The sequence below is a fragment of the Pseudomonas sp. PDM21 genome (genome assembly GCF_014852505.2).
Classification (GTDB): domain Bacteria; phylum Pseudomonadota; class Gammaproteobacteria; order Pseudomonadales; family Pseudomonadaceae; genus Pseudomonas.
Genome location: NZ_CM181223.1, coordinates 1414048 through 1470072, shown reverse-complemented (window position 1 = coordinate 1470072; position 56025 = coordinate 1414048). Strand labels below are relative to the sequence as shown.

At 66.2% G+C, this 56025-nt stretch carries 57 protein-coding genes and 1 riboswitch (2 of these 58 cut by a window edge); of the genes, 25 read left to right on the top strand and 32 right to left on the bottom strand.

The features are described 5' to 3' along the window. Together IB275_RS06935 and IB275_RS06930 are read right to left on the bottom strand one after the other, a co-directional pair. Positions 1-68, bottom strand: the 5' end (the start) of a protein-coding gene (locus IB275_RS06935; RefSeq protein WP_054911245.1) for an APC family permease. 1255 nt of this gene lie to the left of the window's left edge; the window shows 68 of its 1323 coding nt (coding positions 1-68); it begins with the start codon at positions 66-68; its stop codon lies beyond the left edge, outside the window. Positions 69-241: 173 nt separating this feature from the next. Beyond that, complete coding sequence (locus IB275_RS06930; protein ID WP_192289654.1) at positions 242-1063, bottom strand: carbon-nitrogen hydrolase family protein; 822 nt, start codon at positions 1061-1063, stop codon at positions 242-244. Positions 1064-1213: 150 nt separating this feature from the next. On the opposite strand from IB275_RS06930, the gene IB275_RS06925 reads away from it, so the two are divergent. From IB275_RS06925 to IB275_RS06905, 5 genes are all read left to right on the top strand, one after another. Continuing rightward, entirely contained in the window at positions 1214-1993 is a 780-nt protein-coding gene (locus tag IB275_RS06925) for a helix-turn-helix transcriptional regulator (protein ID WP_138212499.1), read from the top strand. A gap of 322 nt (positions 1994-2315) precedes the next feature. Further along, entirely contained in the window at positions 2316-3695 is a 1380-nt protein-coding gene (locus IB275_RS06920) for an L-serine ammonia-lyase (RefSeq protein ID WP_192289656.1), read from the top strand. Between the two features lie 300 nt (positions 3696-3995). After that, positions 3996-5606: an FMN-binding glutamate synthase family protein gene (locus IB275_RS06915; protein WP_192289658.1), complete on the top strand. Its 1611-nt coding sequence runs from the start codon at positions 3996-3998 to the stop codon at positions 5604-5606. Between the two features lie 108 nt (positions 5607-5714). Beyond that, positions 5715-6551, top strand: coding sequence for an AraC family transcriptional regulator (locus tag IB275_RS06910; RefSeq protein ID WP_192289660.1), 837 nt, complete (start codon positions 5715-5717; stop codon positions 6549-6551). Positions 6552-6603: 52 nt separating this feature from the next. Next, positions 6604-7212, top strand: coding sequence for a LysE family translocator (locus IB275_RS06905; RefSeq protein WP_192289662.1), 609 nt, complete (start codon positions 6604-6606; stop codon positions 7210-7212). 4 nt (positions 7213-7216) lie between these two features. On the opposite strand, the gene IB275_RS06900 is transcribed toward IB275_RS06905, so the two are convergent. After that, the gene (locus IB275_RS06900) at positions 7217-8125 is read right to left on the bottom strand and encodes a LysR family transcriptional regulator (RefSeq protein ID WP_192290631.1); all 909 of its coding nucleotides are present in this window, start codon (positions 8123-8125) and stop codon (positions 7217-7219) included. Positions 8126-8243: 118 nt separating this feature from the next. Here IB275_RS06900 and IB275_RS06895 point away from each other — a divergent pair, with 118 nt between their 5' ends. After that, positions 8244-10001 carry an amidohydrolase gene (locus tag IB275_RS06895; protein ID WP_192289664.1) on the top strand — a complete coding sequence of 586 codons (1758 nt, stop codon included), beginning with the start codon at positions 8244-8246 and terminating at the stop codon, positions 9999-10001. A 148-nt stretch (positions 10002-10149) separates the two neighbouring features. Then, a complete protein-coding gene (locus IB275_RS06890; RefSeq protein WP_192289666.1) occupies positions 10150-10893 on the top strand; it encodes a TorF family putative porin in 744 nt (247 codons plus the stop codon). A gap of 155 nt (positions 10894-11048) precedes the next feature. Here IB275_RS06890 and IB275_RS06885 read toward each other — a convergent pair whose 3' ends face one another. From IB275_RS06885 to IB275_RS06840, 10 genes are all read right to left on the bottom strand, one after another. Next, positions 11049-11444, bottom strand: coding sequence for a thiol-disulfide oxidoreductase DCC family protein (locus IB275_RS06885; protein WP_192289668.1), 396 nt, complete (start codon positions 11442-11444; stop codon positions 11049-11051). Positions 11445-11514: 70 nt separating this feature from the next. Beyond that, the gene (locus IB275_RS06880) at positions 11515-11970 is read right to left on the bottom strand and encodes a DUF3237 domain-containing protein (protein WP_138212490.1); all 456 of its coding nucleotides are present in this window, start codon (positions 11968-11970) and stop codon (positions 11515-11517) included. Between the two features lie 75 nt (positions 11971-12045). Then, positions 12046-12861: a class I SAM-dependent methyltransferase gene (locus tag IB275_RS06875; RefSeq protein WP_192289670.1), complete on the bottom strand. Its 816-nt coding sequence runs from the start codon at positions 12859-12861 to the stop codon at positions 12046-12048. A 1-nt stretch (position 12862) separates the two neighbouring features. After that, positions 12863-13234, bottom strand: coding sequence for a nuclear transport factor 2 family protein (locus IB275_RS06870; RefSeq protein ID WP_192289672.1), 372 nt, complete (start codon positions 13232-13234; stop codon positions 12863-12865). A gap of 90 nt (positions 13235-13324) precedes the next feature. Continuing rightward, entirely contained in the window at positions 13325-14149 is an 825-nt protein-coding gene (locus tag IB275_RS06865; RefSeq protein WP_192289674.1) for an aldo/keto reductase, read from the bottom strand. A gap of 102 nt (positions 14150-14251) precedes the next feature. After that, positions 14252-15346, bottom strand: a complete 1095-nt coding sequence (gene ddlA / locus IB275_RS06860; RefSeq protein ID WP_192289676.1) for a D-alanine--D-alanine ligase — start codon at positions 15344-15346, stop codon at positions 14252-14254. Positions 15347-15439: 93 nt separating this feature from the next. Further along, positions 15440-16306: an ABC transporter substrate-binding protein gene (locus IB275_RS06855; protein WP_192289678.1), complete on the bottom strand. Its 867-nt coding sequence runs from the start codon at positions 16304-16306 to the stop codon at positions 15440-15442. A gap of 131 nt (positions 16307-16437) precedes the next feature. Continuing rightward, on the bottom strand, positions 16438-17139 hold the full coding sequence (locus IB275_RS06850; RefSeq protein ID WP_192289680.1) for a (2Fe-2S) ferredoxin domain-containing protein: 702 nt from the start codon (positions 17137-17139) through the stop codon (positions 16438-16440). Then, complete coding sequence (locus tag IB275_RS06845) at positions 17139-19094, bottom strand: TonB-dependent receptor plug domain-containing protein (protein WP_412547967.1); 1956 nt, start codon at positions 19092-19094, stop codon at positions 17139-17141. The genes IB275_RS06850 and IB275_RS06845 overlap by 1 nt, the downstream gene beginning before the upstream one ends. A 94-nt stretch (positions 19095-19188) precedes the next feature. After that, a riboswitch (cobalamin riboswitch) is annotated at positions 19189-19395 on the bottom strand. Between the two features lie 73 nt (positions 19396-19468). Next, complete coding sequence (locus tag IB275_RS06840; protein WP_192289684.1) at positions 19469-19897, bottom strand: VOC family protein; 429 nt, start codon at positions 19895-19897, stop codon at positions 19469-19471. Between the two features lie 172 nt (positions 19898-20069). Between IB275_RS06840 and IB275_RS06835 the strand changes: the two genes are divergently transcribed. Continuing rightward, positions 20070-20438: a cupin domain-containing protein gene (locus IB275_RS06835; RefSeq protein WP_192289686.1), complete on the top strand. Its 369-nt coding sequence runs from the start codon at positions 20070-20072 to the stop codon at positions 20436-20438. Between the two features lie 11 nt (positions 20439-20449). Here IB275_RS06835 and IB275_RS06830 read toward each other — a convergent pair whose 3' ends face one another. Next, a complete protein-coding gene (locus IB275_RS06830) occupies positions 20450-20776 on the bottom strand; it encodes a helix-turn-helix domain-containing protein (protein WP_192289688.1) in 327 nt (108 codons plus the stop codon). Next, positions 20760-20984 carry a type II toxin-antitoxin system RelE family toxin gene (locus IB275_RS06825; RefSeq protein WP_285886447.1) on the bottom strand — a complete coding sequence of 75 codons (225 nt, stop codon included), beginning with the start codon at positions 20982-20984 and terminating at the stop codon, positions 20760-20762. The genes IB275_RS06830 and IB275_RS06825 overlap by 17 nt, the downstream gene beginning before the upstream one ends. A gap of 320 nt (positions 20985-21304) precedes the next feature. On the opposite strand from IB275_RS06825, the gene IB275_RS06820 reads away from it, so the two are divergent. Further along, positions 21305-21610, top strand: a complete 306-nt coding sequence (locus IB275_RS06820) for a DUF3303 domain-containing protein (protein WP_192289690.1) — start codon at positions 21305-21307, stop codon at positions 21608-21610. On the opposite strand, the gene IB275_RS06815 is transcribed toward IB275_RS06820, so the two are convergent. Beyond that, positions 21600-22598: a GlxA family transcriptional regulator gene (locus tag IB275_RS06815; RefSeq protein WP_192289692.1), complete on the bottom strand. Its 999-nt coding sequence runs from the start codon at positions 22596-22598 to the stop codon at positions 21600-21602. The two genes, IB275_RS06820 and IB275_RS06815, sit on opposite strands and share 11 nt — an antisense overlap. A 109-nt stretch (positions 22599-22707) precedes the next feature. On the opposite strand from IB275_RS06815, the gene IB275_RS06810 reads away from it, so the two are divergent. The 4 genes from IB275_RS06810 (at position 22708) to IB275_RS06795 (ending at position 26625) form a co-directional block, all read left to right on the top strand. After that, positions 22708-23256, top strand: coding sequence for a cysteine hydrolase family protein (locus IB275_RS06810; protein WP_192289694.1), 549 nt, complete (start codon positions 22708-22710; stop codon positions 23254-23256). Positions 23257-23420: 164 nt separating this feature from the next. Further along, positions 23421-24017, top strand: coding sequence for a LemA family protein (locus IB275_RS06805; protein ID WP_192289696.1), 597 nt, complete (start codon positions 23421-23423; stop codon positions 24015-24017). Positions 24018-24038: 21 nt separating this feature from the next. Continuing rightward, the gene (locus IB275_RS06800) at positions 24039-25949 is read left to right on the top strand and encodes a M48 family metallopeptidase (protein ID WP_192289698.1); all 1911 of its coding nucleotides are present in this window, start codon (positions 24039-24041) and stop codon (positions 25947-25949) included. 301 nt (positions 25950-26250) lie between these two features. After that, positions 26251-26625 (top strand): 5-carboxymethyl-2-hydroxymuconate Delta-isomerase, encoded by a 375-nt coding sequence (locus tag IB275_RS06795; protein WP_192289700.1) that lies wholly within the window; start codon positions 26251-26253, stop codon positions 26623-26625. 59 nt (positions 26626-26684) lie between these two features. Here the strand turns inward: IB275_RS06795 and IB275_RS06790 are convergent, their stop codons facing one another. The 3 genes from IB275_RS06790 to IB275_RS06780 form a co-directional block, all read right to left on the bottom strand. Next, on the bottom strand, positions 26685-28079 hold the full coding sequence (locus IB275_RS06790) for an amino acid permease (RefSeq protein WP_192289702.1): 1395 nt from the start codon (positions 28077-28079) through the stop codon (positions 26685-26687). Positions 28080-28404: 325 nt separating this feature from the next. Continuing rightward, complete coding sequence (locus tag IB275_RS06785) at positions 28405-29082, bottom strand: class I SAM-dependent methyltransferase (RefSeq protein WP_192289704.1); 678 nt, start codon at positions 29080-29082, stop codon at positions 28405-28407. Between the two features lie 237 nt (positions 29083-29319). Next, complete coding sequence (locus tag IB275_RS06780; RefSeq protein ID WP_192289706.1) at positions 29320-29589, bottom strand: hypothetical protein; 270 nt, start codon at positions 29587-29589, stop codon at positions 29320-29322. A gap of 232 nt (positions 29590-29821) precedes the next feature. On the opposite strand from IB275_RS06780, the gene IB275_RS06775 reads away from it, so the two are divergent. Further along, positions 29822-32938 (top strand): transglycosylase domain-containing protein, encoded by a 3117-nt coding sequence (locus IB275_RS06775; RefSeq protein WP_192289708.1) that lies wholly within the window; start codon positions 29822-29824, stop codon positions 32936-32938. 25 nt (positions 32939-32963) lie between these two features. Here IB275_RS06775 and IB275_RS06770 read toward each other — a convergent pair whose 3' ends face one another. From IB275_RS06770 to IB275_RS06760, 3 genes are read right to left on the bottom strand one after another with little or no spacing between them, the layout of a single operon-like run. After that, on the bottom strand, positions 32964-33185 hold the full coding sequence (locus IB275_RS06770) for a VF530 family protein (protein ID WP_024765559.1): 222 nt from the start codon (positions 33183-33185) through the stop codon (positions 32964-32966). Between the two features lie 59 nt (positions 33186-33244). Beyond that, positions 33245-33553: a DMT family transporter gene (locus tag IB275_RS06765; RefSeq protein ID WP_081517654.1), complete on the bottom strand. Its 309-nt coding sequence runs from the start codon at positions 33551-33553 to the stop codon at positions 33245-33247. Further along, positions 33553-34191 carry an FMN-dependent NADH-azoreductase gene (locus IB275_RS06760; protein ID WP_192289710.1) on the bottom strand — a complete coding sequence of 213 codons (639 nt, stop codon included), beginning with the start codon at positions 34189-34191 and terminating at the stop codon, positions 33553-33555. Before IB275_RS06760 ends, IB275_RS06765 begins: the two co-directional genes overlap by 1 nt. Positions 34192-34330: 139 nt before the next feature. Between IB275_RS06760 and IB275_RS06755 the strand changes: the two genes are divergently transcribed. Continuing rightward, complete coding sequence (locus IB275_RS06755; protein WP_192289712.1) at positions 34331-35245, top strand: LysR substrate-binding domain-containing protein; 915 nt, start codon at positions 34331-34333, stop codon at positions 35243-35245. Positions 35246-35404: 159 nt separating this feature from the next. Continuing rightward, entirely contained in the window at positions 35405-36601 is a 1197-nt protein-coding gene (locus IB275_RS06750; protein WP_192289713.1) for a sugar transporter, read from the top strand. Positions 36602-36671: 70 nt separating this feature from the next. On the opposite strand, the gene putP is transcribed toward IB275_RS06750, so the two are convergent. Together putP and IB275_RS06740 are read right to left on the bottom strand one after the other, a co-directional pair. Beyond that, entirely contained in the window at positions 36672-38189 is a 1518-nt protein-coding gene (gene putP / locus IB275_RS06745) for a sodium/proline symporter PutP (protein WP_192289715.1), read from the bottom strand. 787 nt (positions 38190-38976) lie between these two features. Then, entirely contained in the window at positions 38977-39726 is a 750-nt protein-coding gene (locus IB275_RS06740; RefSeq protein ID WP_081517649.1) for a helix-turn-helix transcriptional regulator, read from the bottom strand. Positions 39727-39976: 250 nt separating this feature from the next. Between IB275_RS06740 and IB275_RS06735 the strand changes: the two genes are divergently transcribed. After that, positions 39977-42025, top strand: coding sequence for a TonB-dependent receptor (locus IB275_RS06735; protein ID WP_192289717.1), 2049 nt, complete (start codon positions 39977-39979; stop codon positions 42023-42025). Positions 42026-42044: 19 nt separating this feature from the next. Here IB275_RS06735 and IB275_RS06730 read toward each other — a convergent pair whose 3' ends face one another. Next, positions 42045-42908: an ATP-binding protein gene (locus IB275_RS06730; protein WP_192289719.1), complete on the bottom strand. Its 864-nt coding sequence runs from the start codon at positions 42906-42908 to the stop codon at positions 42045-42047. Positions 42909-42992: 84 nt separating this feature from the next. Between IB275_RS06730 and IB275_RS06725 the strand changes: the two genes are divergently transcribed. The 8 genes from IB275_RS06725 to cmoB all read left to right on the top strand — a co-directional run bounded on the left by IB275_RS06725 (position 42993) and on the right by cmoB (position 51130). Beyond that, entirely contained in the window at positions 42993-43799 is an 807-nt protein-coding gene (locus IB275_RS06725; protein WP_192289721.1) for an AraC family transcriptional regulator, read from the top strand. 118 nt (positions 43800-43917) lie between these two features. Next, positions 43918-46317, top strand: a complete 2400-nt coding sequence (gene lon, locus IB275_RS06720) for an endopeptidase La (RefSeq protein WP_192224808.1) — start codon at positions 43918-43920, stop codon at positions 46315-46317. A gap of 399 nt (positions 46318-46716) precedes the next feature. Next, complete coding sequence (locus IB275_RS06715; RefSeq protein WP_081517644.1) at positions 46717-47112, top strand: protease inhibitor I42 family protein; 396 nt, start codon at positions 46717-46719, stop codon at positions 47110-47112. A 116-nt stretch (positions 47113-47228) separates the two neighbouring features. Beyond that, positions 47229-47903: a lysoplasmalogenase gene (locus tag IB275_RS06710; RefSeq protein ID WP_192289723.1), complete on the top strand. Its 675-nt coding sequence runs from the start codon at positions 47229-47231 to the stop codon at positions 47901-47903. 1 nt (position 47904) lies between these two features. Further along, positions 47905-48651: a substrate-binding periplasmic protein gene (locus tag IB275_RS06705; protein WP_192289725.1), complete on the top strand. Its 747-nt coding sequence runs from the start codon at positions 47905-47907 to the stop codon at positions 48649-48651. 87 nt (positions 48652-48738) lie between these two features. Next, a complete protein-coding gene (locus IB275_RS06700) occupies positions 48739-49311 on the top strand; it encodes a hypothetical protein (protein WP_081517641.1) in 573 nt (190 codons plus the stop codon). A 113-nt stretch (positions 49312-49424) separates the two neighbouring features. After that, positions 49425-50165, top strand: a complete 741-nt coding sequence (gene cmoA, locus IB275_RS06695; RefSeq protein ID WP_192289727.1) for a carboxy-S-adenosyl-L-methionine synthase CmoA — start codon at positions 49425-49427, stop codon at positions 50163-50165. Continuing rightward, the gene (cmoB, locus tag IB275_RS06690) at positions 50162-51130 is read left to right on the top strand and encodes a tRNA 5-methoxyuridine(34)/uridine 5-oxyacetic acid(34) synthase CmoB (protein ID WP_192289729.1); all 969 of its coding nucleotides are present in this window, start codon (positions 50162-50164) and stop codon (positions 51128-51130) included. Before cmoA ends, cmoB begins: the two co-directional genes overlap by 4 nt. Before the next feature lie 115 nt (positions 51131-51245). Here the strand turns inward: cmoB and pdxJ are convergent, their stop codons facing one another. The 7 genes from pdxJ to lepA all read right to left on the bottom strand — a co-directional run. Further along, positions 51246-51989 carry a pyridoxine 5'-phosphate synthase gene (pdxJ, locus tag IB275_RS06685; RefSeq protein ID WP_138212457.1) on the bottom strand — a complete coding sequence of 248 codons (744 nt, stop codon included), beginning with the start codon at positions 51987-51989 and terminating at the stop codon, positions 51246-51248. Next, a complete protein-coding gene (gene recO / locus IB275_RS06680; RefSeq protein ID WP_192289731.1) occupies positions 51982-52686 on the bottom strand; it encodes a DNA repair protein RecO in 705 nt (234 codons plus the stop codon). The genes pdxJ and recO overlap by 8 nt, the downstream gene beginning before the upstream one ends. Before the next feature lie 88 nt (positions 52687-52774). Next, complete coding sequence (gene era / locus IB275_RS06675) at positions 52775-53716, bottom strand: GTPase Era (RefSeq protein ID WP_081517636.1); 942 nt, start codon at positions 53714-53716, stop codon at positions 52775-52777. Continuing rightward, the gene (gene rnc, locus IB275_RS06670; protein ID WP_017517395.1) at positions 53709-54401 is read right to left on the bottom strand and encodes a ribonuclease III; all 693 of its coding nucleotides are present in this window, start codon (positions 54399-54401) and stop codon (positions 53709-53711) included. The genes era and rnc overlap by 8 nt, the downstream gene beginning before the upstream one ends. Then, complete coding sequence (locus IB275_RS06665; protein ID WP_192289733.1) at positions 54398-54775, bottom strand: DUF4845 domain-containing protein; 378 nt, start codon at positions 54773-54775, stop codon at positions 54398-54400. The genes rnc and IB275_RS06665 overlap by 4 nt, the downstream gene beginning before the upstream one ends. A gap of 142 nt (positions 54776-54917) precedes the next feature. Next, positions 54918-55772: a signal peptidase I gene (lepB, locus tag IB275_RS06660; protein WP_081517634.1), complete on the bottom strand. Its 855-nt coding sequence runs from the start codon at positions 55770-55772 to the stop codon at positions 54918-54920. Between the two features lie 5 nt (positions 55773-55777). Further along, positions 55778-56025 carry the 3' portion of a translation elongation factor 4 gene (gene lepA, locus IB275_RS06655; protein ID WP_045210230.1) on the bottom strand. Its footprint extends 1552 nt past the window's final position, so 248 of the gene's 1800 nt are visible here — the last part of the coding sequence; the start codon falls outside the window, past its right edge; it ends in the stop codon at positions 55778-55780.

The window sequence follows — 56025 nt, the reverse complement described above, 5'->3', positions numbered from 1 at the left end:
GGGGTCATGTAGGCGATGCCGAACAGCACCACCGAACCCAGCGACAGGGTTCGTTTCAGTCGAGCCATTACTGCTTACTCCGCGTTGTGTTTGTTATGGCAGTGCAAAGTGCTGGCCTGCGCTCACCCGCAGGCCTCGCGGGCGTTCTGATCGCCCGTCGATGGTGGAATAACGCTGTGTCGGCGCGGCCCTGCGCCCCGGCATCGGCCGCTCTCCAGAGCAGCCGGACCGGATGGGACAATCAGGCGGGAATGATCAGCTCGCGCAGACCGCTTTCGTGCTCGCGCATCTCACCGGGCAGCACGAAGCGGCGCTCGGCCAGGTAGCTGTAGTCGCGGCGCGATTGCGCCAGGCGCTCGAAATCCAGCTCGACGATCTGCCGGCACTCTTCGCGGCCGGCTTCGACGATCAGTTGGCCGTAGGGATCGACCACGGCGCTGCCGCCGGCAAAGACCAGATCGTCATCGCCTGCACCGACGCGGTTGACCATCACCGCGTAGGCCTGGTTTTCCATGGCGCGGCCCATGATCGCGGTGCGGTGGGTCGGGCCGTAGGGGTCCATGTTGCCGTTGGTCACGATGATCAGCTCGGCGCCAAGCTGGCCCAGGGCGCGGGCGGACTCGGGGAACTCGATGTCGAAGCAGATCACGATGCCGACGCGGACGCCGTTCCACAGACAGGTGGCGTAACGGTCGCCGGGGGTGAAGATGCCGCGGTCCGACGCCCACAGGTGCGTCTTGCGGTACTTCAGGGCGATGCCTTCGGGGGTGATCAGCAGCGTGGTGTTGTAGAAGCGGCCATCCTCAGCGGCTTCGGCGAAGCCCACGGCGACGCTGATGTTCTTCTCCCGCGCGGCCTGCTGGACGGCCTGCACGCTGGGGCCGTCCAGCGGCTCGGCGATGGCGGCGATATTCTGCTCGGTGGGAAAGCCGGTCAGCTGGGTCTCGGGGAACACCACCAACTGGGTGTCGTCGGCGCAGGCGTGGATGGCCTCCAGGGTGCGGGCCAGGTTCCAGGCTACGTCGCCATCACGGCCGGCGAGTTGGACGAGTTCTACTTTCATGGGGCTTCCTCGGATTCTTGTCTTCCAGTGACCAGACGATGCAAAAGGGTCAGAATGCGCACCGCGCCGGCTCAAGGCATCCACCGAGTATGCCGGGCGTGCCATCACCGGGTAATTACGCCCGCGTGGTAACCCATCGGGGGTAGAGTCATGAGCCTTTCCCTTCAGGATATCGCCTGGCACCGCTCGGTCGGGCAACTGATCGAGGCACTGGACAAGCCGAACTTCTGGACCTCGCTGGTGCGCCTGCTAGGCCAGTATGTACCGTTCGACAGCTGGGTCGTGCTGCTCTTCAGCGACGGCCGTCCCCAGGTTTTTGCCGAATGCCCGGGCGAGGACGGCGGCCCCGATCCGCTGTTCCAGGACTACCTCAAGGGCCTCTACCTGCTCGATCCCTTCTACATCGCCAGCCGCGAAGCGCCCGGCAGCGGGCTGTTCCGCCTGGACGACGTGGCGCCGGAGATGTTCGAGCAGACCGATTACTACCAGCGCTACTTCAGCTTGAACGTGGTCGCCGACGAAGTGCAGATCAACGTACAACTCGACGTCGAGCGCACGCTCTGCTGCTCGGTGGGCAGCAAGGGCCGCTTCACCCCGGAGCAGATCGCCCTGCTCGCCCTGGTGCAGCCCTGGGTCGCCGGGCTGATGCGCCAGCGCATGGCCTTCGAGCGCGAAGTCCAGGAAGCTCCCCCGCCGCCGCGATGGCAGAACCGCCTGGAGTCCACCGCGCAACAGATGGAAACCCCGCTCACCGCCCGCGAGCTGGAAGTCGGCCGCCTGATGCTCAGCGGCTGCTCCAGCAAGGAAATCGCCCGCAAGCTGGCCATTTCCGCCGAGACGGTGAAGGTCCACCGCAAGCACATGTATTCCAAGCTGGGGATCAAGTCGCAGTCGGAGCTGTTCTCGCTGTTCCTGCAGGCGCAGGGCTGAGGCTGTCACAACGAATCACGCATACGGCCCCACGCCATGCTCGAGTGGATCGAGGATAAATCTGTTCCTGCAGGATCAAGAGCCCCTCACCTAACCCTCTCCCGCAAGCGGGAGAGGGGACCGTCAGGTGCAGGATGAAACCAAGGCATCAGCCGGTATGGACTGCTCCCTCTCCCTGAGGGAGAGGGCTGGGGTGAGGGGGAAGTAGCGGCACCGACTACCCGGAAATGTCTGTTGCACCCAGGAGTAACCGCCAGCCGCCGAGCGGCCGGTGAGCATTCCCGGCCACGCGGGTCCATGCTTGAGGGCAGGAGGAATGCCCATGAGCCTCAGCGTCTTCGACATGTTCAAGCCCGGCGTCGGGCCGTCCAGCTCCCACACCGTGGGGCCGATGCGTGCCACCCGCGAGTTCGTCGACCGCCTGCGCGACGACGATCTGCTGCCGCGCACCGCCGCCGTGGAAGTGCATCTCTACGGCTCCCTCAGCGCCACCGGCAAGGGTCACGCCACCGACCGCGCCTGCCTGATCGGCCTGCTCGGCATTGACCCGGCAGAAGCCGATCCTGCCGCCCTCGCCCCGCAGGTGGACGACATTCTGCTGCGCCATCGCCTGCGCCTGGGCGGCGTGCAGGAGATCGACTTCGACCCGGCGCGCCAACTGGTCTTCCACGACAACAGCCTGCCCGCTCACCCCAACGGCCTGCACCTGCGGGCGCTGGACGATAACGGCGAACTACTGGCCGAGCGCATCTGCTATTCGGTTGGCGGCGGCTTCGTGGTGGATGCTCAGGACTTCAACACCGACCGCGCCCTGCAGGGAAACCCGATGCCCTACCCCTTCCACAGCGCCGAGGAACTGCTGCGCCTGTGCCACGAGCAGGGTTTCAAACGCATCAGCGACCTGATGTGGGCCAACGAACGCGCATTGCGCAGCGACGAGGAGATCCATGCGGGCCTTGCGCATATCTGGGATGAAATGCAGGCCTGCGTGAACCGTGGGCTGGAGACCGAAGGCACGCTGCCCGGCGGCCTCAAGGTGCGGCGCCGTGCGCCCATGCTGTTCCGACGGCTCAACGAGGCGGACAGCGGCAACCTGATCGCCACCACCCTCGGCGCGCTGGACTGGGTGGACCTCTGGGCGCTGGCGGTGAACGAGGAGAACGCCGCCGGCGGGCGCGTAGTGACCGCGCCCACCAACGGCGCGGCCGGTATAGTCCCGGCGGTGCTGCATTACTACGCGCGCTACGACGCCCACGCCAATGCCGAAGGAATCGAACGCTACCTGCTGACCGCCGCCGCCATCGGCATCCTGTGCAAGCTCAACGCCTCCATCTCCGGTGCCGAAGTCGGTTGCCAGGGCGAGGTCGGATCAGCCTGCGCCATGGCTGCCGGGGGCCTGGCGGAAGTGTTGGGCGGCAGCCTGGAGCAGGTGGAAAACGCCGCCGAGATCGGCCTTGAGCACAACCTCGGCCTGACCTGCGACCCGGTGGCCGGGCTGGTCCAGGTGCCCTGCATCGAACGCAACGCCATGGCCTCGCTCAAGGCCATCAACGCCGCCCAGCTCGCCCTGCGCGGCGACGGCCAGCATTTGGTCAGCCTCGACAAGGCCATCGACACCCTGCGCGACACTGGCCGCGACATGATGGACAAGTACAAGGAGACCGCAAAGGGCGGGCTGGCGGTGAATGTGATTGCCTGTTGACCACCAGGGTTCGTTGTAGGAGCGAGGGGACGCCTACTCCCTGATCGCGAACGGCCCGGCCCCCATTCCGCCGTTCTTGCACTGCCCGAAACAAGCTTTCTCAGCCCCGGTGAAAATCGTTAGCTAGCTTTCTTTTTCCACCACTTCGGGCTACCGTCGATGCCCGCCAGAACTAGAAAGACTTCCGAAAGTCCGCCGCATTGACCTACACCCAGGCGCGTTCGCGCGATGCCTGCCATGCTCTGTGGCGGCCCTTTTGGCCAACCTGACCGTGATCAAAGCCCGACGACTGGAGACTCCATGAACCTGTCGCTGCTCAGCCGCTATGCCTTTTTCGCCGCGTGCGTCCTGTTCACCGTGCTCAGCCTGCCCTTCCTCGGGCATGACTGGGTGTGGCCCTTCACCCTAACCACCTTTGCCCTGAGCGTGCTCGGTGTCTTCGACCTGCTGCAGGAACGCCATGCGGTACGCCGCAACTACCCGGTCCTGGGCAACATCCGCTACCTGGTGGAAGCCATCCGCCCGGAAATCCGCCAGTACCTGCTCGAAGGCGACCAGGAGGCCCTGCCCTTCTCCCGCGCCCAGCGCGCCCTGGTGTACTCGCGGGCGAAGAACGAGACCGCCGACAAGCCCTTCGGCACCCTGATCGACGTCTACCAGTCGGGCTTCGAGTTCATCGCCCACTCCATCCGCCCGGCCCCAGTGGCCGATCCATGCACCTTCCGCGTCACCGTCGGCGGCCCGGAGTGCAAGCAGCCCTACTCCATCTCGGTGTTCAACATCTCGGCGATGAGCTTCGGCTCGCTGAGCGCCAATGCCATCCGCGCGCTGAACAAGGGCGCCAAGCTCGGCGGCTTCATCCATGACACCGGCGAAGGCAGCATCAGCCCCTACCACCGCGAGTACGGCGGCGACCTGACCTGGGAACTGGGCAGCGGCTATTTCGGCTGCCGCAACGACGACGGCACCTTCAGCCCCGAGCGCTTCGCCAAGCAGGCGGTCGACCCACAGGTGAAGATGATCGAGATCAAGCTGAGCCAGGGCGCCAAGCCCGGCCACGGTGGCATCCTTCCCAAGCACAAGGTGACGCCGGAAATCGCCTCCACCCGTGGCGTGCCCATGGGCCAGGACTGCATCTCGCCCTCCTCCCACAGCGCCTTCGATTCGCCCCATGGCCTGCTGAACTTCATCGTCCAGTTGCGCGAACTCTCCGGCGGCAAGCCGGTGGGCTTCAAGCTGTGCATCGGCCACCCGTGGGAATTCATGGGCATCGCCAAGGCCATGCACGAGACTGGCATCCTCCCCGACTTCATCGTCGTCGACGGCAAGGAAGGCGGCACCGGCGCTGCGCCCCTGGAGTTCACCGACCACATGGGCCTGCCGATGCGCGAAGGCCTGCTGTTCGTGCACAACACCCTGGTCGGCCTGAACCTGCGCGACAAGATCCGCATCGGCGCCAGCGGCAAGGTCGTCAGCGCCTTCGACATCGCCAGCGTGCTGGCCATGGGCGCCGACTGGGCCAACTCGGCGCGCGGCTTCATGTTCGCCATCGGCTGCATCCAGTCGCAGAGCTGCCACACCAACAAGTGCCCCACCGGCGTCGCCACCCAGGACCCGCTGCGCCAGCGCGCCCTGGTGGTACCGGACAAGGCCGAGCGCGTCTACCACTTCCACCGCAACACGCTCAAAGGCCTGGCCGAGATGATCGCCGCCGCCGGCATCCAGCACCCGTCGCAGCTGGAAGCCAAGCACCTGGTGCGCCGCGTCTCGGCCACCGAGATCCGCCTGTTCTCGCACCTGCACTACTTCCTCAAGCCCGGCGAACTGCTCTCGGGCAACATCGAAGGCGAGTTCTACGAGCGCATCTGGCGCATGGCGCGCAGCGACAGCTTCGATGCTGCCGCCGGCTGATCGCCCCCCGATCGTGCAGCCATCGGATCGATGGCTGCACGAATCTTCCAGACAGCCACTCCACGCGCGCTATGCTGGCCGACCGGGCAAGCGGTGCGGAGGCGGCCCATGCACAAAGACAACTGGATCGACCTGCTGCAGGATGCCGACACCGGCATCCAGAGCCTGCGCGCGCACTTCAAGGGCCACGCCTACGACCCGCACTGGCACGACAGCTACCTGATCGGCTACACCGAGTCGGGTGTCCAGCAGTTCCGCAGCCGCAACCAGCGCTACATCAGCACCACCGGCAAGGTGTTCTTCCTTGAGCCCGGCGACATCCACGATGGCGAGGCACCCACCGAAGGCGGCTTCACCTACCGCACCCTGTACCTCGACGCGCCCTGGCTGGAACGCGAGATCGGCACGCTGTTCGAGGAGGCGCCGGGCAACTGCCAGCTGAGCGTGCCCGAGCTGCTGATCGACGACCCGCGACTGGCACGACGCGTCGACAACGCCTTCCAGGCGGTGCACGGCAACGACCTGAAGATCGTCCGCCAGACCGCCATGGACGAGCTGCTCGACGGCATGACCCGACACCTGCACTGGCGCCAGCGCGGGGAAGCGCAGGTTCATCTGCCCATGGTGGCGCAGCGCGCGCGGGACTTCCTGCACGCCAACCTGACCGCCGATATTGGTCTCGACGACCTGGCCCGCGCCACGGGTTGCGACCGCTTCCGCCTGACCCGCGCCTTCAAGCAGGCCTTCGGCCTGCCGCCCCATGCCTACCTGATCCAGCTGCGCCTGGCCCGAGCGCGGCAATTGCTTGGTCGCGGCCTGGCACCCGCGGACATCGCCGCCGACCTCGGCTTCGCCGACCAGAGCCACCTCGGTCGCTGGTTCCGCCGTGCCTATGGCGTGACCCCCGCCTACTACCGCAAGCGCTGCTCAAAGCTTCCAGACTGAGCCCGCCGCACTGGCGAAGATGAGCTCCCACGGATTTACCGGAGTTCCCGCCATGCACTTCTCGCAGCTCGGCCAATGGCTGCCCTTCATCCTCTTCGCCTTCGTCGCCTCAATCACGCCGGGGCCGACCAACCTGCTGGTGTTCAGCAACAGCGCCCGCTTCGGCTGGGGCGCCGCGCTGCCGATCATGTTCGGCGGCTGCGCGGCGGCCGCCGCACTGGTACTCGCCGTGGGCAGCGGCCTGGGTGAAGTGCTGGCCAGCCTGCCGCGCGTACAACAGGCGATGAGCGTGGTCGGCGTCCTCTGGCTGAGCTGGCTGGCGTGGCAGATCTTCCGCAGCCCTCCGGCAGACCTTGCGCGCGACGGCGACGCTGCCCGCCTGGGCGCACTCGGCGCCGCCGCGCTGCAACTGGTCAACCCCAAGACCTGGATGATGGCGCTGGCAGTGATCAGCGTGTATGCCGGCCACGGCGTCGACCGGCTGGACCGCGTGCAACTGCTGTCGCTGCTGTTCTTCCTCGTGTCGATTCCCTGCACGGCGGTCTGGGCCGGCCTGGGTATCGGCAGCCAGCGCCTGCTCTCGCCCACGCAGATGCAGCGACTCAACCAACTGATGGCGGTCCTGCTGCTGGTGTCGGCCTGGGCCGGGGCGCTGCTGTGATTCTCTAGCGGATGCCGTCGCGGGCCAGGTAGTCGCGCAGGTGCTCGATGAACGCGTGGATCTTGCGCGTCGCCCGGCGGTTGCTCGGGTAGACCGCGAGAATCTGCGCGCCGAAGGTGTCCGGCTCGAAGAAATAGTCATCCAGCACCGTCACCAGCCGGCCGCTGCGCAGGTGCTCCAGCACGCTCCAGTGCGGGCACGGCAACAGGCCGTGTCCGGCAAGGCAGGCAGTGAGCAGCACCGCCTGGTTATCGCTGTTCAGGCGGCCGCTGCGCGGGGTCGAGAAGCGCTCGCCCTCCACGTCGAACCACCAGCGGTCATCCAGCGCCGGATGGCGGTAGACCAGGCAATCGTGATCGACGATCTCGCTGGGGTGCCGCGGGGTGCCGCGCCGGGCCAGGTAGGCCGGGCTGGCGCACATGATCAGGCGGCTCTCGGCCAGCGGTTGGGCGATCAGGCCCGGCAGGTCGCTGTTGCCCATGCGCAGGGCGAGGTCGTAGCGGCCGTCGAGCAGGTCGACATAGCTGTCGGAAAGGTCCACCTGCAGGCGCACGTCCGGATGCAGGTCGAGGAACTCGGCGCAGGCCTGGTCGAGGAATACCGGGCCGACGATCAGCGGCCCGGTGATGCGCAACACGCCGCGCAGACTGTGCTGCAGCTGGGCGATTTCCTCGGTGGTCTCGCGCATCCGCGCCAGCACCTCGCGGGCGCCGTCGAGATAGAGCTGGCCGGCTTCGGTCAGCGACATGCTGCGCGTGGTGCGCTCGAACAGGCGCGCGCCGACTTCGATTTCCAGCTGGCCGACCGCCTTGGTCACCGCCGAGGGCGTCTTGCCCAACTGCTCGGCGGCGCGGCTGAAACTGCCGGTCTCGGCACTGGCGACAAACATTGCCAGGCTGCTGAATCTGTCCATCGTCATTCGTGCCAATCCTTCACAAGTGTTATGCCTGGCGGCGACTTCCGCACGATCCGGTCCGCCAGTAGCCTGCGCCGCAGACCAACAATAATCCACCGAAAAGCAGAGGGAAGTCATGCACGGCATGCTCAAGGGCGCGCTGGCGCTCGCCATCGCACTGGGTACTTTTGAAGCTCAGGCACAGAACGCGGACCTGATCCTGTACAACGCCAAGGTCTTCACCGCCGAGCCGGGCCAACCGTTGCAGCAGGCCGTCGCCGTCGCTGGCGGCAAGGTGCTGCAGGTAGGTTCCAACGAGGACATCCGCAAGCTCGCCGGCACCGGCAGCAAGCAGGTCGACCTGGGCGGCAAGGTACTGATGCCCGGCTTCATCGACAGCCACTCGCACTCCATCTTCGGCGGCCTGGAGCTGATTTCCGCCAGCCTGCTGGATGAGGAGATGGACCTCGACGCCTTCGTCGCCCGCCTGAAGCAGGACCGCGACAGCGGCAAGGCGAAGAACGGCGACATCGTGGTGATGAACGGCATGAACTCCAGCTACTGGTCCAAGGCCGACGGCCTCGCCGAGCGTCTGAACCATGGCGAATGGGAGAAGGTGCCGGTGATCCTGATCGGCAGCGACCACCACACCGCCTGGGCCAACGCCGCCATGCTCAAGCGCGCCAAGCTGGACGCCCAAAGGGTGCGCAGCCTCAGCTCGCTGGAACAGGGCAACATCGCCCACGGCAAGGACTTCGCCCCCACCGGTTTCCTGGTGGACTCGGGCTTCGACCTGGTCGCTGCGACCATGCCCGCCGCCAGTACCGAGACCATGGACCGCGCCGGCCGCGCTGCAGTGAAGTACAACAACAGCCTCGGCATCACCGCCTGGATGGACCCGGCCGCCAACGGCGCACCGGGCGAGGCGGTATTCAACATCAAGCCCACCGAGAAGACCGTCGGCGTACTGCCGGTGTACCGCGATCTGGCTCGCGACGGCGAACTCACCGCCCACGTCGCTGCACTGCAGGTGGTCAATCCCAGGAGCACTCCGGCTGATCTCGACGTCATCGAGAAGGTCCGCCAGCAGTTCCAGGGCATCCCCAACCTGACACTGCCGGGCATTAAGGTCTTCGCCGACGGCGTGATCGAATTCCCGGCGCAGTCCGCCGCGCTGCTGGAGAACTACAAGAACAGCCACAAGCCGGGCGAGTTGCTGATCGATCCGAAGCACTTCGGCGAGCTGGTCAGCGCCGCCGATGCCCGTGGCTGGCTGGTGCACGTGCATGCCATCGGCGACCGCGCGGTGCGCGAATCGCTCAACGGCGTCGCCCAGGCGCGCAAGGACCGGCAGAGCAGCGTGACCCACTCGATCACCCACCTGCAACTGGTCAACCCCAAGGACTTCCCACGCTTCAAGCAGTTGAACGTGATCGCCTCGATGCAGCTGGACTGGGCCACCGCCGAGCCCTACACCGTGGAGCTGGTCAAGCCGTACATCGCCGACGAGGCCTACCGCTACATGTACCCGGCCAAGTCACTGCTGGACAACGGCGCCACGATCGCCGGCGCCAGCGACTGGCCGGTGTCCACACCCGATCCGCTGAAGGCCATCTACCAGGCCGTCACCCGCCAGGGCGAGGAAGGCGTGCTCAACGCCGCCGAGCGCGTGGATCGCCAGACCATGTTCTACGCCTACACCCGCAACGCCGCGCAGACCATCGGCCTGGGCGACAAGATCGGCACCCTGGCGCCCGGCAAGCAGGCCGACATGGTGGTGCTCGACCGCGACGTGTTCAGCGTGCCCGACCAGCAACTGGACGAAGCCCGCGTGCTCCACACCCTGTTCGAAGGCCGCGAAATCTACCGCGCCGAAGACCAACCGGCTCTCTGAGCCGGGCTCCTGCGCCGGGGCGTGAACACCCCCGGCGCCCTGCCCGCCAGCCCAACCCTTGCCGAAGCTTCCCGAGTTGACCGGGAGGGTCGGCGCTGCGCGGGATTTTTCATCTGCCCACAGACAATCACAACAAAGGGAACCCCGTATGAATCGCCCGCAATGGCTTGTCGGCGCGCTGCTCGCCTGCGCCCCGCTCACCTCCGCCCTGGCCGTGGAGCTCGGCGAAGGCTTCGCCCTGCAGATCGACACCGCCCTGGTCAGCGACTACCGCACCCGCGGTATCTCGCAGACGCAGAACGACCCCGCCGCCCAACTCGGCCTGACCCTGCAGCACGCCTCCGGCGCCTACCTGGGCGTGTGGACCTCCAACGTCGACTTCGGCGGCGGTCTGAAGACCCGCCAGGAAACCGACTACTACGCCGGCTGGTACTGGCAGGCCAACGACGATATCGCCCTGGACCTGGGCTACATCAAGTACGCCTACCCGAAGGAAGCCCAGTTCAACCAGAGCGATACCTACGCGATCCTCCACGCCTACGGCTTCGAAGTGGCGGCCTACTACGGCAACGACTATCCGACCTACTTCGGCGAAGACCAGGCCAACCTCTACACCTACCTGGCCTACAACGCCGAGCTGCCGGCGGAGTTCAAGCTGCGCGTGCGCTACGGCCGCAATGACGCCAAGGACCCGCTCTACCTGTCCGGAGACGGCAGCACCCGCGACACCTACCACGAATGGGAAGCGAAACTGAGCCATGAGTGGGTGGGCTTCGACTGGGGGGTGAGCTACATCGACACCGACCTGTCGCAGAACGAATGCCGTACCCAGTTCGGCTTTGGCGACGTGTGCACGGCGACGGTAATCGCCAGCGTGAGCAGGAGTTTCTGACACGAATCGGCGGGGCGCTGATCGCACGCAACGGTAGGAGCGCGCCATGCACGCGATGGCGGACATGGCGCGCTCCTACCGGAAAATGAGGTGCCAACCCGGTTCGCGAGCAAGGACCAGGCGTCCCCCTCGGTCCAACGAAATGCGCGCCGGCGCTAAGGCGAAACGGTAGGAGCGAGCTTGCTCGCGAACAGACGGTAACGGCGATAGACAACTCGGTCCAGGCAACTGTCACGCAGGGACTCCGGCAGCACCCGGAGGACGCGCAGCCAGCGCCAGGGAGAGGTCAGTTGCCCCAGTGCCTGCAGCAGTGCATCGCTGCGCTCATAACCCTGCCGATCATCGATGTACAACAGGCTGCGCACGCAATCACCGGGCAACCCGAACCAGTCGAGAATCGCCCGCCCCTCTGCTGACTGCACACTGTGCAGCTTCACCCGACGGAGGTGATCCTGATGGCGGAGGAAACGACTCCAGTCGCGCCCCAGCGGACAATCGGCATCGAAGAGAGCAATCTTGTCGCACGGATGCATATCAGGGGGAAGCGGCATCGTCCTTCTCCGAATACCTGGTAGTCCCCACTATGCTCAGCGGTTGTGACACCTGCGGGAAATATCCGTTTCAGCTGTTCGACAGGGAAAATATCCGATACTCGACCCAGCCCGGCCCCAACCGCCCCTCGCCCACCGCCAGCTGGTGGTTGAGCCAGCGGTAGCGGTCGTCGCCAACCTCGAAGCGCGGCTGGATCATGAAGTAGGTATCGCCGAACTCGGTACTGTCGCCTCGCGAAACCGCGTGGATGATCTTCGGGTTGGCCACGAGAAGACCAATGTGCTGCATCAGGATGCGCGCGCCATCGTCGGTACGCAGCACCAGGCGCACCTCCAGGTGCCAGCCGCCGTCACTGTCCACCAGAATCCAGTCGCCACCGCCGGGCAATACCTCGCCGCTCAGGCGCTGCCCCTTGAAGGTGCCGCCGCCGGCCGCCGAGATCAGCCGCTGGCCCTGCGGCACGCGGCCGATCTCCAGCGGCACACTGGCCTTCACGTTCATTTCCATCAACGGCTCGAGCTTCATCGCCAGCTCCTGAACAAGGTCGTCGTAGACGCATCAGTAAAGCAGCCGGGGCGCGGTGCGGCCATCTGTCGAAGGCTACGGGCCGAAGCGATAGCGCAGCAGCCGGCCCATGCGGCGCATCGCCGGGATGGCCAGGGTGATTTCGTAGAGCAGGCGCATGCCCAGGGACAGCCGAGCGATCTTCGCGCGGTCGTAGGCGGCAATGGCATCGACGAAACGCAGGGCCGGCACCTGTTGCTCCAGCTCCTGCGGCTCGTCGATGCCCCAGTGCAGTAAAGCGCCGGTACGACGGATCATCGGGTTCCACTGCAACAGGCGGATGCCCAGGCGACTGTAGCCGTCGAAGACCAGCTCGCCCTGACCGAAACTCGCGGTCAGCGCAGTCAACAGGCGGAATACCTCGTCAGTCTCCACGTAGGGCAACACACCCTCGGCGACCATCAGTACCGGCCGCCCGGTCGGCACCGCGCGCCACCAGTCCGGCGCAGTCAGCGAACTGGCCAGCAAGTGGCAGTTTTCCCGTGCGGGATACAGGCGCTCGCGCAAGGCGATCACTTCAGGGAAGTCCACCTCGAACCACTGCACGCTGGGCGGCGGGTCGATGCGAAAGACCCGGCTGTCCAGCCCGCAGCCCAGCTGCAGGACCACGCAGGACGGACACCGCGCAAGGAAGTCGCGCACCCAGTCATCGAACAGCCGGGCCCGCAGGGCGATGCCCACCTGCTCGGCGCGGCCGATGTGCAGGTGGGCGAAGTCGTAGTCGATGTGCTCCACGGCCTGCCGCGAGAAATGGTCGCGCAGCAGGCTGTCGGGCAGCTCGCTCTCCTTCGCCTTGGCGTACAGGGTGATCAGCAGGGTTTCCGGCGTGCCGCGCAGGGTGATGCGTTCCACGTCATTCGTGCAGGTAATAGAGCTTGTTGACGATCTGCCAGCCGTTGCCGATGCGCAGCAGGGCCAGGTAGTCGGTGAAGTGCATGCCGAGGAACTCGTCGGTGACCTTGGCGACCGCGCTGTCGCCGGTGATGTCCAGCGACTTCAGCTCCCACGGCGGCGGTGCGCCTTCGGGTGGCGGCGACTCGGCCTTGATCGCGCCGATGAACTCATCCAGAGACGCCCACTCCAGCGCGCCGTGGTAATTGCCGATGATCTTGCAGGACGGATGGAACGCCAGGCGTAGGCGCGACTCGTCGCCGAAGGTCATGCCTTCGACGTAGTCCGTCAGTACGCGATTGATGGCGGCGCTGTCCGCCGTGTAGTTGCTCATCGCTGCAGCCCTCCCCGGTCGGTGACCATGGGGCAAGGCTAGCACCGCACCCCGGCCGCGCCCTGGCGAGCGACGACCGGGGCTCCGGCGTCAGACCACCGCCAGGTGCCGCTTGCGGGTCGGCGGCGGGAAGGCGGCGTCGAGAGCTTCGAGGTCCTCGGGGGTCAGGCGCAGTTGCAGCGCGGCAGCATTGTCACGCACATGCAGCGGCTCCACCGCCTTGGGAATGGCAATCACGCCCGGCTGGTGGATCAGCCAGGCCAGCGCCACACGGGCCGGAGTAGCATCGTGACGGCCGGCGATTTCTCCCAGCACGCGATGGCGCAGCAGCTTGCCGCCCTGCCCAACCGGGCAGTAGGCCATCAGCGGCATGCGCTCTTCCTGGCACCAGGGCAGCAGGTCCCACTCGATGCCGCGCTCCTCCAGGCTGTATTGCACCTGGTTGGTGGTGCAGGCCGGTTCGTTCAGTTCCTGCAGGTCGTCGAGGTCGAAGTTGGACACGCCCCAGCGCTTGATCTTGCCGGCCTCACGCAGGCGCTCGAAGGCTTCGACGGTTTCCTCCAGCGAATACTGGCCGCGCCAGTGCAGCAGGTAGAGGTCCAGGCAATCGGTGCCCAGGCGCCGCAGGCTGCGTTCGCAGGCCTCGGGGATACCGCGCCGGCTGGCGTTGTGCGGGTAGACCTTGCTGACCAGGAAGACCTGGTCGCGCAGGCCGGTCAGCGCCTCACCGACCACCTCTTCCGAGCTACCCTCGGCGTACATCTCGGCGGTGTCGATCAGGGTCAGACCGCGCTCGATGCCTTCACGCAGGGCGGCAATCTCGCGCTTGCGCTGGAAGCTGTCCTCGCCCATGCGCCAGGTGCCCTGGCCGATGGCGGGAACGGCGGTGCCGTCGGCGAATACCACGGTGTTCATCTCGTGCTCCTTCTTGCGCTGGTAATGGGGACACGGGGCCAGCCGCCCGAAACCGGGCGACGGGCACACAGGGTAGCGCAGAAGCAAGAGCCAGGCTGTGGATCAGCGGTTGGTCTGCAGGTTGCGGCGGGCGGCGTGGCGCTCGATGGCCAGGTCGATCAGCCGGCTGACCAGCTCGCTGTAGGTCATCCCGGCGGCCTGCCAGAGCTTGGGGTACATGCTGATGCGGGTGAAGCCGGGCAGCGAGTTCAGCTCGTTGATCAGCACCTCGCCAGTCTCGGTGAGGAACACGTCGACCCGCGCCAGACCGGAGCATTCCAGCGCCAGGAAGGCGTCCACGGCGAGCTGACGGATGCGCTCGCTGGCCTCGGCGGGAATGTCCGCCGGCACCACGACCTTGGCGGCGTCCTCGTCGATGTACTTGCTGTCGTAGGAGTAGAAGCCGCTGCCCACGACGATCTCGCCGCAGCCGCTGGCGATGGGCTGCTCGTTGCCCAGTACCGCGCACTCGATCTCGCGGCCCTTCACGGCGGACTCCACCAGCACCTTGTCGTCGAAGGCCAGCGCGAGGCGCACGGCCTCGTCGTAGGCGACCTCGTCCTCGACCTTGCTAACGCCCACCGAGGAGCCCATGTTCGCCGGCTTGATGAACAGCGGCAGGCCAAGCTTGCGCTGCGCCTCGGCAAACGGCGTGCGCGTGGCATTGGCGCGTGTCAGGGTGACGAAGGGCGTGATGGCGATGCCGGCGTCACGCAGCAGGCGCTTGCTCACGTCCTTGTCCATGCAGATGGCCGAACCCAGCACGTCGGAACCGACGAAGGGGATGTCGGCCATGCGCAGCAGGCCCTGCAGGCAACCGTCTTCGCCCTGTGTGCCGTGGACGATGGGGAAGATCACGTCGACGTGGTCGAGCAACTGGCGACTGCCGGTTTCCACCAGTTGCTGCTCGGCCTTGCCCGGCACCACGGCCAGCTCGCGGTTGGAGCGGTTGAGGGCGATCAACGCCGGGTTTTCCTGGTTGAGCAGGTAGTCGGAGGCATCGTTGAGGTGCCAGCGGCCCTCCTTGTCGATGCCCACCAGCACCGGCTCGAAGCGCTCGCGGTCCAGTGCGTCGACGATATTCTTCGCCGACTGCAGGGACACCTCATGCTCCGCCGAACGCCCACCGAAAATCACCCCAACGCGCAACTTGCCCATGACAGCCTCCGAATGAACGATGGGCGTTTTCTAACACGGGCTCCGGCACTTGGGTAGGAACAGTGGCCAGTGAACAGACGGGACGCCCCTCCCTCAGAACCGCTCCAGCGCCTGCGCCAGTTCGCGTGCAGCCTGGCCACTTTGCACGCCGGGGAACAGGTGGGTGAACGGCAAGGCCACGAAGCGCCCTTCGCGCACGGCGCGCAGGCGCGAGAGCACCGGGTCGGCACGCAGGGCTCGGATCTTCTGCTCGGCCGTGGACCACAGCGCATCGGCCAGCAGGATCACCTCCGGGTCGCGCACCAGCAGTTGTTCGCTGTTGGCGGTGAAGCCACCCAGATCGACATCCTCGAACAGGTTGTGCGCTCCGGCGGCGTGCAGCAACTGGGTGACCACGCCACGCCGGCCCTGGCTCTCCAGGCCGTTGCTGGCGCTGTCGAGGTAGAAGACTTCCAGCGGTTTGTTCCCGGAGAAATGGCGGCGTGCCTGGGCCAGTTCGGCGCGTTGCTGGCGGATCAGCTTCTTCGCCCGCTCCTGCTCGCCGAGCAGGTCGCCCAGCGTCGTCAGGTCCGTCTCGACACCGCTGAACAGGTCGTCCTGCCACGCGCCACAACCGGCATCCAGCAGATAGCTGGCGACGCCATGGCCGGCCAGTTCCTCGCGGGACAGGTTGCCCAGCCGGAAGGCCGAGGCGAAGCCGGCCACCACCAGGTCCGGGCGCTGCGCATAGACCGCTTCCGCCGACGGGTACTGGCGCGACAGCAGCGGCACACCGCGATAGCTTCCTTTCGCCAGGTCGAGATCGTCATCGATGTAGGCCACGCCGATCAGCCTCTCTCCGACGCCCAGCGCCAGCAGCAGGTCGGCGGCGTGCTGGTTGAGGGCGAGGATGCGTTGCGGCGGGTGGTCGATCTGCCAGGTCCGGGCGCAGTTGCGGTAGTCCTGCGCGGAGACCGTCATAGTGCCAAGCAAGCATGCGAGCAGCAGCGTCCCCTGCAGGAGCGGGCCATGCCCGCGAGCGCCTCCGGCAGTTGAGCGACGCTGCCTCCACCCGCTCGCGAGCAAGCGCGCTCCCAAGAAGAGCGAGCGCCTCATGGCTCGTCCACCCGCAGCTCCGCCACCGGCACGCCGTCGCGCAGATGCTCCGCCACCATCCGGCACACTTGCTCGTCACTGCGCAGGCCATACCAGACACGTTCGGGATAGACCGTCAGCAGCGGCCCGCGATTGCACGGGAACTGGCAGCCGGTACGGGTCAGCAGGGCACCCGCAGCGTTCTCGTAGAGATCGAGACGGATCAGTTCGCGGCGCAGGGTTTTCCACAACGGCAGCGCACCACGCCGCACGCAGCGCGGCCCGGTACAGAGGAACAGGTGATGCCGGTGCGGCGGCGGCGCGGACCAGTCCGGCTGCGACGGCACTGCGCCGACGCCCTGGCAATCCAGCTGTTGCGCCGGGTCACCAATCGCCGCCAGCACCGCCGCCGCGTCCAGCCCGCGCCGGCCGAGCGCCGACGCGGTGACTTTCGGCGGCGGCGCCTGCGGATGATCTTCTGACAGCGCGGCCAGCTCGGCACGCAACCAGTCGAGGTAGGCACCGTCAGCGGTCGGTTCAAGGTCGACCAGCAAAAGCTCCCGCGCCTCCGCCATCAGCGCGCGCACCCGCCCCCAGAGCGAATCGAAACCCTCGCCGGTATCGATGCATTCGACACTGGCGAGACGCGCCGACACCTCGCGGTGCAGGCGCTCGCCCTGGGCTCCGGCGAGCGGGCCGACCAGCAGGATGGCCTTCATCAGAAGCTGAAGGTGTAGCGCAGCTCGGCGGTACGCGGCCGGCCGAGGTTGTCCACCTGGCGGATGCCGTTGCTGGTGCGACCGGTGGCGTAGTCGCGGTCCAGCAGGTTCTCCAGCAGCAGACTCAAGCGGTGCGAGTGGGCGGCGTCGAGGTAGCGGTAGGCGTCGCCATCGAGCACGCTGTAGTGGCCGTAGTCGTCATCCTGGGCGCTGACGATGGAGCCGACATAGCGGGTAGCAAGGCCCGCGCCCCAGAGGCTGTCGTCATAGCCCAGGCGCAGGCGGGCGAAGAAGTGCGGGATGTTGTTCACCGTCACGCCTTCGCGGCTGTCCACGAGGTTGCGCGTGGCGTCCGCAGAAAGCTGCCAGTGCCGCCCGAACTGCCACTGGCCGTTGGCTTCCACGCCACGCACGGTGATCTCGCCATTGCCGTTCACCCACTGGTCGCCCGCGAGGGTGATGAGATCGGTGATCTCGCGGCGGAACAGCGTGACGCTGCCGCTCCACGGCTGCTCGAACAGCTCGCCGGTGTAGTCCAGGCCCAGCTCGGCGTTGCGGCTGCGCTCGGGCTTGAGGTCGCGGTTGCCCACTTCGTCGCCCGGCTCGTTGACGAACAACTGCTCGGCGGTGGGCAGCTTGAAGGCGGTGCCAAACTGGCCGCGCAGCTTGAGCTGCTGCGTGAGGTCATAGAGCGAGGTCAGCATCCACACGGTGGCGCCTTCGCCGCCGGAGATTTCCTCGCGGCGCACGCCCAGGCTCGGGTGCCAGTCGGGCAGCGCCTCGATGTTCGGCCGCAGCTGGGCGTAGAGCGCGTGGGACTCGGCCTTGTCGTTGTCGATGATCAGCACATCGTCCTGGCCCTTGTACCACTGGTTGTCATTGCCGAAGACCAGCTCGTGACCGCCCGCCAGCTTCGCCTTGCCTTCGAGCTGCGCGCCCCAGTCGGTGAAGCCCCAGTAGTCGTTGTGGTTGAGCACCTGGGTGCCGCCGCCCTGCAGGTTGTAGACGCGGTCGTAGCGGGTATCCCAGTCGTTGATGTGGGTCTTGGCGAACCAGCTGAAATCGTCGCCGACGCTCTGCTGGAAGGTCGCCGTGGCGATCTGCTGCACGCGGTTGTTGCTGGTGTGGTGGTTGGACGTCGGCCGGGCGAAGTCCAGCTCGGCGTCGGCGTACTGGTAGAACAGTTCCAGGCGCGAGGCATCGCCGATGGCCTGGATGGCCTTGGCGCCGAACACGTTGACGTCGTAGGAGCGGCGCTTGTCGCTCACCGTGTCGGTCATGTCGCGGTCGCGGTAAGGCTGGTAGCCGTCGGAGCGGTTGTGGCTGAGGTAGGCCATCAGGCCGAGGTCGCCCAGGCCGTTCTGCACGATCTTCTCGGCGCGGGCATCACCACTGCGGCCCTTGAAGGTGTCCAGGCCGAGATTCACTTCGCCGGCCGCCTCGCGGCTGCGCGCGCTGCGGGTGACGATGTTGATCACCCCGGACACCGCCTGGGTGCCGAACAGCAGGCCCTGGCCGCCCTTGAGCACTTCGATGCGCTCCACCGCAGTGGTCGGCAGGGTGTCGATGTAGATGCCGCCGTAGAGGCGGTTGTTCAGGCGCACGCCGTCCAGCAGGATCAATGTGTCGTCGTTGCGCCCGCCGAGCAGCGAGTAGGTGCCGTAGTCGAACGGGCCGTTCTTTGGCGCGACGAACAGACCGGGCACGTACATCTGCAGCACACGGGTGATGTCGGCGCTGGGGCCGGCGCGTTCGATCTGCTGCCGGTCGATGACCTCCAGCTTGCTGCCGTAGCGGGCCATGTCGGCCACGGTAGTGGACTCCACGGAAGGGCCGCTGACGACTTCATCGGCCAGGTCGAGCGGCGCCGCAGCGAGCTGCGAGCTGAGGGCGCACAGGGAGAGAACGGGGGTCCAGCGCAGGGCGCGCCGGTTCAGGAACGAAGAATGTTGCAAGGTGATCGCCTCGAAATCGGGATTTCGCAGGCGGCGCAGCGACACCCGGAACGAGCGCGCTCCGGGAACCGGCTCACGCCCGCCCACCGCGGGTTTGCCAAACAGGTTCCAGGCCGGTCTCCGGGCTTGCGAGGGTCATGAAACTTCCGCCTTCCCATGCCTGAGCACAGTGGCCTAATGGATGTTCCGCTCGCTTACCGTTGCGGGGGCAGCGCCGGACTGATCGCGCGAGGGCGACGCACCGGCTTCCCGTTTCACCCCACGCACGGCGGCGGGGGGCACCTGAAACGGGGCGAATCTGAACACTCGGCGGACGAAAGCGTCAAGCGCGGGGGTTGGGCAGGATGTTGCGGAGGCGGACGGGACGCGCGAAATCAGTGCCAGGGATCGTAGGTGCCGAAACTCCAGATGTGCCCTTCCGGATCACGGCAGGTGAAACCCTGGCCGCCGTAGTCCTCGTCCTTGATGTCGATGACGATCTGCGCGCCGCCGTCCACTGCCGCGCGGTACAGCACCTCGGCATCCTTCACCACCACGTAGATGCTCTGGGTGCAGCCGCCGATCTCATCGGGCTGGCGCATCAGCCGGCCGTACTCGTTGTCATGCAGCGATCCGAGCATCACCAACCCACTGCTGTCGGCCAGCGCCAGCTGTGCGTGGGCGATGCCGCCATGGTCATCGGCAACTACCAACTGCCGCTGGAAACCGAAGGTGGCGCACAGCCAGTCGATGGCCTGGGGCGCATCGCGGTAGCGCAGGCAGGGAATGACGCTGGGGCGGGCGATGGGAGCGGGCGTGGACATGGCGGTCTCCAGCAGGAACAGGCGCGATGTTCTGAGCATAGTCGCCCGCTTTTCGCTCCCCGCTACTGCATGGCGACCAGCAGCAACAGCGACAGTGAAGCGCAAGTTCCTGCAAGACCGCGCCAGGGGCCGGCAGTAGTTTGGGCAGACCGATCCCAAGGAGAAAACCACCGTGACCCAACGCCAACCGATCAACCTGCAGGACAAGCTCGGTCGCCTCACTGAAACCTGGCAACCACGGGTGATCGCCGAGATGAACGACTACCAGCTCAAGGTGGTGAAGCTGCAGGGCGATTTCGTCTGGCACAGCCACGCCGACACCGACGAGACCTTCATCGTGCTGGGCGGCGAGCTGCGCATCGACTTCCGCGACGGTCCGCTGACCCTGCGCGCCGGCGAGCTTTACGTGGTACCCCGTGGGGTGGAACACAAACCCTATGCCGAGCACGAGGTGCAGCTGATGCTGATCGAACCGCGCGGCATGCTGAACACCGGCGACCAGGGCGGCGAACGCACGGCGGAGAATGATCGCTGGGTGTGAGCGCCTGCGGCTCAGAGGTCCAGCAGGTCGGCGTGAATTCCCAGTGCTTTGGCGAGTTTCTCTCGCGTGGGTTTGCGCGGCCGGCTCGCTGCTTCCTGCTGGGCATAGGCGGACTGGCTGATGCCGATGCGCTCGGCCACTTCCGCCTGGGTCAGGCCCAGGTGCCTGCGCCAGGCGCCGACAGGGCTCAGCCCTTCCTTGACCATGAAGCCCACCACCTCGTTGGGGAGCAGGTCCTCCTTCGGGTGGCTGGCGATGTACTCCGCATAGGGAATGACCACGAACGCCGGAACGCCGTCCGGTCCGTTGATGATCTGCACGCTAGTACGTGTGCTCATCGCGCTTGCTGACCTCTTCGATATTCACGATGCGGATGCCGCCATCCCAGTCGAACAGCACCCGGTACCTGCCCACCCGCAGGCGGTAGCCGTAGGCATGGTTGACCAACCTTTTGACGTTCGGCACAGCCGGCATCCGGGCCAGCTCCTGCACGGCGTCGTAGATCACCGGCTGGTCCGCCTTGTTGAGCCTGCCAAGCTGCTTCACGGCCTTTCAGGTCCAGTTGATCCGGTTCATGGCTGCCTCGCGGGGAGAGGCAGAAATATAAGCCTTTCAATAAGTATATTAGCGCGAGTCTGGCGGTTGTGGGACGGTGTTCTCAGGCACAGACTCCGACCGCCGATCGACTGCCCAGCCCGTTGCCGATCAGCGGCCGCTCCCGCTTCGCTGGGTACTGCTATGCCTGTCGGGAGAACGCCGCTCCCAGCCGGAGGCTGTCACGCCTGGGATACACCGGCGCGGCTCTGGCGGCGTCGCCGGTTCGGGTCCGCGTCCATCGAAGCCCGGAGCCGGGCCGGAGGTGCGACATGCTCTATCTGGTGAACTGGACCATCCCCATCGAGAACCGCGACAGGATCATTCAACGGTTCCTCAAGACCGGCGGCCTGCCGCCGCCCGGCGTGAAGCTGGTCGGCCGCTGGCACGCCATGGGCCACATGCTCGGTTTCGGCCTGGCGGAGGCCGAGAACCCGCTCGATGTGCAGCGCTGGATGCTGCAGTGGACCGACCTGATGCACCTGCAGGTGCACCCGGCCATGACCGACGCCGAATATGCACCGCTGCTCACGCAGCTGCTGCAGCAGGCGGCGGACAACCCATCGGTCAGTCCCTGAGCAGGACCTCGGCTGGCTTGGCGCCGAAGCGCTTGCGGTAGTCGCTCGGCGCCATCCCGGTGATCTTGCGGAAGGTACTACGGAACGAGCCCGGATCGAGGTAGCCGACCGTATAGGCGATGTGGTCCACCGTGCCGTTGGTGAACTCCAGCAGCTCGCGCGCCTTGCCCACCCGCAGGTGCTGGCAGTACTCGGTGGGCTTGAGCCCGGTGGCGGCGCGGAAGCGCCGCAGGAAGGTGCGCTCCTCCAGCCCGGCCTGGGCGGCCATGGCGGCGAGGCTGACGTCCACCGCGCCATTGCCCTGCAGCCAGTGCTGCACCTTGAGGATCGCGGCATCGCCATGCCCCAGCAGCGGCGCGAAATTGCTGCCGCATTGCTGGGCGCTGTCGCTGTGTTCGACCACCAGGAAGCGCGCGGTGCGGTTGGCGATGCTCGGGCCGAGCAGGCGATCGACGATGCGCAGGCCCAGGTCCGACCAGGCCATCAGCCCGGCGGAGGTGATCAGGTCGCCGTCGTCCACCATCGGCTTGTGTGCTTCCAGCCGCACGCGCGGGAAGCGTTTGCCGAAAGCCTCGGCGCCGCTCCAGTGGGCGGTGGCGCTGCGGCCGTCGAGCAGCCCGGCCTCGGCCACCAGCAGGCCGCCGATGCACACCGAGCCGACGATAGCGCCCTCGCCGTGGCGCGCGGCGAGCCAGTCGGTGAGATTGCGCAGTGGCGCGGCGTCGGGCAGGCCGAACAACGAAGGCGGGACGAGCACGGCGACCAGCCGGCTATCCGCGCCTGGATGTGTGTCGAACACGCGCCGCGGCTCGCCGCCGTCTTCACCGGACCAGTGGCTGACGCGCAATGCCGGCAGCTGCTGCGCGGCTTCCTCGCAGGCGATGCGCTCGGCCACCGCGAACAGGTCGGTGAGCCCGTGCAGCGCCGCCGTCTGCACACCGGGATAGAGCAGCAACCCGATCTCGACGACGCTCCGTTCCACAACCATTGTCAGTTTTCCCCCGGTTATTGTCGTTCCGCCTGATCCCCGCGCGGCGCGCGGCGAACCATACTGGTCCCACTTCCTCACCACTCAACGTTCAAGAAGGACTTCGGAAATGGCCAAGCAAGCGCTCATCCTAGTGGATATCCAGAACGACTACTTCCCTTCCGGCAAGTGGCCGCTGGTCGGCATCGAAGCCGCCGCCGACCAGGCTGCCAAGGTCCTGGCCGCCTTCCGCGAGCGCGGTGACCTGGTGGTCCACGTGCGCCACGAATTCGAAAGCGCCGATGCTCCGTTCTTCGTCCCCGGCAGCGACGGCGCGAAGATCCACGGCAAGGTCGCCAATCTGCCCAGTGAGCCTGTGGTGCTCAAGCACTTCGTCAACTCGTTCCGCGACACCGACCTGAAGGCCATCCTCGACCAGCACGGCGTGGAATCACTGGTGGTGGTCGGCCACATGAGCCACATGTGCGTGGATGGTGCGGTGCGCGCCGCCGCCGACTTCGGCTATCCGGTGACCGTGCTGCACGACGCTTGTGCCACCCTGGACCTGGAGTTCAATGGCGTGAAGGTTCCGGCAGCCCAGGTACACGCGTCCTACATGGCGTCCCTGGCTTTCGCCTACGCCGACGTGGTGTCCACCGCCGAGTACCTGAACCGCTGACTCACAGGGTTTGGCAAAAGGGCCTCCAATGAGGCCCTTTTTCATTCAGCAACGCACCGAAACATCGCCAAAGAGTCGGTGATACAAGACGTGAGAAGTTGCCCAACACGCCGCGGGCTTTCCGCTATGATCGACGCTCGATCGCCTGCCGATAAGGACATCCCATGAGCGTTTCTTCGATGATCATCCTCGCCATCATCGCTGGCTTCATCTTCCTGCTGATCAGCGTGTTCAACCGCCTGGTGGCGCTGCGCAACCGCTACCAGAACGCCTTCGCGCAGATCGAGGTGCAGCTCAAGCGCCGCTACGACCTGATCCCCAACCTGGTGGAAACCGCCAAGGCCTATCTCAAGCACGAGCGCGAGACCCTGGAAGCGGTGATCGCCGCCCGTAACGCGGCGGTCGCCGGCCTGAAAGCCGCTTCCGAACAACCCGGCGACGCCGGCCGCATGGCGCAACTGGCCGCCGCCGAGAACGCCCTGGGCGGTGCCATGGGTCGCCTGAACGTGACCCTGGAAGCCTACCCGGACCTCAAGGCCTCGCAGAACCTGCAGCAGGTCAGCGAGGAGCTGTCGAGCACCGAGAACAAGGTCGCTTTCGCCCGCCAGGCTTACAACGACGCGGTGATGGAGTACAACACCTACCGCCAGTCGTTCCCCGCCAACTTCCTGGCCACCACCTACGGCCACAGCAAGGACGCCAGCCTGCTGGAGTTCGAGGACAGCAAGGCCATCCAGGCCGCGCCGAAAGTCGCCTTCTAACCCCCCGGCGCAGGACGCGCGATGAACTTCTTCGAACACCAGGACCGCGCCCGCAAGCAGACCGGGCGCCTGGTCCTGCTGCTGACCGTCGCGGTGGTCTGCCTGGTGACCATCACCAGCTTCGCCCTGGGCTGGCTCTGGCGTCACCTGGGTGAGCCGGCGCTGCACCTGACCTCCCGCGCCTCCCTGCCCGACCCGGAGCTGTACCTCTCAGTGGCCGCCGTAATCATCGGCGTGGTCGTGCTCGGCGCGCTGTACAAGCAGGTGCAGTTGAGCGCCGGCGGCAAGGTGGTGGCCGAGAGTCTCGGCGGTCGCCTGCTCAACCTCAGCGCCGGCAACGCCGATGAACGCCGTCTGCTCAACGTCGTCGAGGAAATGGCACTCGCCTCAGGCTCGCCAGTGCCGCCGGTGTACGTGCTGGAAGATGGCTCGATCAACGCCTTCGCCGCCGGGCTGACGCCACGCGACGCGGTGATCGGCATCACCCGTGGCGCCATCGAGCAGCTCGACCGCAACGAGCTGCAGGGCGTGATCGCCCACGAGTTCAGCCATATCCACCACGGTGACATGCTGCTCAACACGCGGCTGACCGCCCTGCTCCACGGCATGCTCCTGCTCGGCCTGATCGGAGGGATGCTGCTGCGCGGCTGGAGCGAAACCAGCACCGGCATCCGGGTCAGCAGCCGGAGCAGCAACAACGACAAGAACGGCGGCGGCAGCGTGGTGTTGCTGGTGATCGGCGCCGGCGTGGTGCTCTATGTGCTGGGCTATATCGGCACCTTCTTCGGCCAGCTGATCAAGGCGTCGGTGAGCCGCCAGCGCGAGTACCTGGCCGACGCCTCGGCGGTGCAGTTCACCCGCGATCCCTCGACCATCGCCGGCGCGCTCAAGAAGATCGGCGGCAACCCGCTGGGCGCCCTGCTCAGTGCGCCACGCGCGGCCGAGTTCAGCCACATGTACTTCGGCGACGGCGTGGGCAGCAGCTGGTTCGACACCCACCCACCGCTGAAGGATCGCATCCGCCGCGTCGATCCGGGCTGGGACGGCCGCTACCCGAAGTTCGAGCCGCGCCTGGACGTGGCACTGATGAACCAGGACGCCTGGACCGCCGCCGTCACCGGCCAGCCTTACCAGCCCAGCGCCGTAGAAGTGGCCGTGGCTGCCGTGGGCGCGCCGACTGCCGCCCACCTGCTGGAAGCGCGCAGCACCCTGCGACGCCTGGATGAGCGCCTGCAGCGCGCCGCCCATGACAGCGAAGGTGCCGAGGCGCTGATCTACGGCCTGCTGCTGGACAACGAACCCGGTCTGCGCACACGCCAGCTGGAAGAGATCAAGAAGCGCCTGAACCTGAGCCTGGCGCTGCAACTGGACCTGCTGGAAGAATCGCTGCTGCGACTCGATCCCGGTCAGCGCCTGCCGCTGCTGGACCTGGCGATGCCGGCGCTCAAGCAGCTGGACGCCAAGGCTTTCCTCGCCCTGCGCGAGAACATGGCGCTGCTGATCAAGCTGGACGGCAAGGTGAAACTGCTGGAGTGGACCCTGCTGCGCATCGTCGAACGCAACCTGCGACCGGGCAGCGGAAAGATAGGCAATGTGGCGCTGGCGGAGCTAGAAGATCCGGCCGCCGTGCTGCTGGCCTTCCTCGCCCGCACCGGCGAAACCAGCGAGGCACAGACCGGGCAGGCCTTCGCCGATGCATGGGGCACCCTGCCCTTCGCGCCCCGCCCCTTGCCGGCGCAAGGCAGCCTGCGCGACCTGGAAAGCGCCCTGAAGAAACTGGAGCAATTGCGCCCGCTGCAGAAGCCGCAGCTGCTCAAGGCACTGGCGCGCTGCATCGAGCACGATGGGCGCATCAGCACCGACGAGGCGGAACTGATGCGCGCAGTGGCCGATATCATGGACTGCCCGATGCCCCCGTTGCTGGCGGGCTGACGCTTCAGCACGCAGGGCGGGATTACCACCCTCTGCGGCGGATGCAGGAAAGCTTCTTCGTAGGATGGCGTGGAGCGGAGCGATACCCATCGATTGCCGTGCGCCGAAGCAGCATGGGTATCGCTTCGCTCCACCCATCCTACGTTGATGCTTCACACGTGAATTCGAAGTGGATGAAAACTCCGATCTCGCCCACGGGCGCTCCTGCAGGTCGGCCCCGCCTTAGTACGTAGTCACCCGCATATCCCCAGCGACGCTGGCGCCCTAGGATGACTGACATCACTGATGCCGGATACTCCCCATGCCCCACATCGCCATCGACTACAGCGCCAACCTTGCCAACGACCTCCAGCCCCTCGACCTGCCCCGGAAACTCCACGAGGCCGCGCAAGCCATGGGCGTGTTCCCCATCAACGGCCTGCGCACCTTCGCCCAGGCTGTCGACGACTATCGGGTCGGCGCGAATACCGCCAACGAAGCCTTCATCAACATCCAGGTCCGCATCGCCCCCGGCCGCCCGGAGGAGTTGCGCCAGCGCATCGTCGACACGCTGTTCGACACCGCCGAGCAGACCCTCGCCGCACTCATCGAAGAACGTCCCGTCGGCCTGCAACTGGAGATCACCGAGTTCGACCGCAGCCTGACCCGCATGGCCGGCAGCCTGCCCGGTGCCTGATTCGACGCGAAAAAAAAGGGCCTCCGCAGAGGCCCTTTCTTCATTCGCTCAACCGCGCATCAGGCACGGCTGGCCACGCTGCCCTGCTCTTTCGGAGCCAGGTTTTTAGGAGCAAGGTTCAGCGCGTAGTACAGCACCGTCAGCAGCACCAGGAAGGCCGGGCCGATGTACAGCGCGATGCGGGTATCCTCGAAGAAGGCCATCAGCACCACCACCAGCACCAGGAAAGCCATGGCGAGGTAGGAGCTGAGCGGGTACAGCCACATCCTGAACTGCAGCTTGCCGGCTTCGGCGGCGGAGAGGCCGCGGCGGAACTTCAGCTGCGCCAGCAGGATCATCGCCCAGGTCCAGATCGCACCGAAGGTGGCGATGGAGGTCACCCAGGTGAACACCTTCTCGGGTACCAGATAATTCAGCAGCACGCCCAGCAGCAGCGCGAAGATCGACAGCAGCAGCGCATTGCGCGGCACGCCGCCCTTCGAGGTCTTGGCGAACACGGCCGGGGCCTGGCCATGCTGGGCGAGGCTGTAGAGCATGCGGCCGGTGCTGAAGATGCCGCCGTTGCAGGACGACAGCGCAGCGGTGATCACCACGAAGTTGATGATGCCGGCGGCGGTCTTGATGCCCATGCGCTCGAAGGTCATCACGAAGGGGCTGCCCTGGGTGCCGATCTCGTTCCACGGGTAGATGGACATGATCACGAACAGCGCGCCCACGTAGAACAGCAGGATGCGCCAGAACACCGAGTTGATCGCACCGGGGATGGTCTTCTGCGGGTTCTTCGCTTCACCGGCGGTGAGGCCGATCATCTCCACGCCCAGGTAGGCGAACATCACCATCTGCAGCGACATCAGCACGCCGGTTATGCCGTGGGGCATGAAGCCGCCGTTGCTCCACAGGTTGGAGATGCCGGTGGCGATGCCGCCGTTGCCCAGGCCGAAGAAGATCATGCCGGCGCCGGCCAGGATCATGGCGACGATGGTGACGATCTTGATCAGCGCGAACCAGAATTCGAATTCACCGAAGGCGCGCACGGCGATGAGGTTGATGGTGCCCATGCTCGCCAGCGCGGCCAGCGCCCAGATCCAGCGCGGCACGTCGGGGAACCAGATGCCCATGTAGATGGCCACCGCGGTGATCTCCGCGACGCAGGTCACCAGCCAGAGGAACCAGTAGTTCCAGCCGGTCAGGTAACCGGCCAGCGGGCCGAGGTAGTCCTGCGCGTAGCGGGCGAAGGAGCCGGCCACCGGATTGTGCACGGCCATCTCGCCGAGGGCGCGCATGATCACGAGGATGGCGAGACCGCCGATGAGGTAGGAGAGCATGATGGCCGGGCCGGCCATCTGGATGGCCTTGGCGGAGCCGAGGAACAGGCCGACGCCGATGCAGGCGCCCAGGGCCATGAGACGGATGTGCCGCTCGTTGAGATCCCTTTGGAGATCGTGGGACGACATGGTGATGCAACCTCATTTTGTTCTTGGGAGTAATCAGCTGCGGACTCTGAGTGCAGTCAGGGTGCGGAACCACCGGAAAGGCTTCGCCGCCGCGCCAGGCGGCACGGAGGGAGAAGTGTCTGGCAGTTCCAGGACGGCACACCGGAAGAGGCTGCCCGCTCTTGTGAAGCGGACGTGGGCATTGCGGGAGGACCACGGCTGAGGTCGCGGGCGAGTGTTACACAAGTGTGTAGGAAACGTCTGCACCACCAAGGTGCAATGTGACCAAAGGAATAGCGGCGTATCGCCACATCCACGTACCCGGCGAAGGCCGTTTTAGAGCGGTTCAGCCTGCCAGCGGCTGCAATTCCAGCAACAGCGAGCAGGGCTGGCCGGTGCCCGGATGGCGCGGTTCGCGCAGCTGACGCAAACGCCAGCCGCTGGCGGCCAGCAGCGCCAGCCATGACTCCAGGGTGCGGAAGAACCAGGGCATCGGTGAGCGGAACTCGCCACCGAATGCGGCGAAGGTTTCCAGCCGCCAGCCATCGGCATAGGACTCGTCGCCGCAGGCGGTCCAGGGGTGAACGGTCTGGATCAGCAGCCGCCCGCCGGGAGCGACGCGTTCGCGCAAGGCGCCGAGCAAGGGCGCAATGTACTCGTCGAGCAGCGCGAAGTTGCACACCAGTACGTCGAACTTTCCCAGGCTGCTGCCGGACTCGATCAGCGCCGCGTAATCCATCACCTCGAAGCGTGCGCCGCCTGCCGCCTGCGCCGAATCGATCAGCGGCGCCGAGGCATCCACACCGACGCACTCGCTGCCGCGCTCCGCCAGCGCGCGACACAACCAGCCTTCGCCGCAGCCGATATCGAGCGCACGCCGCGCCGGGCCATCGGCGATGGCGCCAAGGATCGCTGCGTCAGTGACCAGCCGCCGGCTTTCGATACGCTGCTCGCGCACCGCACGGGTCCAGGCATCGGCGTTGGTCTGCCAGCTCTGGCGGATTCGGGCGTCGTGATCGGTCATGGTGAGCTCCGTGCGTGGGTGAAACGATGGCGGAGGAATCTGCTCCTACGGTGCTACTCCGGCGCCCGGGTCTGCCCTCACCCTAACCCTCTCCCGGAGGGAGAGGGGACCGTTCGTGCAGGAGGAAATCACAGCATCAGCCGGCACAATCTGCTCCCTCTCCCTCTGGGAGAGGGCTGGGGTGAGGGGGAATCGTCGGCACCCAATGTCCCGGTACAACGCCACAAGAAACTGTAACTACCGCCCCTTCAATACCTTGGGCACCGCCAGCCCTTTGGGCGGCGGAGTCTGCGGGATGGCCTCGCGGCAGCCGGCGTCGCGGAACGGCCCGCCGATCTTCTGCCAGCCACTGCCCGGTGACGTCTGCTGGCAGGTGTAGGCGCCATCGAGCTTGCTCTGCCAGCGGTAGAACGGCATGGGCGCCGCCTGGGCGCTCAAGGACGCCAGCAGCAGGGCGGCCGGAGGCAGAGCACGGAGCAGACTGCAAGGCAGAAAAGGCGAACGCATGGGCAAGGGTTCCTGTCGAAGTCAGTACATTGCACCTGCTGGCCGTCGGCAAATCAATCCGCACGGCCACGAACGGTGCCAGCCGGTGCGCAGTTTTTTTGCCGCCGACTACGCTGGAAGTTAGGAAAGCTGCGGGGGGGAAGCGGCTTTCGCGGCGCCAGGATGGCGCCGGCCATCACGTGGGCGGAGTCCGCTACCTGGGCTGTCGTACAAGCAAGGGCGGGGCGTGAAGATGGGCAACTCGAAGCATTCCGGTACGCAAGTGGCAGGTCAACCGGGAAGTCTGGGGCCCGGCCTTTCCCCACAGAAAGTGCATCACCACCGCTTCCTCATTCTCTTCCTCTTTCTCCTGCCGTTGCTGGCCGCCATGGGCGCAGCGCTGCTCTATGAAGCGCGCACCTCCAAGCTGCAGGCGCGCGAGCTGGCGCGCTACGCCACCGGGCTGACCTGGAGCCTGGAACAGGGCGGCACTGCCGACGTGGTCTACCCCCAGGGCGGGCCCTTCGACCGGCGCCTGGGTTACCAGCAACTGCCGAGCTTCCTCGGCCGCCTGCACGAGCGCAATTTCGTCACCCTGAGCCAGGCTCGCTTCTCCGATCCGCTGATGCAGTACACCGGCCACGGCATGTTCCCGCCCTACCCGGAGAAGGCCCAGGCCGGCGTCGACATCGCCGACTGCCGCGGCCTGCCGATCTACAACTTCCGCTACCCGCAGCGGCTCTACGCCAACTTCGAGAGCATCTCGCCGGCCATCGTCAACAGCCTGCTGTATATCGAGAACCGCGATCTGCTCGACCCCGACCGCCCCTACCTGAACCCGGCCATTGACTGGAGCCGCTTCACCCAGGCCTCGGTGGCGCAGGTGGGCAAGCTGGTTGGTCTGGGCAACCACGCGCCCGGCGGCAGCACCCTCGCTACGCAGATCGAGAAGTACCGCCACTCCGAGGATGGCCGCACCAACTCCATCACCGACAAGCTGCGGCAGATGGCTTCGGCCAGCGTGCGCACCTACCAGAACGGCGCGGAGAATATGGCCGCGCGGCGCAACGTCGCCCTCACCTACCTGAACTCCGTGCCGCTTTCGGCGCAGCCCGGCTACGGCGAAGTCAGCGGCCTGCCGGACGGCTTGTGGATCTGGTACGGCGCCGACTACCAGCAGGTCAACAAGCTGCTCAACGCCCCGCCCGGCTCCGGCGCCGAACTGGCCGCCCAGGGCAAGGCGCTGCGCCAGGTGGTGTCGCTGATGATCGCCCACCGCCGGCCGTCCTGGTACCTGGCCCGCGGCCGCGACCAGCTCGCCGTGCTGACCGACAGCTACCTGCGCCTGCTGGCGCAGAACAACGTGATCGCCCCCGAACTGCGCGATGCCGCGCTCGGCCAGAAGCTCAGCTTCCGCGATCCGCGCAGCGAGCCGAGCTTCACCCCGCTGGAGAACAACAAGGGCATCGGTCTGGCCCGTACACGCCTGGCCGGCATGCTCGACGTGCCGCTGTATGACCTCGACCGCTTCGACATGAGCTTCACCACCACCCTGCAGCATGAGTTGCAGGAGCAGGTCACCGGTTACCTGCGGCATCTGTCCGACCCGGAGTTCGCCGAGCAGATCGGCCTGTTCGGCGAGCACCTGCTGTCCAAGGACAAGACCAAAGACGTGCGCTACAGCTTCACCCTCTTCGAGCGCACTCCCAGCGGCAACCGCGTGCGCGTGCAGACCGACAGCACCGAGCAACCCTTCGACATCAACGAGGGCAGCAAGCTGGAGCTGGGCTCCACCGCCAAGCTCCGCGTGCTTTCCACCTACCTGGAAACCATCGCCGACCTGCACCAGCTGTACGCGCCGATGAGCGTCGCGGAGCTGAAGAAGGTGCCGGTGGAGCCGCTGGATTTCCTTACCCGCTGGTCCATCGACTACCTGATCACCGCCAAGGACCGCGACCTGCCGGACATGCTCGCCGCCGCGCTGCAGCGCAAGTATTCCGCCAGCCCCTACGAGAGCTTCTTCACCGGCGGCGGCATCCACACCTTCAGCAACTTCCGCAAGGAAGACAACGGCCGCATCCCGACCCTGCAGGACGCCCTGCGCGAGTCGATCAACCTGCCCTTCGTGCGCCTGCTGCGCGACCTGGTGCGTCACGACATCTACGCCAACGAGGGCAGCAAGGTCGCCGTGCTCGCCGACGACAAGGACCCGCGCAGGCAGGACTACCTCGACCGCTTCGTCGACAAGGAAAGCCAGGTCTACCTGCTGCGCTTCTGGCAGAAGTACAAGGGCAAGGACAACGACGCGCGCCTGAGCACCTTCCTCGACGGCCTGCGCGCCTGGCCGGTGCGGCTGGCGGCGATCCACCGCTACCTGCAGCCGCAGGCGGATGTCCCGACCTTCGCCGCCTTTCTGCAGGATCGCCTGAAGCAGGGCAAATACGCCGGCGACAAGCTCACCGACAAGCGCATCGAGGACCTCTACACCCGCTACGGGCCGGGCGCCTTCAACCTCAACGACCAAGGCTACGTGGCCCGCGTGCACCCGCTGGAACTCTGGCTGCTGGGCTACCTGCAACGCCAGCCGGCAGCGACATTCGCCGACGCTGTGGCCGCCAGCAGCGCCGAGCGCAAGGAAGTCTATGGCTGGCTGTTCAAGTCGCGGCACAAGTACGCCCGCGACAAGCGCATCCGTATCATGCTGGAGGTGGAAGCCTTCCTCGACCTGCATGAACAGTGGAAGCGCCTGGGGTACCCGTTCGACCACCTGGTGCCGTCGCTGGCCACCGCGCTGGGCAGCTCCGGCGACCGCCCGGCGGCGCTGGCGGAGCTGATGGGGATCATCCTCAACGATGGCGTGCGCCTGCCGACTTTGCGCATCGACAGCCTGCACTTCGCCGCCGCCACACCCTATGAAGTCACCCTCGGCCCGGAATCCGGCAATGGTCGCCAGGTGATGCGCTCGGAAGTGGCCCAGGCCCTGCGCACGGCGCTATCCCAGGTGGTGGATGCAGGCACTGCTCGGCGCCTGTCCGGCACCTTCAAGCTGGCTGATGGCAATGCACTGGTGATGGGGGGCAAGACCGGCACCGGCGACAACCGCATCGAGAGCGTCACCCGCAGCGGCTGGGTGAAGAGCTCGAAGGCGATGAACCGCACGGCGACCTTTGTCTTCTACATCGGTCCGCGCCACTTCGGTACGCTCACCGCCTATGTGGCGGGCAGCGAGTCGGACGGCTTCAAGTTCACCTCGGCGCTACCGGTGCAGGTGCTCAAGGGCATGGCGCCGCTGCTGACCAGCTACCTGGAGCCGGGGATCAGCACCGGATGCCAGGAGCGGCTGGATAATCTGCGGGTGAGCTGGAGGTAGCCCTGCGATACGCAGAGCCGCCAGGTTACTTGCCCTGCACGCTCTTCACGTACAGCGCCTCGACCTGCTCCCGCGCCCACGGCGTGCGGCGCAGGAAGGTCAGGCTGGACTTGATGCTCGGGTCGTTCTTGAAGCAGCGCACGTCGATGCGCTTGGCCAGCCCGTCCCAGCCGTACTGCGCCACCAACTGGTTGAGGATGGCTTCCAGGGTCACGCCATGCAGCGGGTTCTTCGGTTTGTCGTTCATCTTCGGTGCCGTCGTGGAGAATGCGCGGCACCTTACCATCAAGAATCAGCCACAGGCGATCAGGCCCGCAACCCGGCCACGCCCGCCACGATCAGGGCGACCGACGCCAGCTTGGTCAGGGTCAGCGCCTCGCCCAGCAGGACGAAGCCGAAGAACACCGTCCCCAGCGTGCCGATGGCCGTCCAGACCGGATAGGCGATGCTCACCGGCAACTGGCGCATCGCCAGGGTGAGGAAGAAGATCCCGCCGATCACCGCGACCACCGTCACCACGGTCGGCAGCGGTCGGGTGAAGCCCTCGGCATACTTCATTGACACCGCGAACATCACCTCGAACACCGCCGCCACCATCAGCATCGCCCAGGCCATCACGCACGCGCCCACTCGCTCTCGGCGAGATCGGCCAGGGCCCGCTCGGCCTGTTGGTAGGAAGCGCGGAAGGCTTCGGGATTGCCCTCCTCGCCCTCCGCAGCGATCACCCGTACCTCTTCGATACCGAGGAAACCCAGCGCCACGCGCAGCCAGGTATCGGCGTGGTTCATCCACTCCAGCTCACCACCCGGCCCCATGCCGGCACCGCCGCGACTGGTGACGATCAGCGCCTTGCGCCCCTTGAGCAGCGGTTCGTATTCCGCCTCGCCGTCCTTCAGGTGCAGGTCGAAGGTGCGGCCGATGCGGACGATCTGGTCGACCCAGGCCTTCAGCCCGCTGGGCACACTGAAGTTGTACATGGGCGTGGAGATCACCAGCAGGTCGTGGGCGAGCAATTCGTCCACCAGCGATTCGCTGAGTTGCAGTTCGGCCTGCAACTCGGCTGGGCGATGCTCGCGCTGCGGGTGGAAGGCGGCGGCGATGAAGCCTTCGCTGACATGGGGCAGATCGGCACGGCCGACCTCGCGGCGGGTGAGTTGCGCCTGCGGCAGCGCGGCGAGAAAGCCCTCGGCCAGGCGGCGGGAATGTGAGCGGTCGGCGCGGGGGCTGGCGTGAATTGCGAGAATCCTGTTCATCTGTCGTTCCTTGCTGAAGGTGTACACTGCGGAAGTCCTGATCGGCCTCCTGTTGCTGCCTAAGCTATTTCCAGCCGTAGAGCAGGACAACTGAGGGGATTTCCTTCCAGATGAATTCAGCTCATCCATGGAGCGCACCATGTTCGCCAACCTGCCACTTCCCGCCCTGCGCACCTTCGAATCCGCCGCGCGCCAGCTGAGCTTCAAGGCCGCCGCCCAGGAGCTCGCCGTCACGCCCACGGCGGTGTCCCACCAGGTGCGCGCGCTGGAGGAATGGTTGGGCCTGCCGCTGTTCGAGCGCCTGCCACGCCGGGTGCGCCTGACCGAAGCCGGTGAGCGGCTGTTCCGCAGCCTGCATGGCGCGCTGCTGGAGGTATCGCAATCGGTGGACAGCCTGCGCCCGCAGCGCAGCGCCAGCAGCCTGACGATCTCCACCACCCCGGCCTTCGCCGCGCTGTGGCTGGTGCCGCGCCTGGGGCGCTTCTACGCGCGCTACCCGCACATCCGCCTGCGCCTGGACAGCCAGTGCGAACTGCTCGACCTGCAGCAGGACGCCAGCGTCGACCTGGCGATCCGCTACGGCTTCGGCGACTACCCGCGCATGCACAGCCAGTTCCTGCTGGCTGAGCGCTTCGCCGTCTATGGCGCGCCGGCACTGGTGGCCACCGCCGACGTGGAAGTACCGGAGATGATCAGCGTGCGCTGGCACAACTCCGAGCTCTACGAGCGCGGCTGGAAGGCCTGGTGCCAGGTGGCCGGCGAGCACTGCCTGCTGGCCCAGGCAGTGCAGCGCGAGTACGACGAGGAGTTCTACGCCCTGCAGGCGGCCATCGCGGGCCAGGGACTGGTGCTGGCCAGCTCGCTGCTGGTCTCCGAAAGCGTGGAGAAGGGCTTGCTGGCACCCTACCGCCCCGACATCAACGTGCCCGGCGCCCGCTACACCGCGCTCTGCGTGCCAGGCCGCGAGCGCCACCCGCCGGTGCGGGCGTTCCTCGACTGGCTGGCCGAGGAAGCCGCGCAAGCCGCCGACCCGCTGATCGACAACGCCGCCTGAGCCTGCCGCTGCGCCCGCGCAGGGCGGCATTCGCCGTGCGTGATGGGCAACCCGTGGGTAGAATCAGGCCTGCCGCAACAACAATTCTTCTTTGCCAGGGACACGCCTTTCGCGTGATCCGCAGGCACGGCCTGAGCCCCACTTCACCTCAGGATTCCCATGACCACCGTGCAAGAAACCCGCTCCGGCAGTTGGCTGAACGTCATTGCCCTGGCCATCGCCGCCTTCATCTTCAACACCACCGAGTTCGTCCCGGTGGGCCTGCTCAGCGACATCGGCGCGAGCTTCAACATGCGTCCGGAACAGACCGGGCTGATGCTCACACTCTACGCCTGGGTCGTGTCGCTGGCCTCGCTGCCGCTGATGCAGCTGACCCGCAACATGGAACGCCGGCGCCTGCTGGTGGTGATCTTCTGCCTGTTCATCGTCAGCCACGTGCTCTCCGGCTTCGCCTGGAACTTCACGGTACTGATGATCAGCCGCTTCGGCATCGCCTTCGCCCATGCGGTGTTCTGGTCGATCACCGCGTCGCTCGCAGTGCGTGTGGCGCCGCCGGGCCAACAGGCGAAAGCCCTCGGCCTGCTGGCCACCGGGACCATCCTGGCGATGGTGCTGGGCATCCCGCTGGGCCGCGTGCTGGGCGAAGCGATGGGCTGGCGCACCACCTTCCTGGCGATTGCCGGCGTCTCGGTGGTCGTGGTGCTCTGGCTGGCCCGCGCGCTGCCGCTGCTGCCGAGCCAGAACTCTGGCTCGCTGCGCAGCCTGCCGCTGCTGTTGCGCCGCCCGGCGTTGGTGTCGATGTACGTACTCACCGTACTGGTCATCACTGCGCAGTTCACCGCCTACAGCTACATCGAGCCGTTCGCCCGCGAGGTCGCCGCGCTGGACAGCCACAAGACCACCCTGCTCCTGCTGTTGTTCGGCGGCGCCGGGATGTTCGGCTCGATCCTCTTCAGCCGCTACAGCGAGCGCTTCCCACGCGTCTTCCCGTGCCTGGCCATCGCCGTGCTCGGCGGCTCGCTCCTGCTGCTGATGCCGCTGGCCCATTCGCCCACGGCACTGCTGGGGCTGAGCCTGTTCTGGGGCGCGGCGATCCTCTGCTTCGGCCTGGCGCTGCAGGCCAAGGTGCTGCAACTGGCCCATGACGCCACCGACGTGGCCATGGCGATGTTTTCCGGCCTGTACAACGTCGGCATCGGCGGCGGCGCGTTGCTGGGCAGCCGCGTGGCGGTAGGCATGGGGCTGGAATGGATCGGCTATGTCGGCGGCGCGCTGGCGGTGGCCGGCCTGCTGCTCTGCCTCTTCGCCTGCTGGCGCTACGCGGCGGCGATGAGCGGCGGGCACGCTTCGCACTGATACATCGCTCCTGCGAAAAGAAAAAGGCCGCGCCCCTCACGGAGCGCGGCCTTTTTCATTCAGCGAAGTCTCAGCGGCTGGTCACGGCAGTGCCGGTCGACTGAGTAGCTTCGGCGTATTCAGCCTCAGCTTCCTCGAAGCGCTGGATCATCGCCTTGGACGGCGCGGAGCCGAGCAGGCTGAAGACCACGATGGAAACGCTGGAGAGGATGAAGCCCGGGATGATCTCGTACAGGCCGAGCCAGCCGAACTGCTTCCAGACGATCACGGTGACCGCACCGACAATGATGCCGGCCAGCGCGCCGTTGCGGGTCATGCCCTTCCACAGCACGGAGAACAGCACCAGCGGACCGAAGGCGGCGCCGAAGCCGGCCCAGGCGTAGGACACCAGGCCCAGGACGCGGTTTTCCGGGTTGGCGGCCAGCGCGATAGAGACCAGCGCCACCAGCAGCACCATGGCGCGACCGACCCACACCAGCTCCAGCTGGCTGGCGTTCTTGCGCAGGAAGGCCTTGTAGAAGTCTTCGGTCAGCGCCGAGGAGCACACCAGCAGCTGGCAGCTCAGGGTGCTCATCACCGCCGCGAGGATGGCGGACAGCAGCACGCCGGCGACCCACGGGTTGAAGAGGATCTTCGCCAGTTCGATGAAGATGCGCTCGTGGTTCTCGCCCACGGCGCCAGCCTGCTCCGGGTGCGCCTGGAAGTAGGCGATGCCGAAGAAGCCCACGGCAACCGCGCCGCCCAGGCAGAGGATCATCCAGGTCATGGAGATGCGGCGGGCAGCCGGGATCGACTTGACCGAGTCAGCGGCCATGAAGCGCGCCAGGATGTGCGGCTGGCCGAAGTAGCCCAGGCCCCAGGCCATCAGCGACAGCACGCCGACGAAGGAGGCGCCCTTGAACATGTCGAAGTTGGCGGCGTCCTTCAGCTCGATGGCGGCGAAGGCCGGATCGATACCGCCGGTGGCGAGCAGCACGAAGATCGGCGTGAGGATCAGCGCGAAGATCATCAGCGAGGCCTGCACGGTGTCGGTCCAGCTCACCGCCAGGAAGCCACCGACGAAGGTGTAGGCGATGGTCGCAGCGGCACCGGCCCACAGGGCGGTCTCGTAGGACATGCCGAAGGTGCTTTCGAACAGGCGGGCGCCGGCGACGATGCCGGAGGCGCAGTAGATGGTGAAGAACACCAGGATCACCAGCGCGGAGATGACGCGCAGGATGCGGCTGTTGTCCTCGAAGCGGGTGCTGAAATAGTCCGGCAGCGTCAGGGCGTTGCCGTTGTGCTCGGTGTGCACACGCAGGCGACCGGCGACGAACAGCCAGTTCAGGTAGGCGCCGCAGATCAGGCCAATGGCGATCCAGCTTTCCGAGATGCCCGACAGGTAGATGGCGCCCGGCAGACCCATCAGCAGCCAGCCGCTCATGTCCGAGGCACCGGCCGACAGCGCGGTGACGAAGCTGCCGAGGCTGCGGCCACCGAGGATGTAGTCGGAGAAGTTGTTGGTCGAACGATAGGCAGCCAGGCCGATCAGAACCATGGCCGCGATGTAGATCACGAAGGTGATCAGTGTTGGCGTGTTGACGCTCATGGGGACTCCCCTACAGCTTGTTTTTATCCGGGACCGCGGGGTATCGCGGCCCCTTGACTGGCAGCCGGCGTGGTTGACGCCGACCGGTTAGCGCTTGCTCACAGGCAAACCGGGTTGCGCGTGGCACCAAACCGGCACCGAACCGCTACGCATCCCGACGCAGGCACGCCCTCGTCCTTGCTGGCGTCTTCCTGCAGCCACCGTCTCACCACGGCGACCTCCGTCCCGCCTTCGCCGGTAAGCGAGGTGCGGGCCGTTTCCCGGGCTGGGCCCGGTGATCCATCAGGCGCCGGAACGGGCGCCAGCACTGCGGCAATACCTGGCGCGCCGTCCCGTGGACGGGCAGCACTGCTTGCCGGAGCGATTCGAAACTGGGTTCACGCGCGCATGGAGGTGCGGCAGGGGGGAGCCGGTGCGCGAGGGCGCGGATTGTACAGAAAGCATCGGAGCGAATGGCGCCGCTGGTCCGAGGGCGGACAGCACAGGACCACGGGCGGGCGCTTCGGGCCGGGCCGTGGAGGGAGTGGCGCAGCCAGGTGCAGGCGCGCTACAGGCAAAGACAAAACCGGTGATGGGCATGCTGCCCCTCCCGCGTATCGAGCTGGCTGTTGTTCTTGGCTTGACCGGGTTGCACCTTGGAGCACCAGCAACGCGGTGGGCGGACTCTATGGGTTGCACCCAACGAATTTCTTGCTGAAAGCTCTGGAGTTCTTGCAAAAGACTCCAGCACCCAAAGGTCGGCAGCTGACCGTTCGATCAGCAATCCAGGACGCGCAGGCTAGCGGATTCAGCAGCGGCGCAGGCTGCCTGGGGTCAAGCCGAGGTATCGGCGCATCGCGGTGGTCAGCGCGCTCTGGCTGGAGAAGCCGCATTCGCCGGCCACGCCGACCAACGGCAGGTCGGTTTCCCGCAGCAGGCGCGCGGCGCGGTCGAGCCGCTGGCGCAGCAGGTACTGGTGCGGCGTGAGGCCGACGCGATCCTTGAACTGCGCATGGAAGTGACTGGGGCTCAGGCAGGCGACCTGGGCCAGTTCAGCCACGGTGATGCGCCGGGACAGGTGATCGCCGATATAGCCGTCCAGCCGCTCCAGGTCCAGCGGCCCGCTGCGCGGCGCACGGTCTTCGCCGAACAGGCGCAGGTGCAGCGCGCGCAGCAGCACGCCGCCCAGGGCACGGGCGAGCAATGGGTCATCGCCGTAGCGGGCGATCTCCGCGCCGGCGTAGCTGAGCAGGTGCTGGAAGTCCGCATCCAGGGTCGGGTAGCGCGGCACCTCGAACAACCGCGCCAGCAGCTCGCGATCCTGCTCGCCGGTGCCGGCCTCGTTCAGATCGAGGATCAGCATGCGGTTGTCGCCGAGCCCGGCGAACTCGTGGGCGACATCGCCCGGCACCAGGCAGGCGCGCATCCGGCAGACCTCGCCACCGGCGCCGCCGATCTCGAATTCCGCGCGGCCGCTCAGGGCCAACACCAACTGGTGATGGCCATGGGCGTGCTGGTCGGTCTGGTCGGACAGCGTGGCGAGGCGGGTATCGAACATGGCGCTGGACTGATCAAATTTTGAGCATGGTACGGGATTCGACCGGGCCTGCCCAGCGCACAGGTGCAACCGGGCGCAACTCCAGGGGCTCGCAAGCACTAAAGCATCTAAGCCGGAAAATCTTGCTAACCGACGGATATGTTATGTTATAACAAATAACACATTCCCATTTCCCCTCCTCCGCCGCCTGGCGCATCCCTGACCACGAGGGAGGGGTTCGCTTTGCCAGAAGAAAAACCAGGAGTTCGTCATGCCCCCATCCCTTCCCCTTCCGCGCTGGCGTCTAGCACCGCTGGGCCTCGCCCTGTGCGCCGGCGCACCGTCGCTGGCCGATGCCGCCCCCGCCGAACTGGAGCCCCAGGTGATCACCGCCAACCCGCTGGGTGATGCCTCCCCAGCCGCCCCCAGCAGCGTCCTGCGGGGCGACGAGCTGACCCTGCGGCAGAAAGGCAGCCTGGGTGAAACCCTCAATGGCACGCCGGGCGTGTCCTCCACCTGGTTCGGCCCCGGCGCCAGCCGCCCGGTGATCCGCGGCATGGACGGCGACCGCATCCGCCTGCTGCGCAATGGCGTGGGCGCGCTGGACGCCTCGTCGCTGTCTTACGACCACGCCGTGCCGGAAGACCCCAACGTGGTCGAGCGCATCGAAGTGGTGCGCGGCCCAGCCGCCCTGCTCTACGGCGGCAATGCCATCGGCGGCGTGGTCAACAGCTTCGACAACCGCATCCCCAGCGAACCGGTGGACGGCATCCACGGCCAGGGCGAGCTGCGCTACGGCGGCTCGGACACCACCCGCAGCGCCGCCGGCGCGCTGGAAGCCGGCGACGGCAACTTCGCCCTGCACCTGGACGCCGGCTCCCGCGAGTTCAATGACCTGCGCATCCCCGGCTACGCCCATTCGGCACGTCAACGCCAGATCGATGGCGATGACGCGAAGCACCGCGTGAACAACAGCGACGGGCGCCAGGACAGCGGCGCCATCGGCGGCAGCTACCACTGGGATCACGGCTATGCCGGCCTGTCCTACAGCGGCTACGACAGCAACTACGGCTCGCCCGCCGAAGACGACGTGCGCCTGAAGATGCAGCAAGACCGCTACGCCTTCGCCTCGGAAATCCGCGACCTCGACGGTCCTTTCAGCTCGGTGAAGCTGGACGCCGCCTATACCGAGTACCAGCACAAGGAGATCGAGGACGGCGAGACCGGCACCACTTTCAAGAACGATGGCTACGAGGCTCGCATCGAGGCACGGCATAAGCCCATCGGCCCGCTGGACGGCGTGGTCGGCGCGCAGGTCACCAACAGCCGCTTCTCCGCGCTGGGCGAAGAAGCCTTCGTGCCGCACACAGAGACCGACAGCGCTGCGCTGTTCTTCCTGGAGAACTGGCAGGCCAGCGAGCGCCTGGCGCTGAACCTGGGGGGCCGCGTCGAGCACACGCGCATCGAGCCCAACGCCAAGGATAACGAGCGCTTCGCCGAGAACGACGGCTCGCGCAGTTTCACCGCCGGCAGCCTGTCCACCGGTGCCGTCTACAAGCTGACGCCGATCTGGTCGCTGGCCGGCACCCTGGCCTACACCGAACGCGCACCGACCTTCTACGAGCTGTACGCCAACGGCGCCCACGCCGCCACCGGCACCTTCGAAGTGGGCGACGCCGACGCGAGCAAGGAAAAGGCCGTTTCCACCGACCTCGCCCTGCGCTTCGACAACGGCCGCCACAAGGGCAGCGTCGGCGTGTTCTACAGCCGCTTCTCCAACTACATCGGCCTGCTGGCCAGCGGGCGCTACCGCGACGAGGAAGGCGCGGTGGTGGACGCCGGCGACGACGAGGCACTGCCCGAGTACCTCTACAGCGGCGTGAAGGCTGACTTCTACGGCGTCGAGGCGCAGGACCGCATCCACCTGCTGGACAGCCCCTACGGCCGCTTCGACCTGGAGCTTTCCGGCGACTACACCCGCGCCAAGAACAAGGACACCGGCGAAGCCCTGCCACGCATCGCCCCGCTGCGCCTGAACAGCGCGCTACTGTGGGAACTGCAGCAATGGCAGGCACGGGTTGGCGTGGAATACGCCGCCGACCAGAACCGAGTACCAGAGAACGAGCTGCGCACCGACGGCTACACCACCCTCGGCGCCAGCGTCGGCTACCGCTTCGACCTGGGCGACAGCCGCTGGCTGGCCTTCGTCAAGGGCGAGAACCTGACCAACCAGACCGTGCGCTACGCCAGCTCCATCCTGCGCGACAGCGTGCCAGCCGGCGGGCGTGGCATCCAGGCGGGGGTGAAAGTGGCTTTCTAAGCAGTGGCTTTCTGATCTCCTAGAGCTGACGCCCGGCGTAATCCCGGGCGAACTGCGCGGCGATCCGACCGGACCGCGACCCGCGATGGGTGGCCCAGCGGATCGCGGCCTGCTCCCACTCCTCCTGCCGCACGCCGCCCAGGCCGTGGGACTCGAGCCAGCGGGCGACCGCCTCCAGGTACTGTTCCTGGCTGAAGGCGTAGAAAGATATCCACAGGCCGAAACGCTCGGAGAGAGAAATCTTCTCTTCCACCGCCTCGCCGGGATGCAGCTCGCCGCTCTCGCTGCGCTGGAACGACAGGTTGTCCTCGGCGCGCTCGGCCAGCAGGTGGCGGCGGTTGGACGTCGCGTAGATCAGCACATTGCCGGACTGCCCCGCCACCGAGCCGTCGAGCACGGTCTTCAGGCCCTTGTAGCCGGTCTCGCCGTCCTCGAAGGACAGGTCGTCGCAGAACAGGATGAAGCGCTCCTGGCGGTGGCGCAGCAGGTCGATGATCTGCGGCAGGTCAGCCAGGTGCTCCTTGTCGACCTCGATCAGACGCAACCCTTCGGCATGGAAGGCATGCAGGCAGGCCTTCACCAGCGAACTCTTGCCGGTGCCGCGCGCGCCGGTCAGCAGCACGTTGTTCGCCGGGCGGCCGGACACGAACTGACGGGTGTTCTGCTCGATCAGCGCCTTCTGCCGGTCGACGTTGCGCAGGTCGTCAAAGGCGATCAGCGCTGGCTCGATCACCGGCGTCAGGCGCGGCTGGCCTTGGCGGTATTCCCAGAGGTGGGCGATGGCGCCCTCCTGCAGCCTCAGCTCGGGGCGCACGGGCAGGGATTGTTCGAGCAACCGGGCAATACGGGCCAGTTGTTCGGCGATAACGGACATGTCGGTCATGGCGGAATCATCGATGCAGATGGGGACTGTTCAGCAGCCTAACGATGGCGGAAAGTGGTCGTCTAACGACAAACAGGCATCCACATGCGAAAAAAGGACATTTCAGCCCAACCGCTGGAAAACCACGGCGACGAACGGGCTGCCAGCCCGGTGGCGGCCGTCGCCCTGGACTTCCCCGATGGGCATCAGGTGCCTGCGCACAGCCATCACCGCGCGCAACTGCTCTACGCAGTGCGAGGCGTGCTGGTGGTGGGCAGCGCCAGTGGCCAGTGGGTGGTGCCGGACAACCGCGGCCTATGGATACCCGGCGGCGTGGAGCACTGGACGCGGATGGTCGGCGACGTGCAGGTGCGCACCCTGTATGTGGAGCCGGGCAGCGCGCCGCACCTGCCGCCGGACTGTTGTGTGCTGGCGGTCTCGCCGTTGCTGCGCGAGTTGATCCTGGCGGCGCTGTCGATCAGTGGCGAAGTCACGCCGGATTCGCGCGACGGTCGCGTGCTCGGCCTGATGCTCGATGAACTGCGCGAAGACCCCATGCTACCGCTGCACCTGCCCTTGCCCGCCCATCCGCGCCTGCGCGCGCTGTGCCAGGCCATCCAGGCGCAACCCGGCGACACAGCCAGCCTTACCGACTGGGCCGCCCGGCTGAGCGTCGACAGCAAGACGGTACAACGCTGGTTCTTCGCCGAAACCGGGCTGACCTTCGGCCAATGGCGGCAACAGGCACGCCTGCTGGCCGCATTGGAGCGCCTGGCCCAGGGCGAGAGCGTGCTGAGCGTGGCGCTGGAAGTGGGTTACAGCACGCCCAGCGCCTTCAGCGCCATGTTCAGCCGCCAGTTCGGCCGACCGCCCAGCGATTTCCTGCGGCCGCGCCCGCTAATCCGCTCGTAAGCTTCGTTCACACACAATCGGCCGCAACATCTCCGGACACATCCTTCCAAGCAATGGGATTGAAACCCCGAGCCGGTTTCCCCATCTAGACTGTCATGTTCAATCAGTCAGGTGCCTCATGAGCGACCACGACGAGATTCACGATATCCACAGCGCCGAAGAGGTCAGCAACACCGGGCTGGTGTTGCCGGGGCAGAACCTGCCGACCACGGTCTACGTCATTCCGATCCACAACCGCCCGTTCTTCCCGGCGCAGGTGCTGCCGGTGATCGTCAACGAGGAGCCGTGGGCCGAGACGCTGGAACTGGTCGCCAAGACCGAGCACCACAGCCTGGCGCTGTTCTTCATGGAAAATCCGCCGGAAGACCCGCGCCACTTCGACCCGGACAGCCTGCCCGAGCACGGCACCCTGGTGCGCGTGCACCACGCCAGCCGCGAGGGCGGCAAGCTGCAGTTCGTCGCCCAGGGCCTGTCGCGCGTGCGCATCCGCGGCTGGATCAAGCGCCACCGCCCGCCCTTCCTGGTGGAAGTGGAATACCCGCACACCCCCAACGACCCAAGCGACGAGGTGAAGGCCTACGGCATGGCCCTGATCAACGCGATCAAGGAACTGCTGCCGCTCAACCCGCTGTACAGCGAAGAGCTGAAGAACTACCTCAACCGCTTCAACCCCAACGATCCGTCGCCGCTGACCGACTTTGCCGCCGCACTGACCACCGCTCCCGGCGCCGAGCTGCAGGGCGTGCTGGACACCGTGCCGATGCTCAAGCGCATGGAGAAGGTGCTGCCGCTGCTGCGCAAGGAAGTGGAAGTCGCGCGCCTGCAGAAGGAGCTGTCCGCCGAGGTCAATCGCAAGATCGGCGAGCGCCAGCGCGAGTTCTTCCTGCAGGAACAGCTGAAGATCATCCAGCAGGAACTGGGCATCACCAAGGACGACAAGAGCGCCGACTCCGACGAATTCCGCGCGCGCCTGGAAGGCAAGACCCTGCCCGAGCAGGCGAAGAAGCGCATCGATGAAGAGCTGAACAAGCTGTCGATCCTGGAGACCGGCTCGCCGGAATACGCCGTCACGCGCAATTACCTCGACTGGGCGACCTCGGTGCCGTGGGGCCTGATGGGCGTCGACAAGCTCGACCTCAAGCACGCGCGCAAGGTCCTCGACCGGCACCACTCCGGTCTGGAAGACGTGAAGGACCGCATCCTAGAGTTCCTCGCGGTGGGCACCTTCAAGGGCGAGATCGCCGGCTCCATCGTGCTGCTGGTAGGCCCGCCCGGCGTGGGCAAGACCAGCATCGGCAAGTCCATCGCCGAGAGCCTGGGGCGGCCGTTCTATCGTTTCAGCGTCGGCGGCATGCGTGACGAGGCCGAGATCAAGGGCCACCGCCGCACCTACATCGGCGCCCTGCCCGGCAAGCTGGTGCAGGCGCTGAAGGACGTCGAGGTGATGAACCCGGTGATCATGCTCGACGAGATCGACAAGCTCGGCAGCAGCTATCAGGGTGACCCTGCCTCGGCGCTGCTGGAGACGCTGGATCCGGAGCAGAACGTGGAGTTCCTCGACCACTACCTGGACCTACGCCTGGACCTGTCCAAGGTGCTGTTCGTCTGCACCGCCAACACCCTGGATTCCATCCCCGGCCCGCTGCTGGACCGCATGGAAGTCATCCGCCTGTCCGGCTACATCGCCGAGGAGAAGCTGGCCATCGCCAAGCGTCACCTGTGGCCCAAGCAGCTGGAAAAGGCCGGCGTGCCGAAGAACCGCCTGTCGATCAACGACGCCGCCCTGCGCGCGGTGATCGAGGGCTACGCCCGCGAGGCCGGCGTGCGCCAGCTGGAGAAAGTCCTCGGCAAGCTGGTACGCAAGTCGGTGATGAAGCTGCTGGATGACCCTGATTCGGTGGTGAAGATCGGCGCCAAGGACCTCGAGGAATACCTCGGCATGCCGGTGTTCCGCACCGAGCAGGTGCTCTCCGGCACCGGCGTCATCACGGGCCTTGCCTGGACCAGCATGGGCGGCGCGACCCTGCCCATCGAGGCGACGCGCATCCACACACTGAACCGCGGCTTCAAGCTCACCGGGCAACTGGGCGACGTAATGAAGGAGTCGGCGGAGATCGCCTACAGCTACATCAGCTCGAACCTGAAGAAGTACGGTGGCGAATCGACCTTCTTCGACCAGGCCTTCGTCCACCTGCACGTTCCCGAGGGCGCCACGCCCAAGGACGGCCCCAGCGCCGGCGTGACCATGGCCAGCGCCCTGCTGTCCCTGGCGCGCAACCAGGCGCCGAAGAAAGGCGTGGCGATGACCGGCGAGCTGACCCTCACCGGCCAGGTGCTGCCCATTGGCGGGGTGCGTGAGAAGGTCATCGCGGCGCGCCGGCAGAAGATCTTCGAGCTGATCCTGCCCGAGCCCAACCGTGGCGACTTCGAAGAACTGCCGGAGTACCTGAAGGAAGGCCTGACGGTGCATTTCGCCAGGCGCTTCGGCGATGTGGCGAAGGTGCTGTTCCCGGCCTGATGTCCCGAGGCCCGCTCCTATGAGGAGCGGGCTCTACTCCCTCCCCCAGGTTTACCCTCCCTTTTTTTAACTCTCTCGCTTGGTGGCGGCGCACTCTGCCGCCGCATCCGGCACGCACAGACGTAGGATGGCTGGAGCTAGCGATACCCATGCTGTTGCTTCGGCGAAATCGATGGGTATCGCTGCGCTCCACGCCATCCCACATTCGTGCTCCGTCGTGATTTCGGCGTGGTTGTGGAATTCTGGTCGCAGGCAAGGTCCATGCAATCCTCGCGCAGAAATTCACTGCCATCGGTGAGTTCCCGACATCCGCGCCCGCGCATACGCCCCCGCGAAACATCCCCTGCCCACATGATTACGGTATCCTGCGGCCCAACCTGTCCCCTCCCAGGAGCCGTCATGCCGTCGTACCGCTCGTTGCTGCCCCTCACCCTGGCCCTGCTCGCCGGCTGCGCCGGGCAGACCAAACCCGTGGTCACCCTGGAAGACGCCAGCGACTGCAAACCGCTGAAGCTGCATACCGGCCAGGAGCTGGTGCTGATCCTGCCGAGCAACCCCACCACCGGTTTCCGTTGGGAACTGCGCAACGCCGCCAACGGCCTGCTGCGCGCCCTCGGCCCGGAGGTCTACAGCAACCCGGAAGACGCAGGCCTGGTCGGCAGCGCCGGCGAATCCACCTGGCGCTTCCGCGTGACCGCCGCCGGCGAGGACAAGCTGGAACTGGCCTACCGCCGCCCCTGGGAGGCGGAAGTGGCACCGGCGCAGACTTTCGTCTGCCCGATCAGCGTCAAGTAAAGCGCACTCGACAGGACGCCCCGGCGCCATAAGCCGCTCGCCCTGGCGCCTTCGGCCTGTGGGCCGGGCACCACGCTGCGGCACAGTGGGCGTTCATTTCCTCGGGAGGGAACCCCATGCGCTGGGCACTCTTGGCACTGATCGGCGGTGCCGCCTACCTGTTCGCCGTCACCTTCGACCTGCCGACCCTGCGCATGCTGTGCAAGCCGCTGCCGGTGCTGGCCATGCTGCTGTGGATTCTCGCCACCCCCGCCGACGGCTATCGCCGCTGGGTCGCCATCGGCCTGGTGCTGTCGATGCTCGGCGACATCCTGCTGGAATGGCCGATCAACGACTTCGTTCCCGGCCTCGCCGCCTTCCTGCTGGCACACCTCGCCTACCTGGTCGCTTACCTGGGCGATACCCGCCGCTTTGCCCCGCTCGGACTGCTGGTCGCAGGCGGCGTGGGTGGCGGCCTGTTCGCCCTGCTCTACAGCCGGGGTCTGGGTCCGCTGCTGCTGCCGATTGCGCTGTACAGCCTGACCATCAGCGCCATGCTCTGGCGCGCCATTGCCCGCCTTGGCGTACCCAGCATTGCCAATGCCAGCCGGGTGTTTGCCGCCCTCGGCGCACTGCTGTTCGTCAGCTCCGATTCGATGATCGGCATCAGCCGCTTCGTCGCTGCTTTCGACGGCTCCTCCTACGCCATCATGCTCACCTACTGGCTCGGCCAGTTCGGTATTGCCGCGTCCGTCACATCCCGTCATATCGCTCTGCCATACTCGGAAGGACACTCCACTACCCGGGCCTGACATGCTGCGAATCGCTTCACCGCTGCTGCTCCTCTGTTCGGCGCTGGCCAGCGCCGAACCCCTGCGCCTGGCCGGCGACGACTGGTGCCCTTACCTCTGCCCTGACGATCCGGACAAGCCCGGCTACCTGCTCGAGGCCCTCAGCCGGGTGCTGCCGCAACCACCCCGCTTCGAGCCGCTGCCCTGGCCTCGCGCCCTGCAGATGGCCCGCGAAGGGCTGGTGGATGGCGTGGTCGGCGCCTACAGCGAAGAGTCCGCGGAACTGCTGATCGGCCAGGAGCCCATCGGCTGGGTGACCATGCGTTTCTATGTGCGCCAGGACAATCCCTGGACCTGGAAGGGGCCAGCCTCGCTGAGCAGCCAGTCCATCGGGCTGGCTCAGGGCTATTCCTATGGCAAGGAGCTGGACGACTGGCGCGACGAGCACCTGGCCAACCATGAACAGGTGCAGGTGCTCAGCGGCGAGAAGGTGCTCGAACGCAACATCCAGAAGCTGCTGCTCGGACGCATCACGGTGCTGCTCGAGGACAGCCAGATCGTCGAGCACTACCTGCAGCGCCACGGCCTCTCCGAGCGCATTCAAGCGGCCGGCGAGCTCGCCGATAAACGTCCTATGTACGTCGCGCTAAACCCTCGCCTGGAGGGCGTGCAGGAGCGCCTGGCCGACCTCGACGAGGGCCTGCGCGAACTGCGCCGCAACGACCAGTGGAAACCCCTGATGCAGGGTTACGGCATCGCCGTTGACTAGTCCTGCGAAGGCGTGAGAAAAGTCCGGCAGAGCCCTCTGTCATCGGCTATAGATCAATCAATAAGAGACTGGGAAAAGGGGAGCTCCATGCGTGCAGTAGTTCGCTCGATGTTGTTGCTGGGAGCCTGCCTGACACTCTCGGCCTGTGGCAGCCTGTTGCCCAGCGAACGCGCGGAAGTGCAGTCACCATTCCTGGATTACCAGGATGCACAGAGCCGCTACAACCAGGTCGACCCTGGCAAGACCACCAAGTCGCAGCTCTATGCGCTGGGCTTCGATCCGCTGTCCCAGGGCAACGCCAAGATGCTTTCGTTCATCGACGTGCGCCTGCTCTTCGTGCAGCCCAACATCCCCATCGACTACCTGCCCGACGGCCTGGTGACCTGCCTGCAGGCCAAGGACCGCTGCGTCGGCTACGCCTTCGACTTCAACAAGACCGACAGCCAGCGCGTGGGCAGCTTCTGGGCCGACATCTTCAACTTCCGCAAGCGCCGCCAGGTGCAGGGCTGGTCGTTCCGCCCGGTGTTCGTGCTGATCGACGACGTGGTGGTGCACAAGACCAGCAACGGCGAGCCGAACATCCGCCGCATGGAAGACAAGAAGAACCCCCTCGGCCCGCTGCAGGGCGCCGGCGAATACTTCTCCGACCAGCTCAAGTGACCCTCGTCCGCTAACGGTTGGGCGCACCTCGCGCCTCGGCTACAATGCGCGCCCCGGCAAACCGGGCGCGCCGCGCCCTGTTGCCTGTTCAGCGTAACGAGGCCCCATCCAGCGTGAGCGAATCCGACCGCATCTTCGCCCAGCCGCAAACCCAGGTTCCCGACTTCACCTTCAACGAGGACGTGGTGCGCGTCTTCCCGGACATGATCAAGCGATCGGTGCCGGGCTACCCCACCATCGTCGAGAACATCGGCGTGCTCGGCGCGCGCTTCGCCGCCCCGCACAGCGTGCTCTACGACCTCGGCTGCTCGCTGGGCGCCGTGACCCAGGCGCTGCGCCGCCACGTGAAGACCGAAGGCTGCCGCGTCATCGGCGTCGACAACTCCACCCCGATGATCGAGCGCTGCGGCGAATACCTGCGCGCCCAGGACGCCATGCACCAGGAACTGCTGCCGGTCGAACTGATCGAGGCGGACATCCTCAAGCTGGACCTCAAGCCCTGCTCGCTGATCGCGCTGAACTTCACCCTGCAGTTCATCGCCCCCGAACAACGCCTGGAACTACTCACCCGCCTGCACAGCGCCCTGCTGCCCGGCGGCGCGCTGATCCTCTCGGAAAAACTGCGTTTCGCCGACGAGCAGGAGCACGAGCTGCTCACCGACCTGCACATCGACTTCAAGCGCGCCAATGGCTACAGCGAACTGGAAATCGCCCAGAAGCGCACCGCCATTGAGAACGTCATGCGCCCCGACACCCTGGATACCCACCGCGAGCGCCTGCTGGCCGCCGGTTTCTCCAAGGTCGTGCCGTGGTTCCAGTGCCTCAACTTCGCTTCCCTGATTGCCCTGCCATGATCGAACGCTTCGACCTCGACCGCCTGCGCCTTGAACTGGCCGGCACGCCACTGGAATCCTGGGTCGCCTCGCTGCCCGCGCAACTGGCCAGCAAGGTCGACGATGGCCACGGCGATCTCGAACGCTGGCTGGCCGCGGTGGACCGCCTGCCGCCGTTGCAAGCCGCTGCCATCGAGCTGCGCGAGCGCTTCAACCTTGAAGGCGCCTGCGACGAGGAGACCCGCGCGCAGCTCAAGCTCGCGTTGCAAGGGCTGATCCCCTGGCGCAAGGGGCCGTTCAACCTGTTCGGCGTGCACATCGACACCGAATGGCGCTCGGACTGGAAATGGGAGCGCGTCTCGCCGCATATCGACCTGGCGGGCAAGCGCGTCCTCGACGTTGGCTGCGGCAACGGCTATTACCAGTGGCGCATGCTCGGCGCCGGTGCGCGAAGCGTGGTGGGCGTGGACCCGAACTGGCTGTTCTTCTGCCAGTTCCTCGCCATGAAGCGCTACCTGCCGGACCTGCCGGCCTGGCACCTGCCTTTCGCCCTGGAAGACCTGCCTTCGAGCCTGGAAGGCTTCGACACTGTGTTCTCCATGGGCGTGCTCTACCACCGCCGCTCCCCCATCGACCACCTGCTGGCGCTCAAGGACTGCCTGCGCCGTGGCGGCGAGCTGGTGCTGGAAACCCTGGTGGTGGAAGGCGACGTGAACACCGTGCTGGTGCCCGAGGACCGCTACGCGCAGATGCGCAACGTGTGGTTCCTGCCCTCGGTGCCGGCGCTGGAGCTGTGGCTGCGCCGCGCAGGGTTCACCGACGTGCGCAGTGTGGATATCAGCCGCACCTCGGTGGAAGAACAGCGCCCCACCGAGTGGATGCGCTACCAGTCGCTGCCGGACTTCCTCGATCCGGACGACCACAGCCGTACTCTCGAAGGCCTGCCGGCGCCCCTGCGCGCCACGCTGGTGGCGCGCAAGCCCTGAGCGCTGCCCAGGTCGAATTAGAACGTAGGGCGCATAACACCCGAGGCGTTATCCGCCGTGGTGGCGGATTAGCCGTTCCGGGTTATCCGCCCTACGGTTTCCAATCAGGTAGCGATCAGCGATTCGCCGCCGCCACGATCAGTGCCTTCATCTCGGCAACCGCCTGCTTGAAGCCCACGAACAGCGCATGGGCGACGATGGCGTGGCCGATGTTCAGCTCGTTGATCCCGGCGATGGCCGCTACCGGCTCGGCATTGTGGTAATGCAGGCCGTGGCCGGCGTTGACGATCAGGCCATGGGACAGACCGAACTCCACGCCATCGCGGATGCGTGCCAGCTCATGAGCGCCTTCGGCCGGGTTGTGGGCGTCGGCGTAACGACCGGTGTGCAGCTCGACGGCGGGAGCGCCAACCCGAGCCGAAGCCTCGATCTGGCGCTGGTCCGGATCGATGAACAGCGACACCTCGCAGCCTGCGGCAGCCAGTCGCTGGACCGCTTCGCGGATGCGCGCTTCCTGGCCGGCAACGTCCAGACCACCCTCGGTGGTCAGTTCCTGGCGGGTTTCCGGGACCAGGCAGACATGGGCCGGGCGGATGATCTCGGCGAACTTCATCATCTCCTCGGTGACGCCCATCTCGAAGTTCATGCGGGTCTGCAGCACTTCGGCGAGCACACGCACGTCGCGGTCCTGGATGTGCCGGCGATCTTCGCGCAGGTGCACGGTGATGCCGTCGGCGCCGGCTTCCTCGGCGTCCAGCGCGGCTTTCACCGGGTCGGGATAACGGGTGCCGCGGGCCTGGCGCAGGGTGGCGACGTGGTCGATGTTCACGCCGAGCAGAATACGGTTGGCTTCAGTCACGGGAGTTGTCCTTGCGATTCATGAAGAGCTCGCGGCTGACCAGCGGTCGGCCGCCAAGATGGGGAGCGAGAGCCTGGCGCATCAGGCGCTTGGCCGCTGCCAGGGCGCCGGGGGCGCTCCAGTCGGCTTCGGCCATGGCCAGCAGGTCGGCGCCATGGAACAGCCCCGGCTGCAGGCTGCCGACCGGCTCGAAGCCCGCGTCGGGCAGCAGGCGGTAGAGACCATCGGGCGCCACAGCCTGACCGACGATATCGGTGTCCAGGGAAAAACCATAGCCCAGGTCGTCCAGCAGCCGCCATTCGAACGAGCGCAGCAACGGCTCCAGCGGACTGCCGGCAGCCAGCAGCGGCAGGGTCGCGTGGTAGTGCTCGAACAGCGCGGGATGCGGGTCTTCGGCCGGCAGCAGGCGGATCAGCAGCTCGTTCAGGTACAGGCCGCTGAATAGCGCTTCGCCACTGAGCAGGTTGGGGATGCCGTTGGGCTCCAGGCGCACGACGTTCTTCAGATCGCTACGCCCCCGGAATTCGGCTTCCAGCGGTACGAACGGTCGAGCCAGCGCTCCAGCCTTGCCCCGCGCACCGCGCAGGACGGCGCGCAGACGCCCTTGCGGGGTGAAGAAATCCACCAGCGCGCTGGTTTCCTTGTAGGGGCGACTGTGCAGGACGAAGGCAGCTTGGGCAGTGGAAGCGAGGCTCATGGCGCTGCGCCTGGAGTGGGAGTCGGGAGGCAGGCGCGCTCAGGCGCCCGAAGGGTGCGGCCCGCGAATACCCGCGGGGCACTGAAGGTCAGAGGTCGCCGTAGCCCAGCGAACGCAGTGCGCGCTCGTCGTCGGACCAGCCGCCTTTCACTTTCACCCAGAGGTTGAGCATGACCTTGGAGTCGAACAGCACCTCCATGTCCTTGCGGGCGTTCTGGCCGATGCTTTTGATGCGATCGCCCTTGTCGCCGATGATGATTTTTTTCTGGCCGTCGCGCTCTACGAGGATCAGCGCGTGGATGTGCAGGATCGGACCGTCCTGCTTGAACTCTTCGATCTCCACAGCAACCTGGTACGGCAACTCGGCACCCAACTGGCGCATGATCTTCTCGCGCACCAGTTCGGCGGCGAGGAAGCGGCTGCTGCGGTCGGTGATCTGGTCTTCCGGGAAGAAGTGGTCATTCTCTGGCAGGCGCTCGGCCACCAGGCCTTCGAGCACATCGAGATTCTGCCCGTGCTGGGCGGAAATCGGCACGACTTCGGCGTTGGGCAGTTGCTCGGCCAGCCACTGCAGATGCGGCAGCAGCTCGCCCTTGTCTTCCATGCGGTCGACCTTGTTCACCGCCAGCAGGACCGGGCAGCTCACGTACTTGACCTTGTCGTAGACCATCTGGTCTTCGTCGGTCCAGCGGTTGCGGTCGACGACGAAGATCACCACGTCGACGTCCTTCAGCGCGGCGCTGGCCGAACGGTTCATGTAGCGGTTCAGCGCCTTGTCGTTGTCCTTGTGCAGGCCAGGGGTGTCGACATACACCGCCTGCACGTCACCCTCGGTCTTGATGCCCAGCAGGGTGTGGCGGGTGGTCTGCGGCTTGCGCGAGGTGATCGCCAGCTTCTGCCCGAGGATGTGGTTGAGCAGGGTCGACTTGCCTACGTTGGGGCGGCCGACGATGGCGACGTAACCGCAACGAACGGCTCCTGCTTCATCGTGCTCGGATGGGTCGTGCTGGTCTTGCTCGTGCTCACTCATGGCCATTCTCCACGCCCAGGGCCGCCAGCGCGGCGGCGGCGGCCACCTGCTCGGCGATGCGGCGACTGCCGCCGTGACCGTGGGTCTTGTCGTTCAGCAGGGCTACCTCACACTCCACGAAGAAAGTGCGGCAATGCGGTTCGCCCTGGATATCCACCACGTCGTAACGCGGCAATTCGCACCCGCGAGACTGCAGGAACTCCTGCAGGCGGGTCTTGGGGTCCTTGTTGGTATCTACCGGGGTCAGCTCGCGCAGTTGCGGGCCGAGCCAGTCCATGATCCGCTCGCGGGCGGAATCCATGCCGGTGTCCAGATAGATGGCGCCGATCAGCGCCTCCATGGCGTCAGCCAGGATCGACTCGCGGCGATAACCGCCACTCTTCAGCTCGCCCGAGCCCAGTCGCAGGTAATCCCCGATCTCGAAACCGCGGGCCAGCAGGGCCAGGGTCTCGCCCTTCACCAGTCGCGCGCGCAGGCGTGACAGCTGCCCTTCGCGGGCCTGGGGGAAGTGGGTGAACAGGGCTTCGCCGATGACGAAGTTGAGGATGGCGTCACCGAGAAACTCCAGGCGCTCGTTATTGCGTCCGGCGAAACTGCGATGGGTCAGCGCCAGGACCATCAGGTCCTGGTCGCGGAAGGTGTAGCCAAGCTTGCGCTCGAGTCGATCCAGACTGTTGTTACTCACGGCATTCGTACACGGAATTCTTTGTCAAATTTGACCACCAGGTCGATGTTCTGGACCAGTGGCTCGCGTTTTTCGTATTTCAGGTGGGCGCGGAACTCGTTGTTCTCGAGCTCCACGTTCAGCGCGTCATCCAGCTTGAGGTCGCGAATGTTGTTGAGCATCAGTGCCTTGTCCACATAGGAGTAGAACTCCGGAACACTACGCACTTCTGCGGCCTTGTCGATTTCCACCGAGGTGATGGCCTTCTCGATGGCGTAGTAGTCCAGGTAATGCGGAATGACCTTGAACGCGGCGCTGGCGAGAAACGCCACGACGGCAAGAACGGCCAGCCAACCCAGCAACGACATTCCCTTCTGCGAACGTGCGTACGTCATATCGACCTCATGTCGGTATCTTTCTTATTTGCCCACCAACCGCGGCGGGTCCAAGTGAAGCGGGGCCGCCTCGCTCCCCGCGTGCAGCCCCGCCCTTTTCCAGCACCGATCCAGCCCTGCAGGCCCGGAACGTCTCACCAGTTTAGTGAATCACACCAACTCGCGAGAAATTCGGCAGATTGCGCATTTTCGGATCCGGCCAGCTCATCCAGACCGCGAAGGCCTTGCCGACGATATTGCGGTCCGGAACCATGCCCAGCAGGTCCTTCGGAATCTTCGGATCGTTCCAGTAGCGGCTGTCGTTGGAGTTGTCGCGGTTGTCGCCCATCATGAAGTAATGACCGGCCGGCACCTTCCACTGCTTGCCCGGCTCGATGCGGAAGCGGGTCATTTCCTTACGGATCATGTGCTCCGCGGCGCCAAGCTTCTCCTGGTACAGGGTCACGCTGCCCAGGGTGCCAGGCTCCTCGCCCACCAGCGACTCGGCCACGGCCTGGTCATTGATGAACAGGCGCTTGTCGCTGGTGTAGCGGATGGTGTCCCCAGGAACACCGACCACACGCTTGATGTAGTTGATGTTCGGATCACTGGGATAGCGGAACACCATGACATCGCCGCGCTGCGGATCACCCACCGGGATCACCTTGGTGTCCAGCACCGGCAGGCGGATGCCGTAGGCGAACTTGTTCACCAGGATGAAATCGCCCACTTCCAGGGTCGGCTTCATCGAACCCGACGGAATCTGGAAGGGCTCGACCAGGAACGAACGCAGCACCAGCACGATGAACAGCACCGGGAAGAACGACTTGCCGTACTCGACGAGCACCGGCTCCTTGTTCAGTTTCTCCAGCACTTCCGGGTCAGCTTCACCGACCGAACCTTCATAGGCGGAAATGGCCGCCCGGCGGCGCGGTGCAAACAGCACCAGGTCCACCAGGGCGAGAACGCCGCATACCGCAACGGCAATCACCAGCAACAGCGGGAAATTCAGGGTCATAGGGTTCAACTGTCCACTTTGAGCACAGCGAGGAAGGCTTCCTGCGGAATCTCCACGCTACCGACCTGCTTCATCCTTTTCTTACCGGCCTTCTGCTTCTCCAGCAGCTTGCGCTTACGGCTCACGTCACCACCGTAGCACTTGGCCAGCACGTTCTTCCTGAGCGCCTTGACCGTCGAGCGGGCGATGATCTGCCCACCGATGGCCGCCTGAATCGCGACGTCGAACATCTGCCGCGGGATCAATTCCTTCA

Coding starts and splice junctions, on each gene's coding strand:
- lon (WP_192224808.1), top strand. CDS start 43,918: ATGAGCGACCACGACGAGATTCACGATATCCACAGCGCCGAAGAGGTC.
- IB275_RS06760 (WP_192289710.1), bottom strand. CDS start 34,191: ATGAACAGGATTCTCGCAATTCACGCCAGCCCCCGCGCCGACCGCTCA.
- IB275_RS06785 (WP_192289704.1), bottom strand. CDS start 29,082: ATGACCGATCACGACGCCCGAATCCGCCAGAGCTGGCAGACCAACGCC.
- IB275_RS06885 (WP_192289668.1), bottom strand. CDS start 11,444: ATGCCGCTTCCCCCTGATATGCATCCGTGCGACAAGATTGCTCTCTTC.
- IB275_RS06905 (WP_192289662.1), top strand. CDS start 6,604: ATGCACTTCTCGCAGCTCGGCCAATGGCTGCCCTTCATCCTCTTCGCC.
- IB275_RS06800 (WP_192289698.1), top strand. CDS start 24,039: ATGAACTTCTTCGAACACCAGGACCGCGCCCGCAAGCAGACCGGGCGC.
- IB275_RS06705 (WP_192289725.1), top strand. CDS start 47,905: ATGCTGCGAATCGCTTCACCGCTGCTGCTCCTCTGTTCGGCGCTGGCC.
- IB275_RS06755 (WP_192289712.1), top strand. CDS start 34,331: ATGTTCGCCAACCTGCCACTTCCCGCCCTGCGCACCTTCGAATCCGCC.
- putP (WP_192289715.1), bottom strand. CDS start 38,189: ATGAGCGTCAACACGCCAACACTGATCACCTTCGTGATCTACATCGCG.
- IB275_RS06790 (WP_192289702.1), bottom strand. CDS start 28,079: ATGTCGTCCCACGATCTCCAAAGGGATCTCAACGAGCGGCACATCCGT.
- IB275_RS06805 (WP_192289696.1), top strand. CDS start 23,421: ATGAGCGTTTCTTCGATGATCATCCTCGCCATCATCGCTGGCTTCATC.
- recO (WP_192289731.1), bottom strand. CDS start 52,686: ATGAGCCTCGCTTCCACTGCCCAAGCTGCCTTCGTCCTGCACAGTCGC.
- era (WP_081517636.1), bottom strand. CDS start 53,716: ATGAGTGAGCACGAGCAAGACCAGCACGACCCATCCGAGCACGATGAA.
- IB275_RS06750 (WP_192289713.1), top strand. CDS start 35,405: ATGACCACCGTGCAAGAAACCCGCTCCGGCAGTTGGCTGAACGTCATT.
- IB275_RS06915 (WP_192289658.1), top strand. CDS start 3,996: ATGAACCTGTCGCTGCTCAGCCGCTATGCCTTTTTCGCCGCGTGCGTC.
- IB275_RS06810 (WP_192289694.1), top strand. CDS start 22,708: ATGGCCAAGCAAGCGCTCATCCTAGTGGATATCCAGAACGACTACTTC.
- IB275_RS06910 (WP_192289660.1), top strand. CDS start 5,715: ATGCACAAAGACAACTGGATCGACCTGCTGCAGGATGCCGACACCGGC.
- IB275_RS06725 (WP_192289721.1), top strand. CDS start 42,993: ATGCGAAAAAAGGACATTTCAGCCCAACCGCTGGAAAACCACGGCGAC.
- IB275_RS06880 (WP_138212490.1), bottom strand. CDS start 11,970: ATGAAGCTCGAGCCGTTGATGGAAATGAACGTGAAGGCCAGTGTGCCG.
- IB275_RS06700 (WP_081517641.1), top strand. CDS start 48,739: ATGCGTGCAGTAGTTCGCTCGATGTTGTTGCTGGGAGCCTGCCTGACA.
- IB275_RS06850 (WP_192289680.1), bottom strand. CDS start 17,139: ATGAAGGCCATCCTGCTGGTCGGCCCGCTCGCCGGAGCCCAGGGCGAG.
- lepB (WP_081517634.1), bottom strand. CDS start 55,772: ATGACCCTGAATTTCCCGCTGTTGCTGGTGATTGCCGTTGCGGTATGC.
- ddlA (WP_192289676.1), bottom strand. CDS start 15,346: ATGGGCAAGTTGCGCGTTGGGGTGATTTTCGGTGGGCGTTCGGCGGAG.
- IB275_RS06895 (WP_192289664.1), top strand. CDS start 8,244: ATGCACGGCATGCTCAAGGGCGCGCTGGCGCTCGCCATCGCACTGGGT.
- IB275_RS06780 (WP_192289706.1), bottom strand. CDS start 29,589: ATGCGTTCGCCTTTTCTGCCTTGCAGTCTGCTCCGTGCTCTGCCTCCG.
- IB275_RS06730 (WP_192289719.1), bottom strand. CDS start 42,908: ATGACCGACATGTCCGTTATCGCCGAACAACTGGCCCGTATTGCCCGG.
- IB275_RS06775 (WP_192289708.1), top strand. CDS start 29,822: ATGGGCAACTCGAAGCATTCCGGTACGCAAGTGGCAGGTCAACCGGGA.
- IB275_RS06890 (WP_192289666.1), top strand. CDS start 10,150: ATGAATCGCCCGCAATGGCTTGTCGGCGCGCTGCTCGCCTGCGCCCCG.
- IB275_RS06820 (WP_192289690.1), top strand. CDS start 21,305: ATGCTCTATCTGGTGAACTGGACCATCCCCATCGAGAACCGCGACAGG.
- IB275_RS06920 (WP_192289656.1), top strand. CDS start 2,316: ATGAGCCTCAGCGTCTTCGACATGTTCAAGCCCGGCGTCGGGCCGTCC.
- IB275_RS06815 (WP_192289692.1), bottom strand. CDS start 22,598: ATGGTTGTGGAACGGAGCGTCGTCGAGATCGGGTTGCTGCTCTATCCC.
- IB275_RS06925 (WP_138212499.1), top strand. CDS start 1,214: ATGAGCCTTTCCCTTCAGGATATCGCCTGGCACCGCTCGGTCGGGCAA.
- IB275_RS06715 (WP_081517644.1), top strand. CDS start 46,717: ATGCCGTCGTACCGCTCGTTGCTGCCCCTCACCCTGGCCCTGCTCGCC.
- IB275_RS06765 (WP_081517654.1), bottom strand. CDS start 33,553: ATGGCCTGGGCGATGCTGATGGTGGCGGCGGTGTTCGAGGTGATGTTC.
- IB275_RS06735 (WP_192289717.1), top strand. CDS start 39,977: ATGCCCCCATCCCTTCCCCTTCCGCGCTGGCGTCTAGCACCGCTGGGC.
- IB275_RS06710 (WP_192289723.1), top strand. CDS start 47,229: ATGCGCTGGGCACTCTTGGCACTGATCGGCGGTGCCGCCTACCTGTTC.
- IB275_RS06900 (WP_192290631.1), bottom strand. CDS start 8,125: ATGGACAGATTCAGCAGCCTGGCAATGTTTGTCGCCAGTGCCGAGACC.
- IB275_RS06665 (WP_192289733.1), bottom strand. CDS start 54,775: ATGACGTACGCACGTTCGCAGAAGGGAATGTCGTTGCTGGGTTGGCTG.
- IB275_RS06865 (WP_192289674.1), bottom strand. CDS start 14,149: ATGAACACCGTGGTATTCGCCGACGGCACCGCCGTTCCCGCCATCGGC.
- IB275_RS06840 (WP_192289684.1), bottom strand. CDS start 19,897: ATGTCCACGCCCGCTCCCATCGCCCGCCCCAGCGTCATTCCCTGCCTG.
- IB275_RS06830 (WP_192289688.1), bottom strand. CDS start 20,776: ATGAGCACACGTACTAGCGTGCAGATCATCAACGGACCGGACGGCGTT.
- IB275_RS06740 (WP_081517649.1), bottom strand. CDS start 39,726: ATGTTCGATACCCGCCTCGCCACGCTGTCCGACCAGACCGACCAGCAC.
- IB275_RS06795 (WP_192289700.1), top strand. CDS start 26,251: ATGCCCCACATCGCCATCGACTACAGCGCCAACCTTGCCAACGACCTC.
- IB275_RS06855 (WP_192289678.1), bottom strand. CDS start 16,306: ATGACGGTCTCCGCGCAGGACTACCGCAACTGCGCCCGGACCTGGCAG.
- IB275_RS06770 (WP_024765559.1), bottom strand. CDS start 33,185: ATGAACGACAAACCGAAGAACCCGCTGCATGGCGTGACCCTGGAAGCC.
- IB275_RS06870 (WP_192289672.1), bottom strand. CDS start 13,234: ATGAGCAACTACACGGCGGACAGCGCCGCCATCAATCGCGTACTGACG.
- cmoB (WP_192289729.1), top strand. CDS start 50,162: ATGATCGAACGCTTCGACCTCGACCGCCTGCGCCTTGAACTGGCCGGC.
- IB275_RS06930 (WP_192289654.1), bottom strand. CDS start 1,063: ATGAAAGTAGAACTCGTCCAACTCGCCGGCCGTGATGGCGACGTAGCC.